At 65.7% G+C, this 55,814-nt stretch carries 52 protein-coding genes and 1 pseudogene (2 of these 53 cut by a window edge); 33 read left to right on the top strand and 20 right to left on the bottom strand.

Features of this window, described 5'->3' with window-relative positions:
* Both ACFFDA_RS02755 and ACFFDA_RS02750 read left to right on the top strand, forming a co-directional pair.
* Positions 1–582 carry the 3' portion of an amidohydrolase family protein gene (locus ACFFDA_RS02755; RefSeq protein WP_404478067.1) on the top strand. 396 nt of this gene lie to the left of the window's left edge, so 582 of the gene's 978 nt are visible here — the last part of the coding sequence; its start codon lies beyond the left edge, outside the window; its stop codon occupies positions 580–582.
* A 14-nt stretch (positions 583–596) separates the two neighbouring features.
* Positions 597–995: a nuclear transport factor 2 family protein gene (locus ACFFDA_RS02750; RefSeq protein ID WP_404478066.1), complete on the top strand. Its 399-nt coding sequence runs from the start codon at positions 597–599 to the stop codon at positions 993–995.
* Between the two features lie 115 nt (positions 996–1,110).
* Here the strand turns inward: ACFFDA_RS02750 and ACFFDA_RS02745 are convergent, their stop codons facing one another.
* Positions 1,111–2,127 carry a Rieske 2Fe-2S domain-containing protein gene (locus ACFFDA_RS02745; protein WP_404478065.1) on the bottom strand — a complete coding sequence of 339 codons (1,017 nt, stop codon included), beginning with the start codon at positions 2,125–2,127 and terminating at the stop codon, positions 1,111–1,113.
* Between the two features lie 53 nt (positions 2,128–2,180).
* Here ACFFDA_RS02745 and ACFFDA_RS02740 point away from each other — a divergent pair, with 53 nt between their 5' ends.
* From ACFFDA_RS02740 to ACFFDA_RS02725, 4 genes are all read left to right on the top strand, one after another.
* A complete protein-coding gene (locus ACFFDA_RS02740) occupies positions 2,181–2,810 on the top strand; it encodes a TetR/AcrR family transcriptional regulator (RefSeq protein WP_404478064.1) in 630 nt (209 codons plus the stop codon).
* A 90-nt stretch (positions 2,811–2,900) separates the two neighbouring features.
* Positions 2,901–4,094, top strand: a complete 1,194-nt coding sequence (locus tag ACFFDA_RS02735; protein ID WP_404478063.1) for an LLM class flavin-dependent oxidoreductase — start codon at positions 2,901–2,903, stop codon at positions 4,092–4,094.
* A 20-nt stretch (positions 4,095–4,114) separates the two neighbouring features.
* Complete coding sequence (locus ACFFDA_RS02730) at positions 4,115–4,957, top strand: phytanoyl-CoA dioxygenase family protein (protein WP_404478062.1); 843 nt, start codon at positions 4,115–4,117, stop codon at positions 4,955–4,957.
* A complete protein-coding gene (locus ACFFDA_RS02725; protein ID WP_404478061.1) occupies positions 4,954–5,274 on the top strand; it encodes a VOC family protein in 321 nt (106 codons plus the stop codon). The genes ACFFDA_RS02730 and ACFFDA_RS02725 overlap by 4 nt, the downstream gene beginning before the upstream one ends.
* Before the next feature lie 10 nt (positions 5,275–5,284).
* Here the strand turns inward: ACFFDA_RS02725 and ACFFDA_RS02720 are convergent, their stop codons facing one another.
* A complete protein-coding gene (locus ACFFDA_RS02720; RefSeq protein WP_404478060.1) occupies positions 5,285–6,184 on the bottom strand; it encodes a LysR family transcriptional regulator in 900 nt (299 codons plus the stop codon).
* Positions 6,185–6,355: 171 nt separating this feature from the next.
* Between ACFFDA_RS02720 and ACFFDA_RS02715 the strand changes: the two genes are divergently transcribed.
* The 5 genes from ACFFDA_RS02715 to ACFFDA_RS02695 all read left to right on the top strand — a co-directional run bounded on the left by ACFFDA_RS02715 (position 6,356) and on the right by ACFFDA_RS02695 (position 12,233).
* Positions 6,356–8,803 (top strand): TonB-dependent receptor, encoded by a 2,448-nt coding sequence (locus ACFFDA_RS02715; RefSeq protein WP_404478059.1) that lies wholly within the window; start codon positions 6,356–6,358, stop codon positions 8,801–8,803.
* Between the two features lie 111 nt (positions 8,804–8,914).
* The gene (locus tag ACFFDA_RS02710; RefSeq protein WP_404478058.1) at positions 8,915–9,823 is read left to right on the top strand and encodes a VOC family protein; all 909 of its coding nucleotides are present in this window, start codon (positions 8,915–8,917) and stop codon (positions 9,821–9,823) included.
* Positions 9,777–10,940: an FAD-dependent oxidoreductase gene (locus ACFFDA_RS02705; RefSeq protein ID WP_404478057.1), complete on the top strand. Its 1,164-nt coding sequence runs from the start codon at positions 9,777–9,779 to the stop codon at positions 10,938–10,940. Before ACFFDA_RS02710 ends, ACFFDA_RS02705 begins: the two co-directional genes overlap by 47 nt.
* A gap of 17 nt (positions 10,941–10,957) precedes the next feature.
* On the top strand, positions 10,958–11,260 hold the full coding sequence (locus tag ACFFDA_RS02700) for a hypothetical protein (protein ID WP_404478055.1): 303 nt from the start codon (positions 10,958–10,960) through the stop codon (positions 11,258–11,260).
* 13 nt (positions 11,261–11,273) lie between these two features.
* Positions 11,274–12,233, top strand: coding sequence for a fumarylacetoacetate hydrolase family protein (locus ACFFDA_RS02695; protein ID WP_404478054.1), 960 nt, complete (start codon positions 11,274–11,276; stop codon positions 12,231–12,233).
* On the opposite strand, the gene ACFFDA_RS02690 is transcribed toward ACFFDA_RS02695, so the two are convergent.
* Positions 12,230–12,865 carry a TetR/AcrR family transcriptional regulator gene (locus ACFFDA_RS02690; protein ID WP_404478053.1) on the bottom strand — a complete coding sequence of 212 codons (636 nt, stop codon included), beginning with the start codon at positions 12,863–12,865 and terminating at the stop codon, positions 12,230–12,232. The genes ACFFDA_RS02695 and ACFFDA_RS02690 overlap by 4 nt on opposite strands.
* Before the next feature lie 153 nt (positions 12,866–13,018).
* On the opposite strand from ACFFDA_RS02690, the gene ACFFDA_RS02685 reads away from it, so the two are divergent.
* The 4 genes from ACFFDA_RS02685 to ACFFDA_RS02670 are packed head-to-tail and all read left to right on the top strand — an operon-like array spanning position 13,019 to position 17,620.
* Positions 13,019–14,005, top strand: a complete 987-nt coding sequence (locus ACFFDA_RS02685; RefSeq protein WP_404478052.1) for an MBL fold metallo-hydrolase — start codon at positions 13,019–13,021, stop codon at positions 14,003–14,005.
* Entirely contained in the window at positions 13,995–15,266 is a 1,272-nt protein-coding gene (locus ACFFDA_RS02680) for a fumarylacetoacetate hydrolase family protein (RefSeq protein WP_404478051.1), read from the top strand. The genes ACFFDA_RS02685 and ACFFDA_RS02680 overlap by 11 nt, the downstream gene beginning before the upstream one ends.
* The gene (locus ACFFDA_RS02675; RefSeq protein ID WP_404478050.1) at positions 15,263–16,318 is read left to right on the top strand and encodes an amidohydrolase family protein; all 1,056 of its coding nucleotides are present in this window, start codon (positions 15,263–15,265) and stop codon (positions 16,316–16,318) included. Before ACFFDA_RS02680 ends, ACFFDA_RS02675 begins: the two co-directional genes overlap by 4 nt.
* A gap of 27 nt (positions 16,319–16,345) precedes the next feature.
* On the top strand, positions 16,346–17,620 hold the full coding sequence (locus ACFFDA_RS02670; protein ID WP_404478049.1) for a spinster family MFS transporter: 1,275 nt from the start codon (positions 16,346–16,348) through the stop codon (positions 17,618–17,620).
* Between the two features lie 124 nt (positions 17,621–17,744).
* Here ACFFDA_RS02670 and ACFFDA_RS02665 read toward each other — a convergent pair.
* Positions 17,745–18,281 (bottom strand): annotated as a pseudogene (locus ACFFDA_RS02665) (DDE-type integrase/transposase/recombinase); the annotation flags it as partial.
* A 356-nt stretch (positions 18,282–18,637) separates the two neighbouring features.
* On the opposite strand from ACFFDA_RS02665, the gene ACFFDA_RS02660 reads away from it, so the two are divergent.
* From ACFFDA_RS02660 to ACFFDA_RS02650, 3 genes are all read left to right on the top strand, one after another.
* A complete protein-coding gene (locus tag ACFFDA_RS02660) occupies positions 18,638–19,750 on the top strand; it encodes a hypothetical protein (protein WP_404478048.1) in 1,113 nt (370 codons plus the stop codon).
* A 64-nt stretch (positions 19,751–19,814) separates the two neighbouring features.
* Positions 19,815–22,166 carry a TonB-dependent receptor gene (locus ACFFDA_RS02655; protein ID WP_404478047.1) on the top strand — a complete coding sequence of 784 codons (2,352 nt, stop codon included), beginning with the start codon at positions 19,815–19,817 and terminating at the stop codon, positions 22,164–22,166.
* Positions 22,167–22,225: 59 nt separating this feature from the next.
* Positions 22,226–22,978, top strand: coding sequence for an SDR family NAD(P)-dependent oxidoreductase (locus ACFFDA_RS02650; protein WP_404478046.1), 753 nt, complete (start codon positions 22,226–22,228; stop codon positions 22,976–22,978).
* A 33-nt stretch (positions 22,979–23,011) separates the two neighbouring features.
* Here ACFFDA_RS02650 and ACFFDA_RS02645 read toward each other — a convergent pair whose 3' ends face one another.
* From ACFFDA_RS02645 to ACFFDA_RS02635, 3 genes are read right to left on the bottom strand one after another with little or no spacing between them, the layout of a single operon-like run.
* Positions 23,012–23,788: an SDR family oxidoreductase gene (locus ACFFDA_RS02645; protein WP_404478045.1), complete on the bottom strand. Its 777-nt coding sequence runs from the start codon at positions 23,786–23,788 to the stop codon at positions 23,012–23,014.
* Positions 23,785–25,239 (bottom strand): aldehyde dehydrogenase family protein, encoded by a 1,455-nt coding sequence (locus ACFFDA_RS02640; protein WP_404478044.1) that lies wholly within the window; start codon positions 25,237–25,239, stop codon positions 23,785–23,787. Before ACFFDA_RS02640 ends, ACFFDA_RS02645 begins: the two co-directional genes overlap by 4 nt.
* Before the next feature lie 57 nt (positions 25,240–25,296).
* Positions 25,297–27,609 (bottom strand): TonB-dependent receptor, encoded by a 2,313-nt coding sequence (locus tag ACFFDA_RS02635; RefSeq protein WP_404478043.1) that lies wholly within the window; start codon positions 27,607–27,609, stop codon positions 25,297–25,299.
* Positions 27,610–27,922: 313 nt separating this feature from the next.
* On the opposite strand from ACFFDA_RS02635, the gene ACFFDA_RS02630 reads away from it, so the two are divergent.
* Positions 27,923–29,137, top strand: coding sequence for a hypothetical protein (locus tag ACFFDA_RS02630; protein ID WP_404478042.1), 1,215 nt, complete (start codon positions 27,923–27,925; stop codon positions 29,135–29,137).
* 18 nt (positions 29,138–29,155) lie between these two features.
* Here the strand turns inward: ACFFDA_RS02630 and ACFFDA_RS02625 are convergent, their stop codons facing one another.
* Positions 29,156–29,845, bottom strand: a complete 690-nt coding sequence (locus ACFFDA_RS02625) for a TetR/AcrR family transcriptional regulator (protein WP_404478041.1) — start codon at positions 29,843–29,845, stop codon at positions 29,156–29,158.
* A 122-nt stretch (positions 29,846–29,967) separates the two neighbouring features.
* Between ACFFDA_RS02625 and ACFFDA_RS02620 the strand changes: the two genes are divergently transcribed.
* Positions 29,968–31,152, top strand: coding sequence for a multidrug effflux MFS transporter (locus tag ACFFDA_RS02620; protein ID WP_404478040.1), 1,185 nt, complete (start codon positions 29,968–29,970; stop codon positions 31,150–31,152).
* Here the strand turns inward: ACFFDA_RS02620 and ACFFDA_RS02615 are convergent.
* Complete coding sequence (locus ACFFDA_RS02615) at positions 31,125–32,228, bottom strand: phosphotransferase family protein (protein WP_404478039.1); 1,104 nt, start codon at positions 32,226–32,228, stop codon at positions 31,125–31,127. The two genes, ACFFDA_RS02620 and ACFFDA_RS02615, sit on opposite strands and share 28 nt — an antisense overlap.
* 82 nt (positions 32,229–32,310) lie before the next feature.
* On the opposite strand from ACFFDA_RS02615, the gene ACFFDA_RS02610 reads away from it, so the two are divergent.
* Genes ACFFDA_RS02610 through ACFFDA_RS02600 form a run of 3 tightly spaced genes read left to right on the top strand, consistent with a single transcriptional unit; the run spans position 32,311 to position 34,974 of the window.
* The gene (locus ACFFDA_RS02610) at positions 32,311–33,666 is read left to right on the top strand and encodes an acyl-CoA dehydrogenase family protein (protein ID WP_404478038.1); all 1,356 of its coding nucleotides are present in this window, start codon (positions 32,311–32,313) and stop codon (positions 33,664–33,666) included.
* Positions 33,663–34,151, top strand: a complete 489-nt coding sequence (locus tag ACFFDA_RS02605) for a MarR family winged helix-turn-helix transcriptional regulator (protein ID WP_404478037.1) — start codon at positions 33,663–33,665, stop codon at positions 34,149–34,151. Before ACFFDA_RS02610 ends, ACFFDA_RS02605 begins: the two co-directional genes overlap by 4 nt.
* Positions 34,138–34,974, top strand: coding sequence for a MaoC/PaaZ C-terminal domain-containing protein (locus ACFFDA_RS02600; protein WP_404478036.1), 837 nt, complete (start codon positions 34,138–34,140; stop codon positions 34,972–34,974). The genes ACFFDA_RS02605 and ACFFDA_RS02600 overlap by 14 nt, the downstream gene beginning before the upstream one ends.
* Positions 34,975–35,075: 101 nt before the next feature.
* Here the strand turns inward: ACFFDA_RS02600 and ACFFDA_RS02595 are convergent, their stop codons facing one another.
* A complete protein-coding gene (locus tag ACFFDA_RS02595; RefSeq protein WP_404478035.1) occupies positions 35,076–36,131 on the bottom strand; it encodes an NADPH:quinone oxidoreductase family protein in 1,056 nt (351 codons plus the stop codon).
* Positions 36,132–36,135: 4 nt separating this feature from the next.
* Positions 36,136–36,807, bottom strand: a complete 672-nt coding sequence (locus ACFFDA_RS02590; RefSeq protein WP_404478034.1) for a nitroreductase — start codon at positions 36,805–36,807, stop codon at positions 36,136–36,138.
* A gap of 137 nt (positions 36,808–36,944) precedes the next feature.
* Between ACFFDA_RS02590 and ACFFDA_RS02585 the strand changes: the two genes are divergently transcribed.
* The 4 genes from ACFFDA_RS02585 to ACFFDA_RS02570 are packed head-to-tail and all read left to right on the top strand — an operon-like array spanning position 36,945 to position 40,273.
* Positions 36,945–38,108 (top strand): acyl-CoA dehydrogenase family protein, encoded by a 1,164-nt coding sequence (locus ACFFDA_RS02585; RefSeq protein ID WP_404478033.1) that lies wholly within the window; start codon positions 36,945–36,947, stop codon positions 38,106–38,108.
* A gap of 26 nt (positions 38,109–38,134) precedes the next feature.
* Positions 38,135–38,881, top strand: a complete 747-nt coding sequence (locus tag ACFFDA_RS02580; RefSeq protein WP_404478032.1) for an SDR family NAD(P)-dependent oxidoreductase — start codon at positions 38,135–38,137, stop codon at positions 38,879–38,881.
* 13 nt (positions 38,882–38,894) lie between these two features.
* Positions 38,895–39,602 carry a CoA transferase subunit A gene (locus ACFFDA_RS02575; RefSeq protein ID WP_404478031.1) on the top strand — a complete coding sequence of 236 codons (708 nt, stop codon included), beginning with the start codon at positions 38,895–38,897 and terminating at the stop codon, positions 39,600–39,602.
* A complete protein-coding gene (locus ACFFDA_RS02570; protein WP_404478030.1) occupies positions 39,602–40,273 on the top strand; it encodes a 3-oxoacid CoA-transferase subunit B in 672 nt (223 codons plus the stop codon). The genes ACFFDA_RS02575 and ACFFDA_RS02570 overlap by 1 nt, the downstream gene beginning before the upstream one ends.
* A 90-nt stretch (positions 40,274–40,363) precedes the next feature.
* Here ACFFDA_RS02570 and ACFFDA_RS02565 read toward each other — a convergent pair whose 3' ends face one another.
* Genes ACFFDA_RS02565 through ACFFDA_RS02555 form a run of 3 tightly spaced genes read right to left on the bottom strand, consistent with a single transcriptional unit; the run spans position 40,364 to position 42,835 of the window.
* Positions 40,364–40,597: a hypothetical protein gene (locus ACFFDA_RS02565; RefSeq protein WP_404478029.1), complete on the bottom strand. Its 234-nt coding sequence runs from the start codon at positions 40,595–40,597 to the stop codon at positions 40,364–40,366.
* 1 nt (position 40,598) lies between these two features.
* Positions 40,599–42,161: an AMP-binding protein gene (locus tag ACFFDA_RS02560; protein ID WP_404478028.1), complete on the bottom strand. Its 1,563-nt coding sequence runs from the start codon at positions 42,159–42,161 to the stop codon at positions 40,599–40,601.
* Positions 42,161–42,835, bottom strand: a complete 675-nt coding sequence (locus ACFFDA_RS02555) for a hypothetical protein (RefSeq protein WP_404478027.1) — start codon at positions 42,833–42,835, stop codon at positions 42,161–42,163. The genes ACFFDA_RS02560 and ACFFDA_RS02555 overlap by 1 nt, the downstream gene beginning before the upstream one ends.
* 444 nt (positions 42,836–43,279) lie before the next feature.
* Between ACFFDA_RS02555 and ACFFDA_RS02550 the strand changes: the two genes are divergently transcribed.
* Positions 43,280–45,550, top strand: a complete 2,271-nt coding sequence (locus tag ACFFDA_RS02550; RefSeq protein ID WP_404478026.1) for a TonB-dependent receptor — start codon at positions 43,280–43,282, stop codon at positions 45,548–45,550.
* Between the two features lie 163 nt (positions 45,551–45,713).
* Here ACFFDA_RS02550 and ACFFDA_RS02545 read toward each other — a convergent pair whose 3' ends face one another.
* Positions 45,714–46,445, bottom strand: a complete 732-nt coding sequence (locus tag ACFFDA_RS02545; protein ID WP_404478025.1) for a TetR/AcrR family transcriptional regulator — start codon at positions 46,443–46,445, stop codon at positions 45,714–45,716.
* Between the two features lie 249 nt (positions 46,446–46,694).
* Between ACFFDA_RS02545 and ACFFDA_RS02540 the strand changes: the two genes are divergently transcribed.
* From ACFFDA_RS02540 to ACFFDA_RS02520, 5 genes are read left to right on the top strand one after another with little or no spacing between them, the layout of a single operon-like run.
* Complete coding sequence (locus ACFFDA_RS02540; protein ID WP_404478024.1) at positions 46,695–47,816, top strand: acyl-CoA dehydrogenase family protein; 1,122 nt, start codon at positions 46,695–46,697, stop codon at positions 47,814–47,816.
* Between the two features lie 13 nt (positions 47,817–47,829).
* Positions 47,830–49,047 (top strand): acyl-CoA dehydrogenase family protein, encoded by a 1,218-nt coding sequence (locus tag ACFFDA_RS02535; protein WP_404478023.1) that lies wholly within the window; start codon positions 47,830–47,832, stop codon positions 49,045–49,047.
* Positions 49,044–49,850 carry an enoyl-CoA hydratase/isomerase family protein gene (locus tag ACFFDA_RS02530; RefSeq protein WP_404478022.1) on the top strand — a complete coding sequence of 269 codons (807 nt, stop codon included), beginning with the start codon at positions 49,044–49,046 and terminating at the stop codon, positions 49,848–49,850. Before ACFFDA_RS02535 ends, ACFFDA_RS02530 begins: the two co-directional genes overlap by 4 nt.
* On the top strand, positions 49,847–50,638 hold the full coding sequence (locus tag ACFFDA_RS02525; protein ID WP_404478021.1) for an enoyl-CoA hydratase/isomerase family protein: 792 nt from the start codon (positions 49,847–49,849) through the stop codon (positions 50,636–50,638). The genes ACFFDA_RS02530 and ACFFDA_RS02525 overlap by 4 nt, the downstream gene beginning before the upstream one ends.
* Before the next feature lie 3 nt (positions 50,639–50,641).
* Positions 50,642–51,604, top strand: coding sequence for an NAD(P)H-dependent flavin oxidoreductase (locus ACFFDA_RS02520; protein WP_404478020.1), 963 nt, complete (start codon positions 50,642–50,644; stop codon positions 51,602–51,604).
* A 205-nt stretch (positions 51,605–51,809) separates the two neighbouring features.
* On the opposite strand, the gene ACFFDA_RS02515 is transcribed toward ACFFDA_RS02520, so the two are convergent.
* The 5 genes in view from ACFFDA_RS02515 to ACFFDA_RS02495 are tightly spaced (at most 25 nt apart) and all read right to left on the bottom strand, a layout consistent with a single transcriptional unit that may run on beyond the window.
* Positions 51,810–52,652 (bottom strand): SDR family oxidoreductase, encoded by an 843-nt coding sequence (locus ACFFDA_RS02515; RefSeq protein ID WP_404478019.1) that lies wholly within the window; start codon positions 52,650–52,652, stop codon positions 51,810–51,812.
* 7 nt (positions 52,653–52,659) lie between these two features.
* Positions 52,660–53,568 (bottom strand): SMP-30/gluconolactonase/LRE family protein, encoded by a 909-nt coding sequence (locus ACFFDA_RS02510; RefSeq protein ID WP_404478018.1) that lies wholly within the window; start codon positions 53,566–53,568, stop codon positions 52,660–52,662.
* Positions 53,565–54,494 carry an acyl-CoA dehydrogenase family protein gene (locus ACFFDA_RS02505; RefSeq protein WP_404478017.1) on the bottom strand — a complete coding sequence of 310 codons (930 nt, stop codon included), beginning with the start codon at positions 54,492–54,494 and terminating at the stop codon, positions 53,565–53,567. The genes ACFFDA_RS02510 and ACFFDA_RS02505 overlap by 4 nt, the downstream gene beginning before the upstream one ends.
* Before the next feature lie 2 nt (positions 54,495–54,496).
* Positions 54,497–55,639: an acyl-CoA dehydrogenase family protein gene (locus ACFFDA_RS02500; RefSeq protein WP_404478016.1), complete on the bottom strand. Its 1,143-nt coding sequence runs from the start codon at positions 55,637–55,639 to the stop codon at positions 54,497–54,499.
* Between the two features lie 25 nt (positions 55,640–55,664).
* Positions 55,665–55,814: the end of a Zn-ribbon domain-containing OB-fold protein gene (locus tag ACFFDA_RS02495; protein ID WP_404478015.1), read on the bottom strand. It continues 282 nt past the right edge of the window; 150 of the gene's 432 nt are visible here — the last part of the coding sequence; its start codon lies off the right edge, out of view; it ends in the stop codon at positions 55,665–55,667.

The raw sequence follows: 55,814 nt of genomic DNA, 5'->3' as shown, positions 1-55,814 counted from the left end.
AAGGCTTTCGAACCGTTCTGGGCGGAGATGAACCGGCGCAAGGCCAAGGCCTATATCCATCCTGTCGGTGCCCATTCCATGTGCCATCACGGCATGCGCGAATATGGCCTGCACACCGCGATCGGATCGATGGCGCAGATCCAGATGGCGGCGCAGCGAATAGTCTACTCGGGCCTGTCGCACCGCTATCCCGACATCGAATTCATCTTCGCCGTCTGCGGCGGTTACTTGCCCTATACCTGGGAACGTATCCGCCGCAATCTGGAGCGCGGGCTGACGATGAGCGCCAAGGCGGCGGTCGGCATGAATTTCTTTTCCTGGATCAAGGATACGCCGATCACGGCGGACGACCCGATGCGGCCCTTCCGCAAATTCTGGTACGACACGTCGGTGCAGGATCTGCCCGAGGCGATGCTGCTGGTGCAAAAAAGCTATGGCACGGACCGGCTGCTCCTGGGGTCGGACGAGATATTCGCGAGCCTGGTCGAGATCGTCGACTATATCGAGACCAACGCCTATCTGAGCGCGGCTGAGAAGAGGATGATCCTCGACGAGAACGCCCAGTCGCTCTTCCGCTTCTGATGGGGGGACAGGACATGGCCATGATGGCGAGCGTGGAGGTCGCGGAATTCGCCGACATGCTGGCGGCCCTGACCGCCGCCTGGCGGGCGGGGGACCGGGTGGGGGTCAGGGCTTTCATGGCGGATGATCCCCATGTCGCGATGGGCGGGCCGGGCAGCGCGCTGCCGGGAGCGATTGGCCCGGCAGCGGTGGCGGCGATGATCGACATGCTGGTCAATCCACTGCCCGAGGGTGCGGGGGTCTTCCCCGGCGCGGTCAAGGGCTATGCGATCGGTGATCTCGGCTGGCTCAATTGCGACGCGCAGCTCCGCCTGCCGGGACAGGCGCCGCGTGGCTGGTTCATCACCATGGTGGTCAAGCGCGAAGACGGCCAGTGGCGCTTTCTGAATTTCGGCGCATTCGCCGGCGCATAGGCTTTGCCGATGTTGCGCACGGCGGGACGGGCGACGAGGCCGGAGCCGGGAGCATCGCACATGACAGGCCAGCCGTCCGTTTTCGGCTATGACCGCCCGCCTGCGGGGCGGGGTATTATTCCGCCGCTATCGCCTCTTGCGACCCTTCCTCCCGTCGCAGCTTCATGAGGCGCCGTCGGGCGCGCACCGCGCCGGCGTCGACGTTCAGGATTACCGGCTTCCTGCTCCAGAAATCCGTGTCGCCCATCGACCGCTGCACCGCCTCCAGCATCGGCTGGTCCTCTTCCCTGAAGGCGCGGCCCACGCCGTCCTCGCCCTGCATTGCGGAGAAGCCGTAGAAATAATGTGAGCGGGTCTGCGTTTCCGGGGTGATGATATGGGGGCCGCGCATCGGCGGCATCGGCGCCTGTGTGGGATCGACGCCGGCGGGGCACAGGCCGATCTCCAGCATCATCGACGCGGGCGCGGTCCAGCGCATGTGCAGCCAGTGATCGGTTTTCATTTCCGGCGGCAGGAAGGTCGCCCAGCCCGGCCGGGTGTCGGCCATCCACCAGTTGGACCAGAGCGTGTCACCTTCCTCCCTGACGCTATGTTCCCCCCGAAAGATCACCCCGCCGCCGCCGAATGTGCCGGTATGGACGAACTCGATATGGGAAAGGTCCATGAGATTGTCGGTGAGCAGCTCGTAATTGGCATCGAAGACGAGATGGCCGGGGCTTTGCGGCATAGGCGCATCGGGCGCCATGCAGGAGAAGTCGGCGATGGCGCCGGGATCGGCCCGCGCCGGATCGCCGGGCCACATCCACAAGATCGTGTCTTTGGCGTGCATGACGAAGGTCTCGACGGTGCAGCCCGGCGGGATCAGGTCGGAAAAGGGATTACGTATGCAGGTCCCACTCTCGTCGAAGGCCAGGCCATGATAGCCGCACACCACCGCGTCGCCCTCCCGCTTGCCCATGGAGAGCGGCGCGAAGCGATGGGGGCAGCGATCGACCATGCCGACGAAGCCGCCATCCTGCCTGCGGTAGAACAGCATCGGCTTGTCCAAGATGGTGCGGGTCAGGAAACCGTCCTGTGGCACTTCGGCTTCCCAGCCGACCATATACCATGCGTTCTTGACATAAGCGCTCATGACGCGACTCTCTCCCTATGGCTATAAAAGAACCACATGGTACTGATACTATATTGAACGCGGCGGGCAAGATCGTTTACAGCCGCGATCCGGCCGTGGTGGTCGAGCGCATCCTGGATGCGGCGGAAGCCGAATTCATGGCTGCGGGCTTTGCGGGCGCGAGCACAAACCGCATCCTCGATCGTTTCGGCGGGTCGAAGGCGACCCTGTTCCGTCATTTTCCGACCAAGGCGGAGATGTTCCTGGCAGTCATCCGGCGCATTGGCGAGCGGATGATAGCAGAGGTCGACTGGGCGGCGCTGGAGACCGACGATCCGCGCGCCTGGCTGGCTGCCTTCGCGCGGATGGCGTTGAAAGGCATATTGCGCGACGATGCGTTGTTCGTGGGCCGCATGGTGGTGGCGCAGGGGCGCAACTTCCCGATGATCCGCGAGACGTTCATGGCAGTGGCGGTAACGCCGATGTTGGCGATGCTGGCCGGCCGCTTCCGGGACTGGACCGATCAGGGCCTGCTGGCCTGTGTTGACGCGGAGGCGGACGCCGTGACCTTTTTCGATATGGCGCTGGGGGGATGGATCAACCGGGCGCTGTTCGGGCTGGAGCAGCCCGTGGACGACGCCTTTCTCGATCGGCATTCGGCCCGTGCGGCGGCGCTGTTCCTTGACGGCAGGCGGACGCGATAGCCCTTGCTTATACGGGCATAGCCCATTGCAATTTGTGACGATCCCCGGTCCGCCGCATCAGGCGACAAACGACCGTGGAGACGACCCCCGATGTATGTTGCGATTTTCCTTGGACCCTTTGCCCGCGGCCCCCGCGACGATCGCGCGCTGATCGACTATTCGCTGAGGCAGGCGGTGGAAGCGGCCGAGGCGGGCTTTGCCACCATCAGCTTCGGCGAGCAGCATTTCAACAATTACGAGCCTTACTGCAATCCGTTCCTGATGGGCGCGCAACTCGCGGGGAAGCTGAAAGACAGCTATTTCGCGACCACCGTCGTGCCGCTGCCCTATCATAACCCGATCCGTCTGGCCGAGGACATCAACGTGCTGGACCAGTTGCTGGGCGGCAAACTGATCGTCGGCATGAGCGCGGGCCGGGTCGGCTTTTCGCCGGATTTCGAAAATTTCGGGCTGGACCCCAAGGAGCAGCGCGCGATCTTCGCCGAGAAGTTCGCCGCGCTGGAAACGCTGTGGGCGCATGATCCGGCAAAGGGACCGCTCAGCCTTGACGGACGATGGGTCAAGGGCGGGGTGCATGGCCGCGTCATGCCGATCAGCTATCGCGCGCCAAAGCCGCTGGTGGCGATCGGCAGCAATACCGAAGCGACGGTGCGCAAGGCGGGCGTCGACGGGCATGTCATGTTCCTGGGACCCTGCTCGATCGCGGAGGCGGCCCAGAAATATGCCACTTATCGCGCGGGGCTGGACGAGGGCGGCTGGGACGATGCCTACAAGGCGCACCATATCGCCCATTCGATGGTACATCACCAGACTGTCGTCGCCGACACCGACGACGAGGCCTGGGCCATCGTCGAGGCCCGGATGGCGTTCAATCCGATGATGGACCGGTCCGGCGATCCGCGCACCCTGCGGCAGATGTGGGACGACGGCATTTCAGGTAAGGCCGGGCTGACCGAGCAGGAAGCGAAGAACAGCCACGCGGCGCTTGGCTGGTACATGGTCGGATCGCCGGACACGCTGGTCGACCTGTTCCACCAGCATGCAGACGCCGGGATCGAACAGGTCCACACCCGCTTCAATGCCGGCATGTGGGCGCCGGAATTCTGGGACCGGTCCTTCCGCCTTTTCGTCGATGAAGTCATGCCGCGGATCGACGCCAAGAGCTTCGCGCCGCCGCAGGGGGACGCAATCCAGCAAGCCGTGCGCGAAGGTCCGCTGCCGCCCATGCCGGGACCGGGCGTGGGGCAGGTGGCAACCGCGGACATGGCGCCGGCGAAAGCCTGAGCGCGAAAGGGAGAGAGCAGATGACGCAACTGGTTTCGGGACTCGTAACCGAGCAGGATCTGGCGGACTATGATCGCGACGGCGCCATCATGGTGCGCGGCGCTGTGAGCGCTGCGTGGATCGAACGACTGCGCGCCGACATTCCGCGCGCGATAGAGGGCATGCTCAGGATGCGCGAGGCGATGGGCCGGCCCCGGCCGGAAGGTCCCGCGCATCATGACGTGCTGATGCTGTTCAAGCGCGATCCGCTGTGGCGCGCCTTTGCGCTGGAGAGCGGCCTGGCGTTGCTGGCGGCGGACGTGATGCAATCGTCGAAGGTGATCGTGTTCGGCGATCATCTGCTGGTCAAGGAGCCGGGCACCCAGAATACGACGCCCTGGCATCACGACCTGCCCTACTGGCCGATCCGGGGGCCGCGCATGGCGTCGATCTGGGTTGCGCTCGACAGCGTCCGGTTGGAGACGGGAGCGCTCGAATATATCGCGGGCAGCCACAAATGGGGCCGCTGGTTCAAGCCGGTCGACTTCATGGGCAAGGCCGAGATACCCGGTGCGGACCTCGAAACCATTCCTGATTTCGATGCCGAGCGGGCGCAGCACCGGATCATCAGTTGGGATCTGGAGCCGGGTGACGTCCTGGTCCATCATCCGCTGGTTGTGCATGGCGCGGGCGCCAACAGCCGCACCGATCGTGCGCGGCGGGCGATCTCGATCCGCTATGTGGGCGACGAGACGCGCTTTGTCGGATCGTCGCTGATGGGCGGCAACGAGGGTCCGTTCGCTCTGCCGTTGCAGCCGGGCGACCCGGTCGAGAAGGACGATGTCCACCCCACGGCCTGGGTGCGCGACGGAGCCGACGCGTGACGATCGACCGGCTTGCCACTGTGCTGCAGGTGGACGACCTGCGCGATGCGGTCGCGGCGTGGCGACAGGTGTTGGGCGTCGAGCCGAGCTTCGTCGATGGGGACCGCTGGGCGCAGTTCGATGTGGGGACGGCGCGTCTGGCCCTGGCAGGGTGTGACCGGATCGATGCGCCGGGCGTGATGCTCAAGGTGGGCGACCTCGACGCCGAACATGCGCGGCTGGCAGAGGCAGCCCCCATCGCGCGCGGTGCGCATGAACGCCGATTCCGGCTGGCGATGCCGTCCGGTGCCGTCGCGATCTTCTACCAGCCCCTGTAGTGGCACGGGATCACAGCCCATGTGCGGCTTCCTTCAGATGGGTGAGCAGCCACTGGATCACAGGTTCGTCGGAGCGATAGTCCTGCCACTGGGCGACGAAGGGAATGACCGGCATCTCGACCGGCGCGGCGACGACCCGCACCGGCATCGTCCGCGCGCACAGATGGGCAAAGCGAGTGAGCGTGGTGACGATGAGGTCTGTGCCGACGATCATATGCGGCAGGGCCGAATAGACGCTGGCGCGCACGGCGATGTTGCGCTGCAGGTTGAGCCGATGCAGCGCGGCGCCCACCGGGTGGGCGAGGCGTTCGGTCGTATGGAACATGGCCGCATGGCGGCCGCCGAAATATTGCGCTTCGCTGAGCGTTTCGCCGACCTGCGCATTGCCGTCCCACAGCATGCAGCTGATCGTCTCGTCGAACAGATGCAGGGAAGGATAGTCGGGCAGCGAGAAAGCCGCCGACACGATGGCCACGTCGATATTCTCGCGGAATACCATGTCGACCGGCTGGTAGGTGAAGGGTGTCGAGATGACGTCCACATGGGGCGCCTGCTGCGCGATGCTGGCGGTGACGCGGCTGAGGTAGATCAGTTCGACGACGTCGGCGGTCGTTACCCGGATGGTGCGCGCATCGACCGCAGGATCGAATGCGAGCGACAGGCCGAGTGTTTCGCGGGCGGCCTGGAGCACCTGGCGGATGCGAGGCTTCAGCGCGATGGCCTTGGCCGTGAAACGGGTCTGCCCATTCTGGTACACGACCAGCTCATCCTCGAAATAGGCGCGCAGCTTCTTGAGCGAGACGCTCATCGCGGGCTGGGTCAGATGCACGTTTCGCGCGGCTTCGGTGAGCGTGTCGGCATGCAGGATCGCGTCGAGCGCGAAGAAGAGATTGAGGTTGAAACGGTCCACTCCCGGCCTTTCCGGCGATGCTTCGCCTGTTGCGCGTGCCGTTTCCGGACCCTGCCGACCGGTCTTTCGAACGCATGTTGAAACGCGAGTAGTCATATCACCGGATTTAATTCATACCATCAGGAATTAATGGCCAAAGAGCCTAGAGGCAATGGAATTGGGGAGGATTGGATGAAGCGCACTATCCTTGCGTCCGCGTCGTTTCTGACGCTCGCGATCTCGGCTCATGCGACGGCACAGACAGGCCAGGCGGACATCCAGCCACCGGCGCGCATCGACGGGCTGGAGGAGATCGTCGTCACCGCGCAACGTATCGCGGAAAGCGCGCAGCGCACCCCCATCGCCATCGACGTCATCAAGCCGGAGGAACTGACCCGCCAGGGCGTGACGCGCGCAGAGGACTTGTCGCGCACGTCGCCGGCCCTGTCGGCCGCCAATGGCGGTGGCGCAAACACCGTGTTCTTCGTGCGCGGAGTCGGCAATTTCACCGTCAACGCCTATTCGGACTCGGCGGTCGCCTTCAACTATGACGGCGTCTATATCGGCCGCCCGACGTCGACTTCCGGCACTTTCTACGACTTGGAGCGCGTCGAGGTGCTCAAGGGGCCGCAGGGCACGCTGTACGGCCGCAATGCCACGGGCGGCGCGATCAACGTCATCCCCCGGCGGCCCGAACCCGGCGTGCTGGGAGCCGAGTTCATGGCGAGCTATGGCAGCTATGACCAGATCATCGCCCAGGGCGCGCTCAACCTGCCGATCGGCGATCGCGGCGCGGCGCGCTTTTCAGGGTCCTATGCCAAGCGTGACGGCTACAACAGCGACGGCACCGGCGATCAGGATGAATATGCATTTCGCGGCCAGCTTTATGCGGATTTGACCGACACGCTGAACGTCCGCGTTGCCGCCGATACCTCGCATCAGGGCGGCGCGGGCGGCGGCGCCTTCTACATAGGCCAATATAATCCTACCTTCGGGCCGAGCGGCATCACCGGCTATAGTTTCACGCCGTCGGGTTTCAGCCCCAGCGACGGGTTGCACGACGTGCGGTCGGAAAATTATCTGGCATCGCGGTTCGTGGGCCAGGCCGGCCGGGCGGGCGAGCGGCTCGACAGCTATCCTTACAACGACAGCACCTTCTGGGGCGTGACGACCGAGATCAACTGGGAGACGGACGCCGGCACGCTCACCGTGCAGCCCGCCTATCGCGAGGCGAGCCTGGACTTCTCCTTCACCAACGCCGGGATGCGTAGCGGGCGGACTAGGGAGGATGACCAGCAGTTCAGCGTCGAGGCGCGCTGGGCAGGCAAGATCGGCCCGTCGATCGACTATCTGCTCGGCGGCATGTATTTCGACGAGGATATCAAGGGACGCAATGTCCAGTTCAGCCAGTTCGTGCTTACGCCCTTCCAGACCTTCACCACCAACACCGACAGCTATGCCCTGTTCGGCAAGCTGGGCGTCGCGCCGGTCGAGGGGCTCACCCTGACGGCAGCGGGGCGCTACACGTGGGACAAGAAGCGGTTCAACGGCCTGTCCGACACCTATATCCTTTTCTGCGGCAATCCGGCGCCGCCGCCGCAGGATTTCTGCCCGACCCTGCCGTTCATGCCCCTGGTGGACAATGCGGCGCAGCTGCGCGCCTTCTATGCGGCACGGGGAATCCCGACGAGCAACATTCCGCTCTACGTGCTGCCGGGCTTCGTGCCTGGAACGCCCTTCGTGCTCAACGCGCCGATCCCGATCAACGATCGGATCAACAATTCCAAATTCACCTATCGGCTAGCCGCCCAATATGACTTCACGCCGCACAACATGGTCTATGCCAGTTTCGAGACCGGCTATCATTCGGGCGGCTTCTCCTTCGCGCGGGGCTTGTCGAGCTATAGTCCCGAAACGATCGAAGCCTATACGATCGGCACGAAGAACCGCTTCTGGGGCAACCGTTTGCAGGTGAATGTCGAAGGCTTCCTGTGGAAATATCACGACCAGCAATATAGCCAGTTCGGCTTTGACCTGGGGACGCCGCCGGCCACCGTATTCCTGACCCGCAACATCGGGGAAAGCACGATCAAGGGTGTGGACGTGGACGTCGAATTTCTGGCCACGCCGACCACGCTGTTGGCGGCGAGCGTGCAATATCTGCCCACCAAATATGACAGCTTCGTCTTTTTCACCCCCAACCAGGGCACCCCGCCCAACACCGGCTGTCCCTTCACACCGACCACCCAGGTCATCAACGGCACGACCGTGTCGGTCTTTGCCGTCGACTGCTCAGGCAAGCCGGCCTTCAACTCGCCGAAGTGGTCCTTCAATCTGCAAGGGCAGCAGACCATCCCGCTGGGGGACAACAAGATCGTGCTGCAGGCCGGCACGCGCTATCGCAGCGAAGCGGTCGCGCTGCCCGACTATCTGCCGTACGGCAACGCCAGGGGATCGTTCGTGTCGAGCGCGTCGGTCACCTTTTCTACCGGGAGCGGCTGGTACGTCACCGGCTTCGTCAACAATATCGAGGGCAATCGCCGCCTCTCCTTCGCCACGAACAACAACAGCGCGGCGGTCGTCGTCGGCAATGCCGAGGAGCCGCGCACCTACGGCATCCGCGTGGGCGGCAGCTTCTGAAGAGGGACGGCCGGCGCCCTGTGTCGGCCGCATTTTTACGCGGCCATCCTTGTAATTCCTTTATGTAGGAATTAAAGTCGAAGCCAAGATGATTCTGATGGGAGAGGCTCGATGCCTGCGGCGGTAACTGACCTTCATTATGTGGCGCTGGCCGTGCCCGACCTGGCGGCCGAGCGCAGCTTTTTCGGCGAAACCTGGGGCCTGGTGGAAGTCGGCGAGGCGGACGGCAAGGTGTATTTCGCCGCCGAACAGTCCGAACATCCCTTCGTCATCCGACTGCGGCAGGATGAGGAGAAGAAGACCGACCTGATCGGCTATTCGGCGGCATCCAGGGCTGACGTCGATGCGATCTTCGCACAGGCGGTGGCGGCGGGCGCGAAGGTGATTGCAGAGCCGGGGCCGGCGGAAGGGCCGCAGGGCGGCTATGCGGCGCGCATCTTCGACCCCGACGGGCGCGCGATTGAGGTGATCTGCGATACCAACCGCCGGATCGCGCGCCGGTTGGGGAAGGGGGAGGCGATCCCAACCGGACTGAGCCATGTCGTGCTCCATTCGCCCGACGTCGCGAAGCTGGCGCAATGGTATGAGGATGTGCTGGGTTTTCGCCTGTCCGATTGGATCGGGCAGTTCATGGTCTTCCTGCGCTGTAACCCGGCGCATCATCGCCTTGCCATTCTGCCGGGGCGGCCGGCGCTCAACCATGTGGCCTTCGACGTCAGCTCGATCGACGAACTGATGCGGGGCCTCGCCCGGATGACCGAGAAGGGCGTGAAGCTGCAATGGGGGCCGGGCCGGCATACGGCGGGCAACAACACCTTCAGCTATTATCTGACGCCGAACGGCAACGCGGTGGAATATACGTCGGACCTGGAAGAGGTGGACGAGGCGAGCTGGCAGCCGCAGGTCTATGAATTCTCGCCCAGCATCACCGATCAGTGGGGTACGGGGCGGATCATAACCGGCAACGTGCCCCATGTCGCGCTCGATGCGGACAAGGGCCTCTGGCAGGTACCGGCCTGAGATGATCGCCAACGCACTTATCGTGGGGGGCGGAATCGGCGGCATGTCGGCGGCGATCGCGCTTCGCCGCCGCGGCGTGGCGGTGACGCTGATCGATAGCGACCCCCACTGGCGCGTCTATGGCGCGGGGATCAGCCTGACCGGCATATCGCTGCGCGCCTTCGCCGATCTGGGCATTTTCGAGGAGGTGTGCCGGCGCGGCTACGTGTCGGCGGGGATGCGTGGCCGCAATGTCGCGGGGGAGGAGGTGATGAGCCTGCCCGTGCCGGACGAGCCTGCGCCGATCGACAGCGGCGGCGGGATCATGCGGCCGGTGCTGCACGACATCCTGTCCACCCGGGTGCGGCAGTGCGGGACGGACATCCGGCTGGGTGTGAAGGTCGACACGCTGGCGCAGGATGGCGATGGCGTGGACGTGGCCTTCAGTGACGGCCGGTCCGGCCGCTACGATCTCGTCGTGGGCGCGGACGGCATCTTCTCGCAAATCCGCGGGATGCTTTTTCCCGATGCGGCCAGGCCGCAATTTACCGGACAGGGATGCTGGCGTGTCGTCGGGCCGCGCCCGGCAGGAGTGGACCGTGCGGAGATGTACTTCGGCGGGCCGGTGAAGCTGGGCTTCAATCCGGTCAGCCAGGACGAGATGTATATGTTCATCCTGGAGCATGTGCCCGGCAATCCGCGCTTTGCGGAGGATGCGAAGCTGGCGCACCTGAAAGCGCTGATGGCGCCGTTCGGCGGCGACGCGGCGGCGCTGCGTGACAGCCTGACTGCGCAGACCGAGATCAACTACCGACCGCTCGAATGGCTGCTGATGCCCGATCCCTGGTTCAAGGGGCGCGTCGTTATCATCGGCGACGCAGCGCATGCGACGACGCCGCACATGGCGTCCGGCGCGGGGATCGCGGCGGAGGACGGGCTGGTGCTGGCCGAGGAACTGGCCGCCCATGCCGATGTCGGCGATGCGCTTAGGGCCTTCATGGCCCGACGTTTCGAGCGGGCGCGATTGGTGGTCGAACGCTCGGTCGCGATAGGCGATGTCGAGATGGCAGGTGGGAACCCGACCGAAGCCAATATGATGATCGGCCAATCGCTGCACGAGCTGCGCACGCCTTACTAGAAAGAATGGAGACGGACATGGCACGATTTGACGGGGTCTGGGATACGGTCACGAAAACGCCGATGGGGGACCAGGTGGCGCAGCTCACGATCAGCACCGAGGGCGGCACGCTGACGGGGACGAGCAGCAATGCGACGGGGGCGATGGCGCTGGAGGACGGCAAGGTCGACGGCGACCGGGCGACCTGGACCATGAAAATGACGACGCCCTTCCCGATGACGCTGGAGGCGGACGTGACGATCGACGGCGATACGTTGTCCGGCGGGGTGAAGGCCGGCATGTTCGGCACGTCGCCGATCACCGGCACGCGCAAATCCTGACGCGGCTGTCCCGATGACCAGCTTCGGCCTTGCCACGGCGGCGTTCGACGGCGCCGCCCCCGTCGCCGCGATCGTGATCGGCAACCGGATCGCGCCGCTGGCGGGCGGCGCGTCCCTGCTTGCGATCCTCGACGACTGGGATGCCGCCCTGCCGGCGATCGAGGCGGCGGCGAGCGATCCAGCACTGCTGGAGAAGGCGGTGCCGCTGTCGTCGGTGCGACTGGAGGCGCCCTATCGGCCGCGCCAGGTCTTCTGCACCGGCGCCAATTACAAGAAGCATGTCATCGGCCTCATCATGGGCGATCCGTCGATGCGCGGGCCGGATGACGACGCGGCGACCGACGAGGAACGCTACGCTCGCGCCACCAGGATGATGGACGACCGGGCGAAGAATGCGCTGCCCTACGTGTTCCTGAAGCTGCCCAGCTGCGTGGTCGGGCCGCAGGACGACGTCATCCTGCCGCGCAACGTCCAGAAGCCCGACTGGGAGCTGGAACTGGGCGTCGTCATCGGCAAGCCGACCCGGCATGTCGCGGCGGCGGACGCGATGTCGCATGTGGCGGGCTATGTCGTCGTCAACGACGTGACCGCACGCGAGCATGTCTTTCGCCGGGACGGATCGGCGATCGGCGCGGACTGGCTATCAGGCAAATGCTTCCCGACCTTCCTGCCATTCGGGCCGATGATCGTGCCCCGGCGGTTCGTGGCCGATCCGTATGATCTGACCATCAGCCTGTCGGTGAACGGTAAGCTCTACCAGAATGAGACCACTGCCGACATGATGCAGGGGATCGAGCAGCAGATCGCCTATCTCTCCGACCGGGTGGAACTGCTGCCCGGCGACCTGATCTGCACAGGATCGCCTTATGGCAATGGATCGGCCTTTGGCGTGTTCCTGCAACCGGGTGATCTGATGGAGGGGACGATCACGGGCCTGGGCATGCAGCGCAATCGCTGCGTGGCAGAGAGCTAACGCTTCTTGAGGCCGTTCATCAGCATGTCGACCACGAACGCCTCGTAGTCGCGGGCTAGCTGGTCGATGTCGGCGCCTTCGGGCGCGAGCATTTCGACCAGGGGCTGGGCGGAGGCGAAGAAATCGGCGATGCCGACGACGGCCAGGTGCAGGAAGAGCGGGTCGGCGGGCGCGATGCTTTCGCCGCCGTCGCGCTTCATCAGCTCGGCGTAGAAATCGACCGCGCCCTGGTTCATCGCACGGGTCTGCGCTCGCGCCTGCGGGTGCTTGGGGTCGGCCAGTTCGTCGATCATCAGCCGCTGCATATGCTTGGCCGATCGCGTGAACCGGAAGGTGCCGTGGATATGGTCGGTCAGCGTCGCCAGCCGATCCGGGGATTCGGGGAATTCACGCGGCAGGCCCGTGGCGATGCGCGCGACGACGGCCTGCAGCAGCGACGTACGGTCGCCGAAATAATAGCGGACGAGCGCCGGATCGGTCCCGGCCTCCCGCGCGATGGAGGAGATGGTCACTTTCCCGGGCGGCAGGTCGCGCAGCAGCCTGGTCGCCGCGTCCAGCAGAGCGTCGCGGCCGACGCTGCTTTCCCCGTCGACGGGCCGTCCCTGGCCTCTCTTCTTGCGTGCTCCGGTCATGGCGTTCCTGTTCAAACCCCCGCAAAAACAGCTCTTCGACGTTTTTGTCCGGCGCCGCAAGACGCCAGATGAACCAATATTCCTGAATATAGGAATTGCGTTCATTGGCGGGCGCGCTAGAAGCAGAGGAAATAGGGAAATAGGGAGGAGCGGATGGCGAACTGGCCTTTTACCCAGGGCATTCACGAGATCGGCAATGGCCTCTATGGCTATGTCCAGCCCGACGGGACGTGGGGCTGGTCCAATGCCGGCCTGATCGAATCGGACGGGCGCACGCTGCTGGTCGATACGCTGATGAGCGTGGCGCTGACCCGCGAGATGCTGGACACCTTCCGCGCGCGGGTGCCGGCTGCTGCCCGGATCGACCAGTTGGTCAACACCCACGCCAATCCCGATCATTTCTTCGGCAACCAGCTGCTGAAGGACAGCGAGATCATCGCCACGGCGACGACCGCGCACGACATGGCCGGCTTCGATCCCAAGCTGCTTTCGGGCCTGCGTGACAATTATCGCAATATGGGTGACGCGGGCGAGTTCCTGTACGAGACGATGGGCCGCAAGTTCGACTTTTCCGAGGTCGAGGTGACGGTGCCCAACCGCACCTTCGAAGAGTCGCTGACCCTGCAGGTGGGGTCCAAGGAGGTCCGGCTGGTCGAGGTCGGGCCGGCGCATACCGCGTCCGACATATTGGTGCATGTGCCGGGTGACCGGACCGTGTTCACCGGCGACATACTCTTCAACGAAGGCACGCCGATCATGTGGGCCGGGCCGATCGGCAACTGGATCGCGGCGTGCGACCATATCGACGGCCTCGATGTTGATCTGGTCGTGCCTGGGCATGGGCCAATCACCGACAAGACGGCGGTCCGCAACCTCAAGGCCTATTTCGAATATATCAGGGACGAGGCGCGGGTGCGCTACGATGCGGGTGTTGGGTGGGAGGAAGCCGCACGCGACATCAACCTGCGCGAGTTTCGCGGCTGGAGCGACCCGGAGCGGATCGTCGCCAATGTCTTCTCGCTCTATCGCCAGTTCGGCGCCGCCTTCACACCGGAGGATGGTCGCGACCTGTTCGGTGCGATGGGGCGATACCACAAGGCAATTTGCAACCGCGGCGAGGCGTGCGGCCATGCCCATTGAGCTGAACGCCACGCATGATCCCGCACGGCGCAGCTGGGTCGAGAGCGCGTGCGGTGATACCGATTTCCCGATCCAGAACCTGCCCTTCGGCCGCTTTTCGGTGGGGGAAGGAACCCCGCGCATCGGCGTGGCGCTGGGCGACCGGATCATCGACCTCGCGCGATTGGCGGAGGCAGGCCTGCTGCCCGCGGTCCCGGACATGGCGGCGCTGATGGCGATGTCTGCGGCGGCGCTGTCGGCCCTGCGGGCGACATTGTCCGACCTGTTCCGGGAAGGCGGCACAGGGGAACGGTCCGCGCTGGAGGCGGCGCTGGTGCCGATGGCGGAGGCGACCCTGCACCTCCCGGTAAAGCCCTGCGCCTTCACCGATTTCTGTGCCTCGGCCGACCATATCCGGCGCATGGGCGCGGCGAGCGGTGCGCCACCTCGGGTCGCCTGGTTCGCGCTGCCGGTAGCCTATAACGGCCGGGCGAGTTCGGTCGCGATCAGCGGCACACCCGTGGTGCGGCCCAAGGGGCAATATGAACTGCCGCCGGGCAGCGCCAACATCCACTACGGCCCGGAGCCGATGCTGGATTTCGAGCTGGAATTCGGACTGTGGCTGCGCGGCGGTACGGCGCTGGGCCAGACGGTGTCGGTTGCGCAGGCGGAGGAACTGATGTTCGGCTGCTGCCTGGTCAATGACTGGTCGGCGCGCGGCATCCAGTTTTTCGAGATGCTGCTGGGGCCGCATCTGGGCAAGAGCTTCCTCACCACCATATCACCCTGGATCGTGACGATGGAGGCGCTGGCGCCGTTCCGGGTGGCGGCGCGCGGACGGACGGCGGAGGAGCCAGCGGTGCCTGCCTATCTGCTCGATGCGGCGGACCGGGCAATGGGGGCGGTTCGGGTCGAGCTGACGGCCGACCTCGGCAATTCGGCCGGTTCCTCCAAGCGGATCGTGCGGACACAATTGTCCGACCTGCTCTGGACCATGGCGCAGATGGTGACGCATCAGGCGTCCGGTGGCGCCCCGCTGGAGGCGGGCGATCTGATAGCCACCGGCACGGTGTCCGGCCCTGCCGAGGACGCCAGGGCGTGCATGGCGGAGATCACGGCGCGCGGGGCGACCCCGGTCCTGCTGCCCGATGGCAGTAAACGCGTGATGCTGGAGGATGGCGACACGCTGACGATCCGGGGGCGGGCGACGGCGGACGGCCATGTGCCGATCGGCTTCGGCGCGTGCAGCGGCACCATCCATCCGGCGAGGGACTGGGCATGACGGGCGAGATCAGCACATGCGGGGAGCGCCGGCCGATCCACGTCGCGGCGCGCGGGCGGCATCTGGTCGTGGATATCCACGCGCATCTCGGCGTGCCCGCGGCGGTGGCGGCGGTGGGGCCGCACAATGCCGGGCCGCCGCCCGCGCTGGCGCAATTCTCCAGCCCGCTGACCGATGCGGTCAACGGCCGGCAGTTCGCGCAGATCGGTCCTGCGCTGACCGGGGTCGAGCAGCGGCTGGTCGACATGGACCGGCTGGGCGTGGACGTGCAGGCGCTTTCGCCCAATCCCGGCCAATATTATTATCATCTGGATGCGGAGATCGCGCTGGCGGGATCGCGCGTCATCAACGAAACGATCGCGCAAGCCGTGGCGGGGCATCCCGATCGTTTCGTCGGGATGGGCACGGTGCCGCTCCAGAACGCCGAACTGGCAGTGGCGGAAATGAAGCGGTGCGTAGGGGAACTCGACCTGCGCGGCATCGAGGTCAGCTCGAACGTCAATGGCCGTGATCTGCATGATGCGGCCCTGCGCCCCTTCTGGGCGGCCGCCGAGGAGCTGGGCATCCTCATCTTCATCCACCCGCTGGGCTTCACCCAGGCCGACCGGATGAGCGACTATTATTTCAACAATCTGATCGGCAATCCGCTGGAGAGCACATTGGCGATCGGGCATCTGATCTTCGGCGGGGTGCTGGACCGGCATCCCGGTCTCAAGATCTGCGTCGCGCACGGCGGGGGCTATATCCCCGGCTACTGGGGGCGGATGGACCATGGCTGGCGCGCGCGCGCCGACTGTTCGGAACATTGCCGGCACGAACCATCCTCCTATCTGAGGCGGCTGTGGCTGGACACGCTGGTGTTCGATCAGGACCAGCTCGACAGCCTGGTTCGTACCCATGGCGCCGACCGGCTCTGCCTGGGCACCGACTATCCGTTCGACATGGCCGAACCCGACCCTCTGGGCTTCCATGCGCGGTTGGGCGAAGCGGAGAAGGCGCGAATTCTGGGGCTCAACGCGGCGGACCTGCTGGGCCTGACGACGGGCGGCTGATGGTCGATAAACAGGGGAGGATGACGCATGACGGTGGGCGAGGCGCGATTGCGCGCGGAAGCGCGATGGGGTCCGGCCTGGGGGCTGGCAGTGCTGTTCCTGGCCAATGTGCTGAACCTGGCAGACCGGACGCTGCTCGGCATCGTGACGGACCCGGTGAAGGCGGATCTGCGGCTGACCGACACGCAGATCAGCATCGTGGCCGGCTTCGCCTTCGTCGCCTTCAACCTGATCGTCGGCATCTTCATCGCCGGCTGGGTGGACAAGGGCAACCGCAAGGCCATCCTGCTAGGCAGCGTGATATTATGGTCGTCCGCGACCGCCGGGACGGGGCTGGCGCAGGATTTCTGGTCGCTCGCGCTTGCGCGCATATTGGTGGGGGTAGGGGAGGCCACGGCCTTTCCGGTGGCGCTGTCGATGATCGCGGACCTGTTCATCGTGCCGCGGCGGCCGCGCGCGGTCGCGATCTTCCAGACCAGCAATTTCGTGGGCGTCGTGCTTGGGTCGGTGGCGGCTGGCATGCTGGCGGCGGCGCATGGCTGGCGGTGGATGTTCTATCTGTGCGGCGCGGCGGGGGCGGTGGTGTTCCTGGTGATCCTGATCGGGCTGCGCGAACCGGCGCGCGGGCAGCATGACGCGGTGCGAACGCCGGCCCCGGGCACGTTGTGGGAATCGTTGAAGGCGACGGGCCGGGTGCCGGGCTTCGCCTGGCTGGCCATGGGCTATGCGATGTCGGGCATGGCGGTGGCGATCCTCCCAGTCTGGGCGCCGGCTTTCCTGTTGCGCAGCCATGGCGTCGCTCTGGCCGACGTCGGCAAGGTCATCGGCCCGGCGGTCGGCATCGGCGGGCTGGCGGGGACGATCCTGTCGGGCATGGTCGCCACCTGGGTTGTGCGCCGCACGGGGCGGCAGGCGTCGAGCCTGCTGGTGCCGCTGGTCGCACTGCCCCTGGCAGCCCCGCTCTACGCGCTGTTCCTTTTCGCGCCCTCGCTTGGGCTGACGATGACGGCCGTGGGATTGATGAATTTCCTGTTGGCCAGTTCGCTGGGGCCGTGCGTCGCCCTGTCGATCGGCATCGTGGCGCCGGGGATGCGCGGCGTGGCTTCCACGCTGATGCTGGCGATGCAGGGAATCATCGGCGCCGCGCTGGCACCCTTCCTCGTCGGCGTCGTGAGCGATGTGCTGGCGCCGGCGTTCGGCGCGGAATCGCTGCGCTATGCGATGATGATGATGATCGTAGCTCCGCTGCTGGCGAGCGGGATGCTGTTCCTGGCCTGGCGGCGCGTAGCCGACGACGGGTGAGGGATCGGCGGTCACTGCCAGAGTCCCGGAATCCTCCACCCCGAACGGTCGCTTCGGCATGGAAACTCCAGCACGTCCCGGATGGAAGTCCGTCATCGCCCATTGAGCAGACCCTAGTTTTCTGGACGCCTTCTGATTTCAAAATCTGCTGCCGTTCGAACTGTGCGGGTGGGAGCATCATGTTCCTGCGGTGTTTGCGGACCGGGTCGTAGAACCTGCCGCGCCGGCTCATCGAATGCCAGAGATCGTGGGCTCGGATGAAGACCGCCTAGCCCATGCTGGTGAGCTGGGAACCTTGATTCGAATGGATCAGCACCCGCTGTTTCGGCTTGCGCCGCACTACTGGCATGCGCAGCGTCTGCAGCAGCGCATCGGTGATCTGCCTGCTCTGCATCGACCAGCTCACCACGCAGCGGCGGGAATAGAGATCGATCACGACAGCCAGACAGGCCAAGCCCTCAAGGGGCGGATGTTGGAGATGTCCGTCACCCAAGCCCGATGGGGAGCTGCGACGTCGAACTGACGATCCAGAGTGTTATCGACCGCCCGGGACGGCTTGCCGCCATCGGCTCCCCGGCCGGCGCCTGTAGCCGATCTGCGCCTTGATACCTGCCGGCCTGGTCAGTCGGGCAAAGCGGTTCGGACAGCAAGCCTTGCCCACCGAATCATACCGCGGGAAGCCCGGAGAATTTGGCGGGATCTATCGTATTCGGAAAAGTCCTATCCGGACTACAGCTCAAAATTTTGTATTTTGAACAGCCGGTTAGAACCAGAGATCGTGCAGATGGAAGAAAACTATATACAGATAAACTAAATACCAATAAGTTTTAAGCCGGAGCTGCCCAAGGGGCGGACCGGCACCATAGATGCCCGACATCATTGATCGGGCTGGAGAGAGGACCCCGAATGCTGAGAGACACGGCTTTGTCGTTCGTTTCGCGCCGCACGATGCTAGCAGGCGGATCTACGCTGCTGCTGGCCGGGACGGGCGCGGGTCGACTGTTCGCGGACGATGCGATGGCGGCGGTCGCCACGCAGACTCCGGCGCCGGGCAAAGTCGACCAGAGCGTGCTGTTCCAGATGGTGTCGCAACCCATCAAGCTTTCGGATGAAGGCGCGAACACCCGCGGCCGCGAGCAGATGGAGACGTTCAACGACAGCGGCTTCATGATCCGCGCGCGAGCGGAGACCGGCGAAGACATCCAGCTTTGGACATTCCTTTACCAACAGCGTTCTAGCGAAGTCATCATCAACGGCGATTTATGCCAGACGTGCCTGATCGTCAGCGATTTTCCGGCTGACGAGCAGACGACGATGCATGACACACCGTTTCTCAACAAGGGGCAGAGCGTCGAGGACTATTACAAGCCCGGGGATCTCAAGATCATCGAAACGCCCTCGAAGGTGACGTGGGCCCTGGGCGGGCGCGAGATAATCGCCACCAAGGACCTCTGGGAAATCAAGGGGACGCACAACGGGGTTCGGACCGACCTGCGAGCCAAGCCGCTCGGACCGGGCTTCTTCCACGTCGGCACCTTCGAGAAGCTGGGCAAGCAGGGGGCCGCCGGATACCAGGCGCACATGGCCGTCGAAGGCGAGATCGAGGCGAAGGGGAAAGTCTACAAGATTACCGGGTACGCGGTCCATGAACGTATCTACATCGCCTTCCCGACCATTCCCCCGCGCCTCGAAAAGAATCGTGGAGGCGGGTCCAACTGGCTGCACTGCTTCGGCCCTGAGTTCAGCTTCTACATCCTGAACGCGTCGGTCGGCGGGCATGCGACGGCGATGGTGCAGGCCGGGGGTAAGCATTATCTCGCTGGTGGAGATGCCAACATCCGTACTACGGCCACGGAATACTGGATCGACCCGAAGAGCGCCCAGCGGGTTCCATGCAAGTGGGACATCTGGATCAAGACGTCCGACGGAAGCGAGATGAAGGCGACCGCAGTGGCCAATGGCCGCAGCTATTACTACTGGCTCCGTCGCGGAGGACTGCTGACCGTTCATCAGTTCAAGGGCGCCAGCGAGGCGACGTTCACGATGTCCGACGGCAAAGTGCTTCGCTCGAAGCAGTTCTTTCACAACGAATTCATGCGGACATTCTACGAACAAGTCACCGGGGACTGACGATCTGCTTGGACGTCGCGCGCTCAGGAGGGTGGCGGCGATATAGGGAAAAGGGGGAGAGACGATGAATATTCGCGTGGTACTGGCCTGCGGCGCAGGGTTGATGAGTTTGACCGCGGTGCCCTCACAGGCACAGGCACAGGCACAGGCACAGGACGGGGCGCAAACTGAAAACGATGCGGCCCGGCACCACCCTCAGGCGGCCGGTACGGGGGACATCATCGTTACCGCGCGCCGGGTAGCGGAAAAGCTCCAGGATATCCCGCTGGCCGTCACTGCCCTGAGCGGCGAAGCGCTGGCCGCGCAGGGCGTCCGGCAACTTACCGATCTCAGCGCGACGGTGCCCAACCTCAACATCGTGGGCGCAAACGCGGATGCACAGACGCTGCTGGTGACGATCCGCGGCCAGAACGCGGCGAATTCGATCCTGACGACCGACAACTCGGTAGGCCTCTATATCGATGGCGTGAACGTGCCGCGCACGTACGGTTTGCGGGCCGGACTGGTGGACATGCAGCGCGTCGAAGTGCTGCGCGGCCCGCAGGGCACGCTCTATGGCCGCAACACCACGGGCGGTGCGATCAGCTTCATCACCAAGGACCCGAATGACGACCTGGGAGGACAGGTCCAGGCGACGCTCGGCAACTACGACCTTCGCGGCATTACCGGCATCCTCAATGTGCCAGTGGCGGACGGAGTGGGAGCGCGCTTCGTCGCGGTCCGTGCCAAGCGCGATGGCTTCGGCAGGTCTCCGGTAACCGACAGGCAGCTGATGAGCGACGATTCGACCTATCTGCGTGGCAAGCTCAAGGTCGACAAGGGCGATTTCACGGTATCGCTCACGGGAGATTACCAGCGCAACAATGCCGGCGGCCTGATGTCCAAGCTTACGGGCCTCACGGCATCGACGACGTCTTCGATTATCCGCGAGGCAGCGGCCGAAACCTTCGGGACTTCGACGCCGAACGCGACGCAGCTCGCCGCGGCACGCACCATTCTGGAATCCTACATCAAGCGCGGACCGTTCCGAACTAGCTACGGATACGGAAACAGCATCTTCGGAGCCAACTCTTCGGGAGTGGACCGTCGGCCCGCCTCGCGCAGCAAGACCTGGAGCGCGGCGCTCAACATGGACTATAACTTGTCGGACGCCCTTACCTTGCGGTCGATTACTGGGTATCGGAACGTCAAGAAGTTCTCCACAAACGATTACGATGGAACGCCATTCATCGTGAACAGCTCTCAACTGTCAACTAAGGATGACTTCTTCAGCGAGGAATTGCAGCTGTTGGGTAAGACGGGCAGCTTGAATTACGTCGCCGGTCTGTTCTATAGCTATGAAGACGGAACCGAAAAGCAGGAGGCAACAAGCCTTTACTACCTCAACAATCGTTCTCTCACCGTCTTCGACGGAGACATAACGTCTAAGAGCTATGCCATCTTCGGCCAGGCTAACTGGAATTTCGCCCCGGGCTTCTCGCTGACGGTGGGTGCGCGATACACGAAGGAAGTGCGCGAATTCCTCAACCGGAACCGGCTCATCTCCGGTGCAGGCGTGGTCACGTATCTTCCGCCTGCCCTCAACGCCGACGGGACACCGGGCAAGTTCTACGAAAATACCTTCAAGAAGCCCACCTGGCTGGCGTCACTGGATTACAAAATTTCCGACGACGTCCTAGTATACGGGAAGATCACAAGAGGATTTCGCGGCGGCGGGCAGCAGCAGCGTTCGACCACGCTCATCAATGCGGTCCCCTTCGGACCCGAGATCATCACCGAATACGAGATCGGCCTGAAGTCGCAGTTCTTCGATCGCAGGCTGACGCTTAACTTGGCAGGATTCTACGACGACTACACCGATATCCAGCGCACGCTCCTGTTCGCGACCGACTTCGGAACCGGCACGCTGCTGACCAATGCCAGCAAGGCGCGCCTGATGGGCTTCGAAGGTGAGGCGACCTTGCGGGTCACCGACGAACTGACCCTGCGGGCAAGCGTCGGGACGTTCGATCCCAAGTATAAGGACTATGTCGACGCCGCCAACGTGGATCACTCGAACGAGCCGTGGCCGGCGCCGACGACGAACTATCAGCTGGGCGCGGAAGTACGCAAACCCGTCGGGATCGGAGAGTTCACGGCAAACGTGAACTGGAGCTGGCAAAGCGATTTCAACACCTATCCCAGCGCGGCGCTATCCGACCAGGTAACCCAGAAGGGGTACGGGTTGCTGAGCGGAAAGTTTGGGCTCAGCATCGATGCCTGGAATGCCGACATCTCGGTGTTCGGCCGCAACCTTCTTGCCAAGAAGTACTACAACGCCGGCGTGAGCCTGGAGGCGCTCGGTTTCAACACACTTGCCGCGGGCGATCCGCGCACGTTCGGCGTGCTGTTCATCAAGCGGTTCGGCGGCGAATAGTCGCCGTGCCGCGGGTCGGCTCACGCGAAACCGGAGCGGCCTGGCCAAGGAGATCCAATATGGCGCAGCTTACACTGGCGGGGAAGGTGGCGGTCGTCACCGGAGGATCGCGCGGCATCGGCGCGGCCATTGTGCGCCGCCTTGCGAGCGAGGGCGCACAGGTCGCGTTCAGCTATTCGAACTCGCCGGAAGCGGCTGAGCAGGTCGAGCGAGCCTGCATCGAGAACGGCGGTTCGGCAAAGGCGTTCCGGGCCGACCAAGGGAGTGCCGAGGAGGCGGGCACGTTCGCACGCATTGCCGGAGAGCATTTCGGCGGTGTCGACATCCTGGTGAATTCGGCCGGGATCTACGCTCCCGGCAGTTTCGATGACTCGGATTTCGACCTTGCCGCATTCGAGCGCATGATGCTGGTGAACGTGCAAGGTGTCGTATGGACAGTGCTGGGCGTCGCGCCGATGCTGCGCGACGGGGGCAGGATCATAACCGTGGGGACCAGCGGCGTACACATGGGCCGCTTCATCGGCTCGGCTGGCTATGTCGGGGCCAAATCGGCGCTGACCGGGTTCACACGTGGTTGGGCGCGGGACTTCGGGCCGCGCGGCATCACCGCCAACATCATCCAGCCGGGGCCCATCGACACCGACATGAACCCCGAAGGCACCCGCTTCTCGGCAACGCTGATCCGTACGACCTGCTTGGCGCGCTACGGCAAAGTGGACGAAGTGGCAGGAGTCGTGTCGTTCCTGGCCGGGCCGGATGCGGCCTACGTCACCGGCGTTTCGCTGTTGGTGGACGGTGGCCAGTGCGCGTGAACGCGCGGCCCGGCGCGGAAAGAAAAGTCGCGCTCAAGGCCGGATGATCCAGCCTCCGTCGACGTGCAGGACCTGTCCCTGTATCCAGCTTCCGGCATCGCTGCACAGCAGGAGCAGCGGGCCGACGAGGTCGTCCGGCTGGCCGTCGACACGCATCGCCACCGTTCTTTCCAACATCTGGCGGATCGGGGATTCCTGCGGTGTCAGCTTCCTGCCGGCGTCGCTGTTTGTGATTCCCGGCGCGATGGCGTTGACGTTGATGTTGCGGGAGCCAAGCTCGTAGGCGAGCGCCGTGGTCAGACCCACCAGCGCCAACTTGCTAATGCCGTAAAGGCCCATCGGCGGGAAAGCACCTCCCGAAACCTGGTTGACGATCTTGCCGCCCCCGCGCTCCACCATCATGGGGACGACCGCCTGACAACAGTTCAGGGCACCCGTCAGGTTGACTTGCAGGACCTTGTCCCAGTCTTCGAGCGGGCAGTCCATCAAGGGACGGCGCGTGATTTCGGCCATCATCGCCGCATTGTTGACCAGGATGTCCACGCCACCCCAGGCATCGCGGGCAAAGCCGGCCATAGCCCGAACGGACGCGGGGTCGGCGATGTCCACGCGCACTGCGCGGGCCTCGCTGCCGCGCGAAGCGATCTCGTCGACGACGGCCTGGGCGCCGTCCAGGTCGAGGTCGGCCACCAGGACGCTTGCCCCGGCTGCAGCAAGGGCCAGGGCATAGGCGCGGCCGATAGAGTTGCCCCGCCCGCCGGCGCCGGTGACGATCGCGACCTTGTCGGCCAGCGTGTGGGCCACGCTCATGCGACCACGACCGTCTTGTAGCGGAGGAATTCGTCGAGGCCGGCGCGGCCGCCTTCCTTCCCGTACCCGCTCAGGCCGAGTCCTCCAAATGGCATGTAGGGCGCGGTCTGCGGCGCGCCATTGACGTAGACGCCGCCGGCCTTGAGGCGTTCGGCGATGCGATGGACGCGGGCGATGTCGTTGGATTGGATATAGGCGGCCAGTCCGTAAGGCGTCCGGTTAGCAAGTTCGACGCCGTGATCGTCGTCGTCGAACGGCATGCAGATGACGACCGGCCCGAAGATTTCAGTCTGGGCGATCTCGCTGTCGGGGTCGACGTCGACGATGATGGTCGGCTCGATGAAGTTGCCGCCAGCCAGATCGCCGCCGCAACGCTTGCCTCCAAGGACGATCCGTCCGGTGTTCCCTTCCCGAACCCGATCGAGCATCGTCATTACCCGGTCGCACGCCTGGGCACTGACGAGGGGGCCGACTTTCACGTCTTCGTCGAACGGGTCGCCCACCTTGTAGCTTTTGGTGATCTCGATCATCCGTTCGATCACCAGATCGTAGATGCTGCGATGGACGATAAGACGGGTCGGTAGGGCGCAACCCTGGCCGGCGAGGATCGCGAAAGTCCAGGCGGCGGCGCGTTGGCACACGGCATCGATGTCGACGTCCGGATAGACGAGGCTGGCGGACTTGCCGCCAAGTTCGAGCACGGCGGGCTTGAGTTGCTCGGCACAGGCGACCAGGATCTTTTTCGCGGCGACCGGGCCGCCCGTAAAGCTGATCTTCTCCACCCGCGGGTCGCGGACCAGGGCCTCGCCAGCCTCGATGCCGCCGGGGAGGATCGACAGCACCCCGTCGGGAATGCCGGCATCCCTGGCCAGGCTCGCGAACAGGTCGGGCGCGAACGGTGTGTTCTCCGCAGGTTTGACCACCACGCAGTTCCCTGCCGCGAGGGCAGGGGCTACTTTCATTCCGAGAGAGATGAGCGGCCCGTTCCAGGTGATGATGATGCCCACGATGCCGATCGGCTCGGGGCTTGAGTAGCTCAGGTGCCCGCGCGTGTGATGCGTGGAAATCAGCTGGCCATCGATCTTGTCAGCCCATCCGGCATAGGTCGCGAACCAGTCACCCGCGCGCTGGGCCATGCGGCGGCCATGGGCGAGGGGCGTGCCGCCATCCCGTGCCGCAAGCCGCGCGAATTCCTCGACGTGGTCCCAGATCAACTGGGCGAAACGCAGCAGGATCTGCCGCCGTTCGTCCGGATTCGTGAAGCGCCAAGCCTCGGCTGCCTGCACGGCGCGGTCCACGGCCTTGCCGACCTCGACCGCGCCAGCGAGCGGAATGGTGCCCTGTGGGATGCCGCTGACCGGGTCATGATGGACGAACACGCCGCCGCTGCCCTCGGACAATGTATCGTGACCGATGCGGATACTGGCGGACAGCGGACGGGAATCGAGCATGGTGGACGCCTCGAACAAGGGTAAATGCGGATGGGTGTGCGAACCGTCGGGGCCGGCCTACATGGCGCCGAAGCGGAACCGGACCTGCACCCCCAGCGTGCGGGGGTCGCCAGCGGCCAGGGTGTTGAAGCCGAGACCTTCGAGACTGACGCCGGCGTTGTAGTATTTCTTGTCGAGAATGTTCCTGCCGAAGATCGATATGTCGGCATTCCAGTCGTCGAGAGCCAGCGCTATCCTGCCGTTCAGCAGCCCGTAGGCCTTTTGGGTCACCTGATCGGTCTTGACCGCGCTGGGATAGGTATTGAAGGCGCTCTGCCAGCTCCAGTTCGCATCGAGGGTGAGGTCGCCCACCCCGGTAGGAAGCACGTAGTTCGCTCCGAGCTGATAGTTCGTCGTCGGTGCCGGCCAGTCCTCGTCGGAATGGTCGACGCCGTTGTCGTCGACATAGCCCTTGTACTTGGCATCGAACGTGCCGACGCTTGCGCGAAGCGTGAATTGCGGCGTGACCTTGAACGTCGCCTCTCCCTCGAAGCCGAGGATGCGCGCCTTGCTCGCATTGGTCAGCGCCGTCGCCGCGCCATAGGGAGTGACGATGAACAGCACGCGCTGGACGTCGCTGTAGTTGTCGTAAAACCCGGCAAGGTTGAGGGTAAGTCGCCGGTCCAACAATTCCGACTTCAGACCGATTTCGTATTCTGTGATGACTTCCGGATCGAACGAGGTCGCAGCCGCCAGGGACGTGGCGCGCTGCTGCTGTCCGCCACCGCGGAAACCCCGTGCGGACTTGGCATAGACCATGACGTCGTCGCTGATCTTGTAGTCGAGCGAGGCGAGCCACGTGAATTTCTTGTAGCTTTCTTCGTATTTCCTGCCCGGCGTACCGTCATCGTTGAGCGCCGGAGGCACGTAGGTGATGGTTCCGCTCGCGCTGACCACCCGGTTGCGGTTGACCAGCTCGCGGACTTCCTTGGTGTATCGACCGCCGAGGGTGAGCGAGAAGCCGGGCGCGAACTTCCAGTTGGCCTGTCCGAATGCGGCGTAGCTCTTCGAGGTCACGTCGCCGTCAAACACGGTACGCGAACGGCTGATGTAGTAGGTCGAGTTCGACTGCTGAACCTCGGTGCCGTCCTCATAGCTGTAGAACAGGCCCCCGACGTAGTTGAACTGGGCATCGCCGCCTAGAAACTGCAGTTCCTGACTGTAGAAGTCATCCTTCGTCTCCAGCTGTGCGCTGTTGATGATGAAGGGCGTTCCGTCGAAGTCTGTCGTGGTGAACTTCTTGACGTTGCGGTACCCGCTGATGGAACGTACGGCGAGATCGTCGGAAAGATCGAACTTCAGATCGAGCGACGCGCTCCAGGTCTTGCTCGTCGACGCAGGCGTCCAGTCCACTCCGCCTGCGTTCTTCGCGAAGATGCTGTTGCCGTAGCTGTAGCTGTCGTGGAACGGGGCTCGCTTGACGTAGGACGACAGGATGTTGCGCGCAGCCGCCAACTGGTCGGCGGTGGGCGAGGTGGTGCCGTAGACTTCGGCCGCCACTTCGCGGATGGCGGGCGAGGTCGCCGCGTCCGTGATGCCGGTGAGCTTGGAGATGAGGCCTCCCGCGTCGTTCTTCTGATAGTCCACCGTCGCCGCCGCCGTGAGCGGGCCGCCGGTATCGGCCTTGATCTTGGCGCGCAGATAGGTGCTGTCGTCGCTCATCAGGTCGTCGCCGGTGTTGGCGGACTTGCCGTAGCCGTCGTGCTGGCTGCGGACCGCCACGAAGCGGGCTCCCACGCCATCGGTGATCGGGACGTTGAGGATGCCGGTCAGGCCCCAGAGGTTGTAGTTGCCGCCGGTCGCCTGGATCGAGGCCCCTAGCTTGTCGTCCGGGTCCTTGGTGATGAAGCTGATCGCGCCGCCGGTCGTGTTGCGGCCGTAAAGCGTACCCTGCGGGCCGCGGAGCACTTCGACCCGGGCGATGTCGACAAGGCCGGCGCGTAGACCATAGGTGCGCGGGACGTTGACGCCATCGATGTACATGCCCACCGAGTTGTCGGTGGTAAGGATGGAGTTGGCGGCGTTCTGGCCGCGGATCGTCACCAGCAGCGTCTGGGCATCGGCATTGGCGCCGACGATGCTGAGGTTGGGGACCGTGGCGCTGAGGTCGGTGATCTGGCGAACGCCCTGTTGCTCGAGCGCGGCCCCCGACACCGCCGAAATCGCGATAGGCACGTCCTGCAGCCGTTCCTCGACCCGCCGTGCCGTGACGATAATGTCGTTGTCGGCCGGAGGCTGCTGGCCTTCGGCATCGGTCGCCTGCGCAGCAAGCGGCCATGCGAGCACGATCAGGCTAGTATGGCACAGCAGCGTCTTCGCCTTGGTAAGCAAAACCTTCTCTCCCTCTCCAGCGCCCGCGCAATCTGCGTCGGCGGGCGGCATATCGTAAACGGTTCAGTCCTGACGCGAGGTTCGATCGGCGCGGCCATCGGACGGCATATGGAAAATCGACCTGGCTATCCCGCACCTCGGGCGGTCAATGACACCGATTGGGATCATAACAGCGATATCGCCGCACGCAATAAAAACTTTATAGCATTCGTTTATCGTTGCCCATTGAATCCTCGTGGATATATAATACCAATCGGTGTCATTAATGCCGGCTTACGGTGAAGCGCCGAGCGCGGGAAAAGAGGAGTGGGAAATGCGTGTTGGTTACGACTTGTTCGGCATGGGCATGAGCCGTCGCGCGACGCTGGGAGGCGGTGGAATGCTGCTGGCCGGGACGATGCTGCCCGGTGTCGGTGCGCTGGCGCGGGAAGGTGCTGAGAAAGGACCCGACGCGGCGAAGTCGTCGGCCGTGCTGTTCCAGATGATCTCGGCGCCGCTGACCCTTGCCTACGAGGGCGCGTTTACCCGGGGACGCGAACAGTTCGAGTTGTTCAATGACACCGGCTTCCTGGTTCGCGCCACGGCCGAGACGGGCGAAGACGTGCAGCTCTGGGTGTTCTTCTACCAGCAGCGCGGGAAGGAAATGGTGATCGATGGCGATCTGACGCAGACCGCGTTGGTCGTCACCGACTTTTCGGGTCCGGACGTCGAGAAAATGCACGATACACCCTTCACGAACAAAGGGCAGAGCGTGGAGGATTATTTCGCCCCCGGGACCATGAAGATCGTCGAAACCCCGACCAGCGTCAGTTGGTCGATCGGCGGGCGTGAAATGCACACCGACGGCAAGACCTGGAGAGTGACCGGCGAGCATGCGGGCGTGAAAACAGATCTGCGCTTCACGCCCCGTGGCCCGGGCTTCTTCCATGTCGGCCGGTTCGAAGATCTGGGGACCCGGCCAGGGGCCGCCGGCTATCAGGCGCACATGAATGCGGAAGGGCTGATCGAATTCCAGGGCAGGGTGCTGAAGGTCAAGGGTTATGCCGTCCACGAGCGTATCATACTCTCGTTCCCGACCCTGCCGCCCCGCCTCGCCAAGAATCGGGGTGCCGGGTCCAACTGGATGCACAGCTTCGGCGACGAGTTCAGCTTCTACATCCTGAACGCGGCCGAAGGCGGGCATGCGACCGGGATGATAAACATGAAAGGCGGGGAGCAGTACCTCGCCGCCGGCATGGAGAACATCGTAGTCGAGCCGATCGACGTCTGGGTGGATCCGCTCACGCTGCAGCAGTTGCCGCGGCAATGGCGCATCGCCATGAAGACGCCGCAAGGCGATTTGCATGCGACCATGTCGGCCAACGGCAGGGGATATTACTACTGGATGCGCGAGGGGGGGCTTATGATCGTCAACCAGTTCGCCGGCGTTTCGGACGCGACGTTCACGCCGAAGGGCGGAAAGGCGATCGTTTCGCGACAACTGGCGCACAACGAGTTCATGCGCACGTTCTACGAACAGCATGCATGATGGCGCCCCAGCGCAGGCTCACCGGCCGGTGATGGCGCCGTTCAGCAGCAAGGCGACGGCGCTGCGCACCCAGTCCTCGCATTTTTCAGAGGTCCAGGGCGCGCCGATAAGTGCGGCGCGCTGGGGATCGAAAAGGATCATTACCGTGGCAAGCCGCGCGTTGCGGTCGATATCGTCCATGCGCAGGCGCCCCCGCGTCACTTCGTCGTGCAGGATTTCGGATAGCTGGCTCTCGCTGCTCTTGGAGCGAACCGTGCCGGCAAGTTCGGCAAGGTGGGGGAACCGCCAGCCGTCCGTGATCAGCAACCGGAACAGCCCCATGATTTCGGGGCGCAGCGCCAGGCGGACGAGACTGTTCCCGAACGTGATGAGGCGTTCCGTCGGGCTTACGCTGGGGCCCGGGTCTTCGAGCGTCACGCGCGCGCCCGTCAGAAGGCTCTCTATCACTTCGACGAGCAGTGCGTCCTTGTCCCCCAGCTTGAGATAGATGGTTCGCTTGGTAACCCCCGCCGCCATCGCGATCTGGTTGAGACTGGTGGCCTCGAATCCCTGTTCGAGCATGAGCTTCTTCGCGATCTCGACGATCCGGTGCGGAATCCGGTCCGCGTCGTCTTTCGTGGGCCGGCCAAGCTTGGAACCTTTGGCTTTCGGGTGTTGAGTGCGAACCATTTGATGCCGGGAATAGCAGGACCAGGTCTGCGTTGTCACGCGTGTCCGGCGGGGTTGTGGAACTGACGATCGGGCAGCGCGTATTCCCGGCCGCTGTCTGATCGCCATCGTATTTTACCTGCCGCGTCGCGAATCGGCATTTGTATGGAGATTTTCATATCGTGACTGCCCGAAAGATACCCCTGTGGCTGCTGGGGGTCGTTACGCTGAGCGGATCGCTCGGCATGCACGTCTTCGTGCCAGCGCTGCCGCTGGCAGGGATGGAACTGGGGGCGGACCCTCGTGCGATGCAGTGGACGATCGTGGCCTATATCGTCGGCATGGCAGTGGGGCAGCCCTTCTACGGGCCGATCGCGGACCGCTGGGGACGCCGGCCGGTGTTGCTGGCCGGGCTGGCCACGTTCGTCGTCGGCGGCGCGTCGGCGGGCCTGGCGACGGGCGTGCATGGGCTGATCGCGTTCCGTTTCGTCCAGGCGCTGGGCGGATCGGCGGGACTGGTGCTGGGTCGCGCGATCGTGCGCGATTCGGCGATCGCGGGCGAAGCGGCGAGCAAGCTGGCGCTGATGAACCTGAGTATGACGATCGGCCCGGGCCTGGCCCCGTTGGTAGGCGGGGCAATCGCCACCCTGCTGGGCTGGCGCGCGATCTTCGCGGTGCTGACCATGGTGGGCCTCGCCAACCTCGCCTGCGTTTACGCGCTGCTGCCGGAGACCCGCGCCTCCCGTGCCGACAAGGGTCCTTCGGTGCTTCTCGGATATGGGCACTTGCTTCGCTCGCGGCCTTATCTCTACTACACCATCGGGGGCGGCTGTGCGACCTCGTCGCTCTACGCCTTCATCAGCACGGCGCCCCTCATTTTCGTGCATCAATTGCACAAGGACCCGGCGAACCTGGGGTTCTACCTCACCACCACCGCACTGGGACTGTCGGCCGGGGCGCTCGCCGCGAACCGCATTTCGCGGCGGGTTGCAGTGCACCGACTGCTCGGCTGGGCGACCCTGGTGAGCCTGTTGGGGGCGGGGACCTTCCTCGCCTCGGTGCTGGCGGGCGAACTGGGCGTGGCGGTGACGCTCTCGTCCATTGCGGTCTTCACTTTCGGGGCGGGGCTTGCCAGTCCCTCGGCACTGGCGGAGGCGCTGGGGGTCAATCCCGCGCTGGCGGGGTCCGCTTCGGGGCTTTACGGAGGGCTACAGATGGCAAGCGGGGCGGTTTTTGCGGCTTTGGCAGGGCTCGGGAGCAATCCGGCACTCGCGGCGGCAATGGTGTTGGTGGGGGCGGTGCTGGCGAGCCAGTTGTGCTTCTGGCGCGCCGAGCGGCTTCAGGCGCAGGCTCCAGCGCTCGCCTGAAGATCCATGATGGCCTTGCATTCCTCCAGCAACCGGGGGACCAGGCTTTCGAAAATCGCACCGACTTCCTTGCTTTCCAAGCCGATAGCAGCCCTCGCCACCTTGTATTCGACAATGCAGGCCAGTTTGAACTGGGCAAGGGCCATGTAGTAGTCGAGACCTGCCGTATCGCGTCCGGTGCGCTCGGCGTAGCGGCGGGCGACGGCCTGGCGGGTGGGCATGCCGGAGGGGTCAAAGTAGGCTGAAACCGGGCGTCTGAGCGGGTCGCGCTCGTCGTGGAGGCTGTAGACGAGCAGGCCGAGGTCGAGCAGCGGATCGCCGATCGTGCACAGTTCCCAGTCCAGGATCGCCACCAGACGCGTAGGCAGGCCATGCCCGAACAGGCAGTTGGGTGCACCGATGTCGCCATGAACGATACCTGGGGATGACATGGGCGGCCGGTTGGCGTCCAGCCACGCCGATACCTCCTCCAACCAGGGAAGGTCGCGCCCCGTCCACCCCGGATACTCTTTTGGATAGCTCGCGAGTTGCGAGCGCCAGCGTCCGACCTGCCGTTCGAGAAACCCCTCGGGCCGCCCGAAATCCTCCAGCCCCGCCGCCCGCCAGTCGACGCTTGCGAGCGCCGCGATCGCATCGGCCATCGCGAAGATAACCTCGCCCTTGTGCGGCGCGCGGTCGAACGGAGGCGGATAGTCGCAGCCGGTGGCGGTGAGCTGCCCGGCCCAGCCTTCGACTTTCGCGGTGATCGTGAACGGGGCGCCAATCACGGCTGCATCCTCGCACACCGCGTAGAGGTGTGGGTGGGGCACGGCGGTTCCGGCAAGCGCGCCGAGCAGCCGGGCCTCGCGCAGCATCGAGCGCGCGCTGCCCGGCGGCGCGTCGAGCGGGGTGCGGCGCAGGATCGCCGAAGGGCCGCCGCGATCGACTCCGATCGTCGCGTTGCTGGTGCCGCCGTGCAGGAACGCGAGTTCCAGCGCCTCCGATCCCAGCGCGGGCACATGCGCATCGAGCCATTGTGCCAGGCGCGCGCAGTCGACCAGGGAATGGAGGTCCATCTTCTGACGCATCGTGCTCATGCCGCAACTACTTCCCAAATTGACAATATGTTGTCGTTTAGCTAGCGAGGCCCCAGCAAGTCAAGACAAAGAGGATGCGCGCATGATCTCGTTCGACGTCGAGCCGGAATATCAGGAGCAGTTGGACTGGGCCCGGGCCTTCGTGCGCGAGGAGGTCGAGCCGATCGACTTCCTGTTCCACCAGGACCAGGTCTACAATCCCGCCAACCAGAGCTTGCGCGCCATCCTAGCGCCGCTGCGTGAACAGGTGCGCGCCAGGGGGCTGTGGGCCTGCCACCTGCCCAAGAGCCTGGGCGGCGACGGCTACGGCCAGGTCAAGCTGGCGCTGCTCAACGAGATTCTGGGCTACAGCTTCGCCGCGCCCACCGTCTTCGGCACCGCCGCGCCGGATACCGGCAATGCCGAGATCCTCGCCCACTTCGGCACCGACGAGCAGAAGCGCACCTATCTCCAGCCGCTGCTCGATGGCGACATCGTGAGCTGCTATTCGATGACCGAGCCCGTCGGCGGGGCCGATCCGCGCGTGTTCACCACCCGCGCGATCCGGCAGCACGACGGCACCTGGAAGCTCTCGGGCCGCAAGTGGTATTCGTCGAACGCGCGCTGGGCCTCGTTCCTGATCGTCTTCGCGGTGACCGATCCCGACGTGCCCGTCCACCAGGGCGCTTCGCTGTTCCTCGTGCCGCGCGAGCGCGAAGGGGTGCGGATCATCCGCAATGTCGGCACCGTCGGCGACCTGCCAGGCACCGGCTCGGAAGGCTACATCCACTACGACGACGTGGTCGTGACCGATGCCGACCTGCTCGGCGCCCCGGGCGATGCTTTCAAGATCGCCCAGTACCGCCTCGGTGGCGGGCGCGTCCACCATGCGATGCGCAGCGTGGCGCAGGCTCAGAAGGCGCTCGACCTGCTGTGTCGCCGCGCGCTGGGGCGCTACACGCAAGGCAGCCTGCTGTCGGACAAGCAGATGGTGCAGGACGTGATTGCCGAATGCTGGATGGACATCCAGCAGTTCCGTCTCTTCGTGCTCCACACAGCCTGGAAGATCGACAAGGAGCAGAACTACAAGTCGGTGCGCGAGCATATCTCCGCCGCCAAGACGCTGGGAGCGCGGGTCGTGGTGAACACCGTCAGCAAGGCGATGCACCTGCACGGCTCGCTCGGCCTGTCGAACGAGCTGCCCTTCGGTGAGATGCTGATGCGTGGCTTCGTGATGGGCATGGCCGATGGCCCGGACGAGGCGCACAAGGTGGCGGTTGCCAAGCAGGTGCTGCGCCAATATCAGCCGGACGAGGCCGAATTCACCGCGATGCATCAGGTGACGCAGGTAGGAAATGCCATGGACAAGTTCGCGGCCGAGCTGGCGCTGCCGGGCGAAAAGAGCCCCTGGATCGACTATGTCCGCGAATTGCAGGAAGAGGGATTGTACGGGCATTGAGGACGCGCGCCGACTACCATGATGCCCATTCGCCGCAGGGCGCCCGCTTCGTCGACTTGCTAGACGAAGTGATGCGCCTCAACGGCCGGATGCTGGCGGCGATGCGGCGATCGACGCGGGTGACCGGGCTCAGCCCCGCCGAATCGATCCTGCTTTCGACCGTAGTGTGTTCGCCCAGTCCGCCTACCGTGCCGCGCGTGGGCCGCGCGCTCGGGCAGACGCGCCAGGGGGTGCAGCGCACCGCCGACCGCCTCGTCGAACTGGGGCTGATCGAATGGCTGCCCAACCCCGACCATGCCCGCGCGCACTGCATGGGGCCGACGGCGGAAGGCCGCGAACTCTACGACCGGGACAATGCCGAAAGCGCGCAGTGGGCCGACCGTACCGTGGCGGGCATGGACCCGGCCGCGCTCGATCTGACGCTGGAGACGCTGCGCGAGCTACGCCGTCGGCTCGAGGAAGCCGAGCGCAATGCTGGACCCTGACTACCTGCGCGCGCTCGACATGGGCGAGGCGCGCACCGTGATCGCCGAACGCGACGCGATGCTCTACGCGCTGTCGATCGGCCTCGGCGACGATCCCACCGACCCGTTCGACTTGCGCTACACTTACGAGCGCGACCTTGCGGTGTTCCCGACGATGGCGCTGGTGGTGATGGCCGCGCCGGGGTGGCTGGGCGACCCGCGCACCGGCATCTCGTGGAACCACGTCGTCCATGGCGCGGAGCATCTGGTGATTCACCAGGATCTGCCGCTGCACCGCCCAATCACCGCGCGCCTGCATGTGGCGGAGATTTTCGACCGCGAGGACAAGGGCGCGTTATTGGTCCTCGAACGCCGGCTGAGCGACGCGGACGGGGCGCCGCTGGCAACGATCCGCCAGCAGGTCCTTTGCCGCGCCGACGGTGGTTTCGGCGGCGCGCGCGGCGGCGTGCCGCGCCGCCCGGTCCCCGATCGGGCCCCCGACCGGGTGGTCGAGGTGGCGCTGCCGCGCTTTGCGGCGCTGTTCTACCGGCTGAATCAGGACCGCAACCCGCTGCACGTCGATCCCGCCTATGCGGGGGCGGCAGGCTTTCCGCGCCCGATCATGCACGGGCTGGGCACGTTCGGCTTTGCGGTAGCGGCGATCCTGCGCGCGATCGGCGGGGGACGGGTGACGGAAGCCGGAGTGCGCTTCGCAGGGCCGGTCTATCCCGGCGAGACGCTGGCGTTGTCGGTTTGGGAAGAACCCGGCTGCATGGCGTTCCGAGGCGTGGTCGAGGCGCGCGGTGCCGTCGGGCTGGACGATGGCTTTGTGTGCCTCGCCTGAAGGCCACGCTGCGATCGGGTGAGCGCGGCGCACATTCCGCCCAATAGACTTCGTCACCCTGAACTCGTTTCAGGGTTCATCGTGCCGCCCGGCCCGATGGTTCATCCACCATCGGCCCTGTCGGGTTGGGGGCCCAAGCGTGACGGGCTCGCCAAGACGCCATCGTCGCTTTCCATCTCCACCACCACCCGGCCCGCCGTTACGCCCGCGCGCACGTCCTCCATCGCGGTGCGGAAGTCCGCGAGGGCATAGCGACGGCCTACCGCCGGAACGATCGCACCTTGGCCGTGCAGCGCCAGCAGTGCGGCCAGGTTGTGCGCCGCCGCCTCGGGAAAACGCTCCTCGAACTGTTTGATGTCCACCCCTACCAGCGCCGCGCCCTTGAGCAGCGCGAGGTTGGTGGCGAGGCGCGGGATGGCGCCGCCCGCGAAGCCGATCACCAGATGGCGGCCGCCCCAGCCGAGCGAGCGGAACGCGGGCTCGGTCGCCGTGCCGCCGAGCGGATCGACCACGAGGTCGAGCGGGGCCCCGGCGCAGGCGGCGCGCAAGTCCTCGCGCCAGGTCTCGCTATGCGCGTCGATCGCCGCTTCGGCGCCGCCGGCGACGGCGAGGGCGCGCTTGGCGGGGGAGGAGGCGGAGGCGATCACGCGGGCGCCCAGAGCGCGGGCGACCTGCACTGCCGCGTGGCCCACCGCGCCGCCCGCGCCGAGCACCAGCACCGTCTCGCCGGCGCGCAATGCGCCGCGCTGGACCAGCGCATGCCAGGCGGTGGTGAAGCTGACGCGGAACACCGCCGCCTGGTCGAATGGCATAGTCGCGGGGATCGCCAGCACCCGCTCGGCCGGCGCGATGGCCCGCCGGGTGAGGGCGCCGCCCCAACCCGAGCCGCAGACCCGGTCGCCCGCGCGGACGTGGCAGACGCCGTTGCCCACCGCCTCGACGATGCCGGCGAACTCGGTGCCGGGGATGAACGGCAGCGGCGGGCGCACCTGGTATTCGCCCGAGGCGATCAGCAGGTCGACGTGCGAGAGCCCGGCTGCGGCGACGCGCACCGCGACTTCGCCTGCACCGGGCCCGCGGGAAGTGGCGGGGCCGAGCGCGAAACTATCGGGCGCGCCGAAGCGTTCGACGACGACGGCGAGAGGGGGGGCTGGCATCGGCTCAGGCCTCGTGGAAGTGGGCGAAGGCGTCCAGCGGCACGCGTGATGAGGCGAGCGCGTTGATCGGCGCGGCGGGATCCTCCCTGCCGATCGAGAGCCCGGCGAACAGCATCGCATGATCGGGCAGGTCGAGGAAGCGGCCGACGGTTTCGGGATACATGGCCCAGCACCCCTGCGGGCAGCTCGCGAGGCCGTTCTCGGGCAGCAGCAGCATGAGGCTCTGCAAATACATGCCCAGTTCCGCCCACTGTGCGGGGCCGAGGCGCCGGTCGATGCAGCACATCAGGCCCACCGGTGCGCCGAAGAACGTGAAGTTGCGCGCAAACTGTGCGCGGCGCGCCGGCCGGTCGGCGCGATCAATGCCGATCTGGCCGTAGAGTGCCTCCCCGATCCCGGCGATGCGTTCGGCATAGGGGCTGACCGGTTCGAGCGGATAGACGGGGTACTGGGGCTCCTCGCCGCGGGGCAGTTCGGCGACGCGCGCGGCGATGGCCTCGCGGAACCGCGCGAGGGCGGGGCCGGTGAGGACGTGGAGCTGCCAGGGCTGGACGTTGCCGCCGCTGGGCGCGCGCGCCGCGACGGCGAGGAGGTGGCGCAGGAGATCCATGTCGATCGGGTCGGGCAGGAAGGCACGGACGGACTTGCGGGCGTGGAGTGCGTCTTCGATTGTCATGGGCAGCCTTGCTGGACGGGAACACGGATAAAAATTAATTGGCTTTATTTTATGGCAATGATGTCGGATAGGACAAGGCGAATCTCGAGGCCGACCCGCGCCGCGGGACGAGCCAGAAGCCAGGAGAAGGATGTGCCATGACCGCGTTGCAGGTCGCGATTCCCGATTACATGCAGGACCCCGAGCTGGAGATGTTCGCGGATTCGGTGGCAAAATTCTTCCAGCGCGAGGCTCCTGCCAAGCGGGTTGAGGAATGGCGCGAGGCGGGGCAGGTCGAACGTGACATTTGGACCAAGGCAGGCGAGGCGGGGCTCATGGGGGTCAGCGTGCCGGCCGAATACGGTGGCGCCGGGGGCGATTTCCGCCACGACATCGTGATCTTTCAGCAGCTCGTGCGCAACGAGGTCGACGGGTTCGGGCTGCAGCTCCACAACGGTATCGTCGTGCCCTACATCGTCGCGCACGGGACCGAAGAGCAGAAGCACCGCTGGCTGCCCCGGCTGTGCAGCGGCGAGCGGATCACCGCGATCGCCATGAGCGAGCCCGGGGCGGGGTCCGACCTCGCCGCGATCCGCACCACCGCTGTCAAAGATAACGGCGGCTACCGGATCAACGGGTCGAAGACTTTCATCTCCAACGGGCAGCTGGCCGATTTCGTGGTGGTGGTGGCGCGGACCGATCCCAGCCTAGGCAACAAGGGCATCTCGCTGTTGGTGGTTGAGACCGATGCGGTCGAAGGCTTCCGGCGCGGCAAGAAGCTCGACAAGATCGGCCACGATGCGCAGGACACCTCCGAACTGTATTTCGACGACGTGTGGGTGCCGGCCGACAACCTGCTCGGCGGCGAGGAAGGCAGGGGCTTTTACCAGCTCATGAAGGAGCTGCCCAAGGAGCGCTTGATGATGGCGATCAACGGTGTCGAGACCATGGACATGGCGATCGCCGCCACGGTCGAGTACACCCGGTCGCGCAAGGCCTTCGGGCAGCCGATCTACGATTTCCAGAACACCCAGTTCAAGCTGGCCGAATGCCGCGCCAAGGCCGTCGTCGCGCGCCGCTTCGTCGAGGACTGTGTGCGCCGACTGCTGGACGGCACGCTCGACGGCACGACCTCGGCGATAGCCAAGATGTGGGTCACCGATACCGAATGCCGGATCGTCGACGAATGCCTCCAGCTGCATGGCGGCTATGGCTACGTCAACGAATATCCGATCGCCCGCATGTACCGCAATTCGCGCGTGCAACGCATCTACGGCGGCTCGAACGAGATCATGAAGGTCATCATCGCGCGCTCGCTGTGACGGGCGGGCCCTGGGGAGATAGTACGATGTTCGACCTGACCGGCAAGCGGGCTCTCGTCACCGGCGCATCGAGCGGGCTGGGCGCCCATTTCGCCCGCGTCCTCGCGCGCGCGGGCGCCCACGTCGTCGTCGCCGCGCGGCGCGAGGAGGCCTTGCGCACGCTGGTCGAGGATATCGTGACTGCGGGCGGCAGCGCCGATGCGGTGCGGCTCGACGTCACCGAAACCGCTTCCATCGCGGCTGCGGTCGCGGCGGCGGGCGCGCTCGACGTGCTCGTCAACAACGCCGGCGTCACCAACACCCGTCCGGTGCTCGACCAGACCGAGGCGGACTTCGACTTCATACTCGACACCAACCTCAAGGGCGGGTTCCTCGTCGCTACGCAAGTCGCCCGGGCGATGCGCGATGCAGGCACGGGCGGGTCGATCGTCAACATCGCCTCGATCCTGGGGCTGCGGCAGGGGGGGCAGGTGACACCCTATGCGATCTCCAAGGCGGGGGTGATCCAGATGACCCGCCAGCTCGGGCTGGAGCTCGCGCGCTTCGGCATTCGTGTCAATGCGCTGGCGCCCGGCTATGTAGCCACCGAACTCAATGACGCCTTCTTCGCGAGCGAGGCGGGGCAGGCGCTGGTCCACCGCATCCCGCAGCGGCGGCTGGGCCGACTGGAGGACCTCGACGGTCCCCTGCTGCTGCTCGCCTCCGACGCTTCGCGCTACATGACCGGATCGACGATCACCGTCGATGGCGGCCACCTCGTCAGCACGCTTTGAAAGGAGCGGATCGATGGTCCAGAAAGTCTACTCCGATGCCGCTGCTGCCCTCGACGGGCTGCTGCACGAAGGCATGACGGTCGCTGCGGGTGGCTTCGGCCTTTGCGGCATTCCCGAGACGTTGATCGACGCTCTCGTCGCCAGCGGCGTGGGCGGGATCACGGCGGTTTCCAACAACGCGGGCGTCGACGACTTCGGCCTCGGCAAGCTGCTGCGTACGCGCCAAATCCGCAAGATGATCAGCTCCTACGTTGGCGAGAACAAGGAGTTCGAGCGCCAGTACCTCTCGGGCGAACTGGAGATCGAGTTCAGCCCGCAGGGCACGCTGGCCGAACGGATGCGCGCCGGCGGGGCCGGGATACCAGGCTTCTACACCCGCACCGGCGTCGGCACCTTGATTGCGCAGGGCAAGGAAACCAAGGACTTCGACGGCGAGACATACGTGCTCGAACGCGGCATCGTGGCCGACCTGGCGATCGTCAAGGCTTGGAAGGGCGACCCCTACGGCAACCTGGTGTTCCGCAAGTCGGCGCGCAATTTCAACCCGATGGCGGCGACCTGCGGCCGGGTGACGGTGGCCGAGGTCGAGCACCTCGTTGGCCCAGGCGAGTTGGAGCCCGACCAGATCCACACCCCGGGCGTCTTCGTCCAGCGCGTGATTCTCGCCATTGCGAACGAGAAGCGCATCGAGCAGCGCACGATCCGGCAGGAGGCCGCCTGATGCCCTGGACCCGCGACGAAATGGCCGCCCGCGCCGCCCGCGAACTGCAGGACGGGTTCTACGTGAACCTCGGCATCGGCATCCCCACGCTGGTCGCCAACCACATCGCCCCCGGGCTCGACGTGACGCTGCAATCGGAGAACGGGATGCTCGGCCTCGGCCCCTTCCCGCGCGAGGAGGACGTCGACGCCGACGTCATCAACGCCGGCAAGCAGACCATCACCGAGCTTGACCGCACCAGCTACGTCTCCTCGGCCGACAGCTTCGGCATGATCCGGGGCGGGCACATCCAGCTTTCAGTGCTAGGCGCGATGGAAGTCGCCGAGAACGGCGACCTCGCCAACTGGATGGTGCCGGGCAAGATGGTCAAGGGCCCCGGCGGTGCTATGGACCTCGTCGCGGGGGTCGGGCGCATCATCGTGCTGATGGACCACGTCGACAAGGCGGGCACGCCCAAGTTCCGCAAGGCCTGCAGCCTGCCGCTGACCGGCGCCAACGTCGTCGACATGATCGTCACGAACCTTGCGGTGTTCCGCCGGCCCGATCGCAGGAGCGCGTTCGAACTGGTCGAACTCGCCCCCGGTGTCGAGGCGGGGGATGTGCGCGCGATGACCGAGGCAGGGTATGTGGAGATGATTCTCGAGGGTGCCGGACCGGAGCCTTCGGCTTAGACTCCGTCATCCTGAAACGAGTTCAGGATGACGGATGGGCAACGGAAACGGAAACGTCATATGCGATTGTCCTCCGCGTGCCGGGGAGGATCAGTACTCCGTCTGGCCCCATAGCTCCCATAGCTCCGCCTGTAGAGCGGCGTGATCCATCAGCACCGTGCCGTCCATCGCGACGATGCGCATCGGCGCCATGCGGCGATCGGCAAGCGCATCGTAGGCGGCGTCGATGGCGCGGCTCAAGCTGGGGTGGGATTCGGCGAGGTCCGTCCCGTCGTGCAGGCCATGCAGCACGACGGGGCCGGTCAGCGGATCGATGCCGTGCATCTCAGCCCACCTGCGGGTAGCCGCCGCCGCCCCAGCCGGCATCGACCGCGGCGCGGTCGACGAAGCCGTTGGGAAGGCGGGGCAGGGCGGGGGCGAAGGCGACGAGCTTGGGCTTCTTGTAGGAAGCGATCGCGTGGCGGCAGTGCTCGATGACCGCGTGCTCGTCGAGAACGGCGTCGTCGTTCAGCACCACCACCGCCTTGACGCTTTGCGCCCAGCGCTCGTCGGGGACGCCGATCACGCAGACGTCGGCGACTTCGGGCAGGGCGCGGATGCAGGCTTCGACTTCGGCGGGATAGATGTTCTCCAGCCCCGACTTGATCATCGTCGCTTTGGGGCCGACGAAGGACAGCGAGCCGTCGGGGTTCCGCCGGCCGAGGTCGTTGGTCCTGTACCAGCCGTCGGCGCTGCGGGCCTGGTTTACCGCGTCGGCGCCGTAGTAGCCGTTCATCACCAGCGGACCGCGCGCGGCGATCTCGCCGGTCTCGCCATCGGGCACTTCGCGGCCGGCTTCGTCGAGCAGGCGGACCTGCAGGAACGGCCCGGGCCGCCCGGCGCCGCTGCCGCCGAGCCAGGCCAGCACGACCGAGCCCATCAGCTCGGTCTGCCCGTACTGCCCCATGTGGTGGCGCATCGGCGCGTGTTCGGGAATGGCGAGTGGAGGCATCCAGTCCTTGAGGTCGCGGCTGGGGAACAGCGAGGAGAGATCGCGCTTGCCCGCCGCGTCCAGCTTCATCATTTGGTCCACCACTGGCCCCGGAAGATAGGCATGGCTGACATGCTCGCGTTCCACGAGGCCGAGCAGCTCGGCGGCATCGACGCGCCGCACGTAGACGCAGCGGCCTCCGGCGACGAACGTGGCGAAACCGCCCATCAGCACGCCGACGTGGAACATCGGGCCGGACATCAGGTAGCTGCTGGTCTCGTCGATCGCTTGCCCGCGCGCCGACAGCAGCGCCTGTAGCAGGATGGCGCTGTGGGAAAGCTGCGCGGCCTTGGCGGCGCCGTCGAACGCGGCGGTGTAGATCGCCAGCAGCGGCGTGTCGGCATCGACGAAGCTTTCGGGATCGTGATCCTCGCCCGATTCGATAAGCGCCTCGTAGCAGTCCGCCCCGGTACCGTCGTGCTGCACCCACTGGCGGTCGTGCGTCTTCCAGGTTTCCTTGTTGACGTGGTAGATGTCGCCCACCTCGATGTCCTGCCAAAAGACGATCTTGGGATCGAAGCGGTGGACGAGATCGGCGAACTCGGGCGGGGACACGCGCCAGTTCGCCGGGCAAAGCTGGGCGCCGATCTTGGCGCAGGCAAGTAGCAGCTCCATCACTCGCGCGGAGTTCTGGCCGACCCACATGATGCGGTCGCCCGGTCCCACGCCGCGCTTGCGCAAGCCGTCGGCGACCTTGTTCACGCGGCAGTCGAGCTGGCGGTAGGTGAGCCGCTCGGGTCCGTCGACCGAGGCGATCATGTTGGGGCGCGAGCGGCTGTGTTCGCGCAGGGTGTCGGCGAAGTTGAACTGGCGGATGGCGGGGAACAGGTCGATCCGCATGTCGGGGGTGCCGTGCATCAGCCCAGCGCCAGCCGCAGGTCGGCATTGCCGCAAGGGCAGGGCGCGGCGATCAATGCGCCCGGCACTTCGCTGCGGTGGGCCTCGAACGGCGTTGCGCGCAGCAGCCGGCTGGACAGGACTATCGCGCCGTCGCTGGCGCTGCAGTCCCACTCGATGCTGTCGACATGCACGCCCTCGCCCGCGCTGCACTGAAGCGCGAAGGCGGGACCGACTTCGGCCATCAGGCGCAGGGCGTGGATACCGGGGACCTGCGAGAGCCGGTCGAACGCGTCTGCACGGGCCCAGACGATGCGGTCGCGGAACACCGCCTCGAGCGCGAACCCTGCCTCGTCGAGTCCGGTCAGCACTTCGGCGCTGACGCCGACGATCGCGGCGACGTCGAAGCGGCGGCAGATCGATTCGATCCGCACCGCCTCGTAGCGGCTGTCGTCGGCGTTGGTGCACAACAGTCCCATGTTCATGATCGCCCGTTCGAACGGCTGCGCGTAGGCACCGTTCTCCAGCAACGAGATGAGCAGGACGAACCGCCCGTAGGCAAGCGGGAAGCTGCCCAGCACTCGCTCGATGGCGAACTGGGTGCGGCCGAGTTCGGCACCCGAGACGGGAAGAAATTCCCGGCCATTGGCGGCGGGGTAGCTGCCCACCAGCGCTGGTTCGATGGTTCTGGTCACGATAGGCCTGCCCTTCTTTTGGGGTGTGGATGCGCGGCGCCGCCCCTCGATCGACCGGGGGCCGGGTGGGGCAGCGGAAAACCGTCATCCGTCACATGCCTCTCCCTCGCAGCGCCTATAAATGAATACTGTTAAGTGACGTGTAGGCCGAGATGACCGGATTCGCAAGGCAGAGATGCCGCGCGCATGCTTTGCACGACCTGCATGGATGGTTATGACCGTTGCTGCGATCGGAGCATCGAGCAGTTCCATGCCTAAAAATGAATGATATAATGTTTTAGTGTCTTCATTTCCTAAAGCGACTGTTCTAATGGTGCGGCAGCGCTCGATCGGAGAGGATGTGTAGGCGCCCGGCGGGGCCTGCCTTCCAGTCAGGCAGCGCTGTATGGTCGCAGGCTTCCACCAGAGAGAGCCACACGACCGCCATTGGGAGGGATATGTATCGTGAGAAGCAAACTGCTTTGTTCTGCCGGCGCTCTGGCGCTCCTGTCGAGCGCGGGAGTCCTGCATGCGCAGGAAAGCACGGGGGACGCCACGGCGCCGCAGGATACCAGCGGACAGATCGGCGACATCATCGTCACTGCACAGCGCGTGTCCGAAAACCTGCAGACCACCCCCGTCGCGGTGAGCGCGGTGACTGGCGAGGCACTCGATCGCAAGCAGATCAGCAACGTCACGCAGATCCAGTACACCATCCCCACGCTGCAGATCGCCACCGCCAAGGACGGCGACAGCTCCAGCGCCAACATCGGCCTGCGCGGACAGATCCAGACTTATTCGTCGATCACCGTCGATCCCTCCGTCGGGCTCTACGTCGATGGGATCTATGTCGCGCGTAATGCCGGCGCCGCGCTCGACCTGCTCGACCTGGAGCGGGTCGAGGTGCTGCGCGGGCCGCAGGGGACGCTGTTCGGGCGCAACACCACCGGCGGCGCGATCAACCTGATCGCCAACAAGCCGGTCTACGAACTCACCGGGTCGGTACGCGCCAGCTACGGCAACTACGATGCGATGAACGGCCAGATCGTGCTCAATGCGCCGCTGGTGCACGACCAGCTGGCGGTGCGCGTGGCCTACCAGCACAACCAGCGCGACGGCTACGGCAGGTCGCTCTACACCGGGCAGTCGCTGGCGGACCAGAACGTCGACTTCTTCCGCGCGCAACTGCTGATCGAGCCGGGGGCCGGGCCGCTCAAGATCCTGCTCAGCGCCGACGGGAGCTGGAGCGAGAACAACGGCAGTCTGCAGCACACCTACTACGTCAGCCCCACCGGCCTCGCGCCGGCGGTGGTCGCGGCCTGTGCGGCCAATGCGGCGCGGGTGGGGTGCCCGGCCGGCAACCCGCCGCTGGTCGATGTCTCCGACGGGTTCTACACCAGCCGGGCGGGCTTGCTCGGCTACAACAAGAGCCGCACGCTGGGGTTCGGAGGCACGATCGAGTACGATCTGGGCGGCGCGACGTTCAAGTCGATCACCTCCTATCGCGAGCTCGAACGCACCTATCACCAGGACCTTGACGGCACCTCGTATTCGCTGCTCGACACCTATCGCGGCTATATCGACCAAGACCAGGTCTCGCAGGAACTTCAACTACTGGGCAAGGGGTTCGGCGATCGGCTGTCGTGGATCGTGGGCGCGTTCTACTTCCGCGAGAAGGGGCAGGACCTCACCGATTCCAATTCGCTGGCGCCGGTTTCGCCGACGCGCGCGGTAAAGGATGTTTATGCGCGCAACACCTCCAAGGCGGGCTACGGGCAGCTGACCTACGAGATCGTCGACGGGGTGCGGCTGACCGGCGGCCTGCGCTACACCGACGACGTGCGCCGCATGCGCAAACGCGCGCCTACGCTCAACATGGCGACAGGGGCAACCGGCTGCGCGCTGCGCAGCGGGCTGACCGCGCCGTGCGAGTTCGAAGGCGAGGCGAGCTTCAACTACTGGTCCTATACCGCCGGGGTCGACTGGCAGGCCAGTCGCAATGCTTTCATCTATGCCAAGGTGACCAAGGGATACCGCGCCGGCGGGCTCAACCAGGGCGGCGTAGACACCGTCAGCCTGGCGCCGTTCGATCCCGAATCCGTCCAGTCGTTCGAGGTCGGCGCCAAGCTCGATATGTTCGACCGCCGGCTGCGGATCAATGCCGACTACTTCTACGGCAACTACGACAACGTGCAGCGCGCCACGGTGCGGGTGATCAACAACCTGTCGAGCAACTTCGTCGTCAATGCCGCCAAGGCACGCATCCAGGGCATCGAGGCGGAGATCGTCGCCAAGCCGTTCCAACCGCTGACGCTGAGTGGCAGTTTCGGTTGGATCGATCCCAAGTACAAGGAATTCATCGACATCTACAGCGGCCTCGACAGAAGTGGCGAGCCTTTCCCGCAATCGCCCAAGTACACCGCAGGCGGCGCGGCCGATTTCGTCATCCCGGCCTCTTTCGGGTCCGTGACGCTGCACAGCGACTATAGCTGGCGGTCGGCGCAGTACTACGAGGCCACGCAAGTCTCGCGGGTCGGTGCCTATGGGCTATGGAACGCTCAAGTCAGCGTTCAACTGAACGACCCCGACCTGCAGCTTTCGGTATGGGGCCGCAACTTGACCAAGGAACGCTACTACCAGTCGGTCACCGACGTGAGCGGCACTGTTTTGGGCTACGCCACCGCCAACCCCGGCGAGCCGCGCATGTACGGCGTGACTGGGACTTATCGCTTCTAGGGCTACCACCTGGCAGGGGCGGTCCTTCGGGGCCGTCCCATACGGGAGTGAAGCCCTCGCCATTCGCACCGCCCTCCAGCCCGTTCCCGCGAATGCGCTTCGCGATCAGTTTTGTCCCGACGCGAACCGAACAGCGACGTGGCTATCGGCCCTTCCGGTCCCCTCAGCCGGCCGCCGCCGCCGCTTCCTCGTCGCTGCTGTATTTGCCGCGCACCATGCCGATCAGCATGAACGCGGCCGCGTCGAGGAAGCGGTCGCGATCCCAGCGCGAATCGCCGAAGCTGCCGTAGGGGGAACTCGCGGTGGCGGCGCAGTGGTCCACCAGCGACAGCGCGGCGCCGGCGGTTTCAGGCACAGAAAGCTCCTTGGGAATGAAGCCGCTCTGCTGCGAATCCGCGACGCGCTGTTCCAGCCGTTTGCCGATCGGCTTGGTCATCTCCACGCGCATGCGCATGAAACGCTCATCGCCCTGTTCGGACATGAGATTGCGGTAGTGCAGCGCCACTTCGTATTCCTGCCAATAGGCAGCATAAGCGCGTACGAAGCGCCGGGCGCGGTCCCAAAGCTGGGTTTCGGGCCAAGGCTCCTCCAGCATGTCCATATAGGGATGGCGCAGCGTCATGATCTCCTCCAGCCGCGCCAGCACGACTTCGGGAACGCCCGCAAAATAGAGATATAGCGCGGGCGGAGTCAGCCCGCAGGCGCGCGCCACGTCCGCGGAGGACAGGCGGTGCGCGGGAGTTTCGCGCAGCAGCAGCATCGTCTGGTCGATGATCCGGCGCCGCGTGGACAGGCCTTTGTTGCGCATGACCTGGCCGATCTTGTTCTGGCCTTTCGCCTTTGGCTTTGGCTTGGCCTTCGACTTGGTTTTCGCTGCGTCTTCCACTTTCGACATAACGTGTCGCTGCCCTTGATCCACTCCCCACTTCACGCCCGGGCAAGCGCCCTTCGGACCGGGAAAGGTTCCTTCTCGCACGAGAGCGGATGTTGACACAACACGCGCGCGACCATATGCCCGCCTAATAAGTTTATAGCATTCATCTTTGGAGAGGACGGTGGAGCGGATGACTGGCGTGCACGGAGCGCCCCGGTCGAGGCTCGCCCCCGCTCCGGCAAAACCATTCGCGACGGGGAGCGTGCTTCGGTGAACTTCGATCTGACCGACGAACAGAAGATGCTGCAGGACCAGGCACGCCGCTATTTGGCCGAACGCGTCGGCTACGACCGCTTGCGCGCTGCCATCGAGCACGGCAGCGAGGTCGACCCGGCATTGTGGAGCGGGGTGGCCGAGCTCGGCTGGCTGATGGTCGGCATTCCAGAGGAATACGGCGGACTGGGGTTGGGTACGCTGGAACAGTGCGTCATCGCCGAGGAACTGGGCCGCGTCGTGGCGCCGGTGCCGTTCACCTCCTCGCTGGGCCTTGCCGCCGAGGCGATCCTGGCCTGTGGTTCGAACGAGCAGAAGGAACGGCTGCTGCCCGCGCTCGGCACTGGCGAGGCGGTGGCGGCGCTGGCCTTCTTCGAAGGTGCAGGTGCGCCCGAACACGCGGTCATGGACGCCTTCGCCTGCACCGTGCGCGACGGCTTCCTCAGCGGCGTCAAATGGCCGGTTCTCGACGGGGGCGTGGCGGATTACCTGATTGTCGCGGCGAAGGACGCAGACGGCTTGGTCGGGCTCTACTGCGTAGATGCGCGGGGAGAGGGCGTCGCGCGCGAGCGGATCAGCGGCTTCGACCAGCTGCGCGCGGGCTACGTAGTCACTTTCACCGCCGCCCCGGCCGAACGGCTCGGCACAGGGGATGCGCGGGCGGCGGTCCTTGCCTGCTTTGACAAGGCCGCCGTCCTCACCGCGTTCGAGCAGGTCGGCGGGGCTGAAGCCGCGCTCTACATGGGCCGGGACTATGCGCTGGAGCGCAAGGCCTTCGGCCGTGCCATCGGGTCGTACCAGGCGATCAAGCACAAGCTGGCGGACATGCTAACCAAAGTGGAACTTGCGCGCTCCAACGCCTACTACGCCGGATGGGCGATGGCGAACGATGCGCCCGACAGGGCGCTAGCCGCCGCCACTGCGCGGGTCAGCGCGACCGAGGCCTACGAATTCGCCGCGCGCGAAAACATGCAGGTCCACGGCGGCATCAGCTTCACCTGGGAGGCGAACTGCCACTTTCACTACCGCCGATCGCGCCTGCTCGCGGTGTCGCTGGGCGCCGCCTTGCACTGGAGCGGGCGCATCATCGACCAGTTGCTATCCGCAAAGAGCGCTTGAGAGGGTAATCGCCATGGACTTTTCCGATACCCCCGGCGAAGCCGCCTTCCGCGCCGAGGCGCGTGCCTGGCTGGCCGAGAATGCCGCGCAATACGCCGACCCGCCGGCCAAACCGTGGAGCGAGGCCGAACTCGTCCAGCGCGCCCGTGCGTGGCAGCGGCGCAAGGTGGAGGCGGGTTGCGCGGGGATCACCCTGCCGACCAGCGTGGGCGGCCGCGGCGGCTCGACGATGGAGGCGCTGATCTTCGGCGAGGAGGAGGCGCGCTATCACATCCCCACCGGGCCGTTCCTCCATGTCGGCGTGCAGATGACGGTGCCGGCGCTGCTGGCGCACGCGCGGCCCGACCAGGTCGAGGACCTAGCGGCGCCGACGCTCCGGGGCGACGTGCTGTGGTGCCAGCTCTATTCCGAGCCCAGTGCAGGGTCCGACCTTGCCGGCATCCGCACCAAGGCGGTGCGCGAGGGCGACAACTGGGTGGTCAACGGCCAAAAGGTGTGGTCGAGCTGGGCGCATCACGCGCACAAGGCGATCCTCTTGGCGCGCACCGATCCCACCGTGCCCAAGCACAAGGGGCTGACCTTCTTCCTCCTCGACATGGCAACGCCGGGCATCGAAATCCGTCCGATCCGCCAGATCACCGGGCAGTCCGAGTTCAACGAGGTGTTCCTCACCGACGTGGTGATCCCTGACAGTGCGCGGCTGGGATCGGTCGGCGGCGGCTGGGGCGTCTCGATGGCGACCTTGATGAGCGAGCGGATGATCGGCGACGAGGCGGGCGAGAGCATCACGTTCGACGACGTCTTCGCGCTGGCGCAGCGGCCCGGTCCATCGGGCCGCGCGCCGGTGGAGGATGGCGCCACGCGCGAGAAGCTGGCGCAATGGTACGCGCGCGGGCAGGGGCTGGCGTGGTATCGTTATCGCCTCATGACGCTGATGTCCAAGGGCGGCGTGCCAGGACCCGAAGCGGCGCTCGCCAAGCTCGCCTTCGCCACCAAGGTCCAGGAGATGGCCGCTTTTGCGATGGAGCTGGACGATGCGGCCGGTGTATTCGCCGGCCCGCTCAATCCGCACCAGCGCCAGAGCTTCGAGGCTTACATGTTCGCGATAACCATGCGCATCGCCGGCGGCACAGACGAGATCCTGCGCAACCAGATCGGCGAGCGGTGCCTGGGCCTGCCGGGCGAGCCGCGCGTCGACAAGGACAAAGCGTTCCAGGACCTCGTGGCATGAGCGGCCCGCAGAACCACGCGCTGCTACGCGAGGAGGACGGGGTGCTCACCGTCACGCTGGCGCGGCCCGAAAAGCTCAACGCCATCGACGATGCGATCACCGAAAGTTTGTGGCAGGCGGTGACCGCGCTGCGCGACCGGCCGGACCTGCGCGTGCTCGTGATCGCTGCGCAGGGACACTATTTCTCCGCCGGGATTGACCTGAAGACGGTCACAGGCCGGGGCGGAGACATTGCCGCCGATACGCCGTCTGCCGGTGCGGAATATCGCCGGTTCTACCGCCGGCACCATCTTTTGTACGACGAAATGGAAGCAGTGGAGAAGCCGATCGTGCTGGCGGCGCAGGGACCATGCCTGGGCGCGGGGCTGGAGATGGCGGTCTCGTGCGACTTCCGCCTCGCCAGCGACACGGCCAGTTTCCGACTGCCCGAAGTGGGACTGGGGACGATATCGGGAAGCGGCGGGATCAGCCGTCTGACGCGGCTCGTCGGGCCGCACTGGAGCAAGTGGATCGCGATGGCGGGGCAGACGGTCGATGCGGCGCAGTCGCTGGCGATCGGCCTCGTCCATGCGGTCCATCCCGCGGAAGTCTTCGCCGCGCGGGTCGATGCCTTCGCGCGGGAGCTGGTGGCGCTGCCGCGCGAGGCGCTGGGGTTGAGCAAGCTGACCATCGATGCGGTTGCCGCCACCGATCGTGGCACCGCGCGCGATATCGAACGCATCGCCCAAACCTCGCTGATCTTCGGGCACGAGTTCCAGGCCCGGCGCGAGGCCTTCACCAACCGCAACAAGGACGGCCGATGACCTATCGCGACATTGAGGTCACTTGCACCGAGCGTGTTGGTACGATTGCCATCCACCGGCCCGAGGCGCACAACAGCGTGCGGGCCGAGACGATGGACGAAATCGGCCGCGCCGTGACGCAGCTGACCGAAGACCCTGCGGTGGCCGCCATCGTACTCACCGCCAAGGGGCGGCATTTCGTTACGGGGGCCGAGTTTTCGTTCCTACAGGACCTGTCGCGCACCCCCGCGCTGGTGGTGAAGGACAAGGTCTATCGCAGTTTCCAGGGCGCTGCGCGCGCGCTGTGGCATTGTCCCAAGCCTACGCTGTGCGCCTTCGCCGGCGCGGCTGTGACGGTGGGCTGCGAACTGGCGCTGGTGTGCGACTATCGCCTCGTTGCCGATACCGCATTTTTCCAGGAGAGCTGGATCAAGCTGGGTATCCTGCCGCCGCTGGGGGGCATGATGCTGCTGCCCCGGCTGGTCGGGCTGGGCCCGGCGACCGATATGGTGCTGCGCGGTCGGCCGATGAAGGCGGACGAGGCGCTTCGGCTCGGCCTGGTGGTCGACGTCGTCGCGCCCGAGGCGCTGGCCGAGCGGCGCGAGGCATTTGCGCGCGAGCTTACGCAAGTGGCGCCGCAGGCCTATGCCTTGGCGAAGCAGGGTCTCCATCGTGGTCTGGAATCGACGATGGAGAAGGAATGGGCCGCCAACGTGCTGGCGCAGGCGATGCTGCTGGGCAGCGAGGATTTCAAGGAAGGGCTGGCGGCGGTTATGGAAAAGCGTGCCCCGGCGTTTACCGGACGATAGCGCATGAAGACGAAACTTACCGAACTTGTCGGCGTCGAGCATCCGATCGTGCAGGGTGGCATGCAGTGGGTGGGGAGGGCCGAACTGGTCTCCGCCGTCGCCAATGCCGGGGGTCTGGGCTTCATCACCGCGCTGACGCAGCCCTCGCCCGAGGCGCTGGGCCGCGAGATCGCGCGGTGCCGAGAGATGACAGACAAGCCGTTCGGGGTGAACGTCACGAATCTGCCGACGATCAATGCGACACCGCTCGCCGAATATCGCCAGGCGGTGATTGAGGCGGGGGTGCGCATCGTCGAGACTGTGGGCCGGCCCGAGGAGGCGGTGGCCGAGTTCAAGCCGCACGGGATCACCATCATCCACAAGTGCGTGGCGGTGCGACATGCCCTCAAGGCTCAGAAGCTGGGCGTCGACGCGGTCTCGATAGACGGCTTCGAATGCGCCGGGCGGCCGGGGGACGACGATGTTCCAGGCCTCATCCTGATTCCGGCGGCGGCGGATGCGCTGACGATTCCAATCGTCGCCTCGGGTGGTTTCGCGGATGGACGCGGACTAGTCGCGGCCCTGGCCCTGGGCGCACATGGGATCAACATGGGAACGCGCTTCCTTGCCACCAAGGAAGCCCCGATCCATGACAATGTGAAACGCCGCATCGTCGAGAACGACGAGCGCGAGACCGACCTCGTCTACCGCCCTTTCCGCAACACCGCGCGGGTCGCCCGCAACGCGATCAGCCGCGAGGTGCTGGAAATCCAGGCGGGTGGCGGGAGCTTCGAGGACATCAAGCACCTCGTCGCCGGAGCGCGCGGACGGATCGTCTACGAGACGGGTGACCTCGACGCCGGAATTTGGTCCGCCAGCTTGGCGCAAGGGCTGATCCACGACATTCCCGACTGCCGTACCCTGATCGCGGGGATCATAGCCGAGGCCGAGGCGGTGACCGAACGGTTGCGCGGGTTCGTGGGTTGAAGCGATCGCGGTTGAACCAACCCGAACTCGTTTTACCCCTCTCGTTTGATTAAGCGCCCTACCGTGCCTTCCGCGCAGGCGGGAACCCATCTGATAAAGGTGCAATAACAAGGGGCGGGAATGGTTTCCCGCCTGCGCGGGATGACGGCGATATGATCCTACAGGTGCGATCGAATAGGCGCGAGCCGTCAGATGCGACCGCGGTCTAACCGCTCGAAATACCCAGCACCGCGCCGATGCCGCCGTCGACCAGCAGGTCGGTGCCGGTGATGAAGGAGGCTTTGTCCGAGGCAAGGAATTCCACCGCGTCGGCGGTTTCCAGCATCGTGCCCTCGCGAGCCAGCGGGGTGCGGTCGAGCAGGTCGATCTTGCCCGGCTGGTTGGCGAACTCCAGAGCGCCCATCGGGGTGGCGATTAGGCCCGGCGACATCGAGACGATCCGCGCGCCGCGTGCCCCCCAGCGCGGAGCCGCGTGGCGGCACAGGCGGTTGAGGGCAAGCTTGGAGAGGATATAGGCTTGCGTCGACGTGTGCTCTGCCACGGCTTCTGCCAACCGTTCGAGGAAATCGGGGGTGAGGGGGGCGTCGAGGAGGTCCAGCAGCGTCGGTGCCGGCGGCGGCGCCATGTGCGCGGCGAGCGAGGAGACGAAAATCGCGACGCTGCCCTGGCTCGCCAAGCCGAGCATCGCGCGCTCCATCAGCGCCGCGCCGATCAGGTTGACTCGCCAGATCGTATCCCAATCCGCCATACTGGGCGAAAGCGCGGCGACGTGCGCTAGCGTGCGGAAGCGGCCGTGGCCCGCGACGAAGCGCGACAGCCCCTCGACCGAGGCGGGATCAGTGACGTCGCACTGCACGACCGCGACGTCGAGGCCTTCGCTTTCGAGCTGTTCGCGCCGTGCCTCCATCCGGCTGGCGGACTGGCTCGCCAGCACCAGCCGGTGGTTCTGCCCGAGGCGGCGCGCGATCGCCATGCCCATGCCCGCGGCGCCGAGCACGACGGCGATCGGCAGGTCGGGGCGCTCGCTCGATCCGGTGCGACGGGTCATGGGCATCCTATCCGTTGTAGGCGAGGCGCAAGCCCGGCTCGTGCCAGTCGAGCGCCACCAGCTTGCCCGATCCGGCGAGCGTGACGTAGGCGGTGCGCAAATCCTCGCCGCCGAAGGCCAGATTGGTGACGTGCCCGTCGGGCAGAGGATGGTGGCGCATCGCCGATCCATCGGGCCAGATCTCGCTGATGCCGCCATTGGTCAGGGTGCCGACGAGCACTTTGCCCGAGGCCGAGACCGCGAGGCTGTCGAACCGCTGGAAGTTGGCCGAGCCGATCACGAATCTGCCCCCGTGGGGAATGTCGTTCTGCTTGAGCTTGCGCACCTGCCCCGGCCCGGTCACTTCCCAGGCCCACAGCCGCGCCGTGGGCGTCTCGCTGACGTAGAGCGTGCCTCCGTCGGGCGAGAGGCCGATGCCGTTGGGGCTGGTCAGCGGGAAGGCGACGCGCCGGATCGCCGAGCCATCGGGCAGGGCGTAGTAGATCGCGCCGCGCTCATTGATGGCGGAGGTGGTCTTGCCGCTGTCGGTGAAGTAGAAGCCGCCGTGTTCGTCGAACACGAGGTCGTTGGCGTGGCGCAGCGGCCGGCCGTCGCAGGCATCGTAGAGGCGCTCGACGGCGCCGGTGACAAGGTCTACCGCCTCGATCCAAGCCGGATCGGGCAGGTTGCCGGCAGGGCGCAGCTTGCCCCCCGCCTCGACGAACTTCACCCCGCCGTTGTTGGCAACGTAGCAGCGCCCGTCCGGGCCGATCGCGGCGCCGTTGGGCGAGCCGCCGAGGTCCGCGATCACTTCGATCTTGCCCTCGCCCCAGGCGCGGCTGAGCGTGCCGCGGGCCAGCTCGACGAAGATCACCGAGCCGTCCTCCATCGCTACGGGTCCTTCGGGGAACCTGAGCCCTTCGGCGACAATCCTCATGCCGCTTCGCTCCACAACAGCTGCGCCGCGCGACGGCCTTGCGCCGAAGCGCCGCCCAGCTCGCCCGCCAATGCCTTGAGCTTGTAGGTCCAGTGGTGCAGCACGTATTCCAGCGTGAGCCCCATGGCGCCGTGGAATTGGTGGCAGTCGTAGACGATCTGCGGGACGTGCTGTTGCGCATAGCTTGCCGCCAGCGCGATAGCGGCGGGATCGCCGCCGATCGCCGCGCGGTGGGCTAGGTAGTGCAGTGCCTCGATATGGGTGGCGCCTTCGGCCAGCCGGTGCTGCACCGCCTGGAACGCGCCGATGGCGCGCTTGAACTGCTGGCGCTGCTTGACGTAGTCCACCGTCAGCGCATGGGCGGCGCGGAGCGCGCCGAGGATTTCGAAGGTCAGCCCCAGCGCCCAGCCATCGCGCAACTGCTGCGCGTTCACGCCGTCCAGCGGGCGAAGCGCTTCGGCGGGATAGCTGGCAAGGCGGGCGAAGGGATAGGCGAAGATCGTGTCCTGCGGCACGATCTCGGCGCCGGCGAGGTCCAGCACGAGGACCTGATCCCCTTGCGCCACCAGCAGCGTGCGCGACTGGGCGAGGAAGCGGATCGGTACCCGGGGGTCGAGGCTTTCGGCCAGCGCGATCGGGCGAGGCAGGGCAATCCCCAGTGCCGGCGCCACCGTCAGCGACGCCATCGCCGGGACCGCGAAAGGGCATTGGGCGATCTGGTCGAGCAGTAGCGCGGCATCGGCGCGTTCGAGGTCGAAGCCGTCCCCGTCGCCGTAAAAGCCGGCCGCTTCCAGCGCCGCGTCGAGCTCGCTCCCGAAGACCACGTAGTCGGGTCCGGCGGGCTGGGGCAACTGGCGATGCTGCGCCAGCAGCGGCTCGATGGCGCTGAGCAGCATGCGCTGGTCGGAAGACAGGTCGAGGTCCATGATCAATGGCTCCGGGGCAGTTCGAGGAAGCTCTGGGCGACGATGTCGAGCTGGATTTCGGCGGCCCCTGCGCCAAGTCCGGTCGAGGCAGCGCGGCGGAACTGGGTAAGGATCGTCTGTTCCTCGCGCGCCAGCAGCGCATCGTGGAGGTGCTCGCCGATGAAGTCGCCCACCGCGCGATCGGCCAGCGCCAGCGCATAGCGCGCCACGTTGGTCTCGCCGCCGGGCGAGACGTTCTTCATGCGCCCGTCGATGATGCGGAAGCACAGTAACTGGCAGGCGTCGACGGCGGCGCGCGCCTTGCCGAGCCCGGCCTGGATCGACGGATCGTCGAACCGCCCATCCTGGCGCAGCACGCGCGCTGCCGCATCGAGGGCGCGCTGCGCCATGATGTAGCGGGGGGCGCCGATCCGCTCGTTGTGAAGCACCGCCTTGACGATGGCCCAGCCGGCGTTCTCTTCGCCGAGCCGGGTTTCCTCGCCGACGCGGACGTCGGTGAGGAAGACTTCGTGGAGCGAGCGGCGCCCGGTCAACGACATGACTTCGCGCACTTCGATCCCCGGCGTGTCCATCGGCACCAGGAACACCGATATGTCGCGTTTGGTCGGGCCTGTGCGGGCCAGCAGGAAGCAGTAGCTGGCGAAGCTGGCGGCCGAGGTCCAGATCTTCTGCCCGTTGACCACGTAGCCGTCGCCGTCACGCTCGGCCCGGGTCTTGAGCGCGGCGAGGTCGGAGCCCGCGCTCGGCTCGGAGAAGCCCTGGCACCAGAACACCGAACCGCCGGTGATCTGCGGGATGTGCAGCGCCTGCTGGGCGGGACTGCCGTAGCGCAGCAGGGCCGGGCCGATCCAGTTGACGTTCATGTACTGGTAGCTGCGCGGCTCGCCCACCGCGAACATCTCTTCGCCCAGGATCCAGTGGAACCAGGGGTCGGCGCCGCCGCCGCCCTGTTCGACCGGCCAGTGCGGGATCAACAGCCCCTCGGCGGCCAGCGCCGGGCAGAAGTCGCGCGCGAAATCGACCACGTAGGGCGAGCCCGGGTCGTAGTTCGATTTTTCCTCCCAGTCAGCGGGCAGCGACCTGGCGATGAAGGCGCGCAAGTGCTGGCGATAGTCCTGCTGTTCGGGTGTCCAGGTGAAGTCCATGATCGTGCTCTGCCGTTGGTCGAGGTCAAGAAACCGGGCGGAAGGCGGGAAGTCCCCAGCCTTCGCCGTTGAAGATCCAGTCGGTCTCGACCTTCATGCCGATGGCGATCCGGGTGGTGTCGATGTCGATCATGTTGCCGGCGTACCGGACGCCCGGCGCTTCGGCGAACTCGAC

Origin of the sequence: Novosphingobium sp. BL-52-GroH (assembly GCF_044813085.1) — a bacterium.
Lineage (GTDB): Bacteria > Pseudomonadota > Alphaproteobacteria > Sphingomonadales > Sphingomonadaceae > Novosphingobium.
This window is presented reverse-complemented; position numbering and strand designations above follow the sequence as displayed.

What these genes read in the sequence shown, in the direction of transcription:
- ACFFDA_RS02750 (WP_404478066.1), top strand. Translation starts at nt 597, where the DNA reads ATGGCCATGATGGCGAGCGTGGAGGTCGCGGAATTCGCCGACATGCTG.
- ACFFDA_RS02745 (WP_404478065.1), bottom strand. Translation starts at nt 2,127, where the DNA reads ATGAGCGCTTATGTCAAGAACGCATGGTATATGGTCGGCTGGGAAGCC.
- ACFFDA_RS02735 (WP_404478063.1), top strand. Translation starts at nt 2,901, where the DNA reads ATGTATGTTGCGATTTTCCTTGGACCCTTTGCCCGCGGCCCCCGCGAC.
- ACFFDA_RS02730 (WP_404478062.1), top strand. Translation starts at nt 4,115, where the DNA reads ATGACGCAACTGGTTTCGGGACTCGTAACCGAGCAGGATCTGGCGGAC.
- ACFFDA_RS02715 (WP_404478059.1), top strand. Translation starts at nt 6,356, where the DNA reads ATGAAGCGCACTATCCTTGCGTCCGCGTCGTTTCTGACGCTCGCGATC.
- ACFFDA_RS02710 (WP_404478058.1), top strand. Translation starts at nt 8,915, where the DNA reads ATGCCTGCGGCGGTAACTGACCTTCATTATGTGGCGCTGGCCGTGCCC.
- ACFFDA_RS02705 (WP_404478057.1), top strand. Translation starts at nt 9,777, where the DNA reads ATGTCGCGCTCGATGCGGACAAGGGCCTCTGGCAGGTACCGGCCTGAG.
- ACFFDA_RS02700 (WP_404478055.1), top strand. Translation starts at nt 10,958, where the DNA reads ATGGCACGATTTGACGGGGTCTGGGATACGGTCACGAAAACGCCGATG.
- ACFFDA_RS02695 (WP_404478054.1), top strand. Translation starts at nt 11,274, where the DNA reads ATGACCAGCTTCGGCCTTGCCACGGCGGCGTTCGACGGCGCCGCCCCC.
- ACFFDA_RS02690 (WP_404478053.1), bottom strand. Translation starts at nt 12,865, where the DNA reads ATGACCGGAGCACGCAAGAAGAGAGGCCAGGGACGGCCCGTCGACGGG.
- ACFFDA_RS02685 (WP_404478052.1), top strand. Translation starts at nt 13,019, where the DNA reads ATGGCGAACTGGCCTTTTACCCAGGGCATTCACGAGATCGGCAATGGC.
- ACFFDA_RS02680 (WP_404478051.1), top strand. Translation starts at nt 13,995, where the DNA reads ATGCCCATTGAGCTGAACGCCACGCATGATCCCGCACGGCGCAGCTGG.
- ACFFDA_RS02675 (WP_404478050.1), top strand. Translation starts at nt 15,263, where the DNA reads ATGACGGGCGAGATCAGCACATGCGGGGAGCGCCGGCCGATCCACGTC.
- ACFFDA_RS02670 (WP_404478049.1), top strand. Translation starts at nt 16,346, where the DNA reads ATGACGGTGGGCGAGGCGCGATTGCGCGCGGAAGCGCGATGGGGTCCG.
- ACFFDA_RS02660 (WP_404478048.1), top strand. Translation starts at nt 18,638, where the DNA reads ATGGCGGCGGTCGCCACGCAGACTCCGGCGCCGGGCAAAGTCGACCAG.
- ACFFDA_RS02655 (WP_404478047.1), top strand. Translation starts at nt 19,815, where the DNA reads ATGAATATTCGCGTGGTACTGGCCTGCGGCGCAGGGTTGATGAGTTTG.
- ACFFDA_RS02650 (WP_404478046.1), top strand. Translation starts at nt 22,226, where the DNA reads ATGGCGCAGCTTACACTGGCGGGGAAGGTGGCGGTCGTCACCGGAGGA.
- ACFFDA_RS02645 (WP_404478045.1), bottom strand. Translation starts at nt 23,788, where the DNA reads ATGAGCGTGGCCCACACGCTGGCCGACAAGGTCGCGATCGTCACCGGC.
- ACFFDA_RS02640 (WP_404478044.1), bottom strand. Translation starts at nt 25,239, where the DNA reads ATGCTCGATTCCCGTCCGCTGTCCGCCAGTATCCGCATCGGTCACGAT.
- ACFFDA_RS02630 (WP_404478042.1), top strand. Translation starts at nt 27,923, where the DNA reads ATGCGTGTTGGTTACGACTTGTTCGGCATGGGCATGAGCCGTCGCGCG.
- ACFFDA_RS02615 (WP_404478039.1), bottom strand. Translation starts at nt 32,228, where the DNA reads ATGAGCACGATGCGTCAGAAGATGGACCTCCATTCCCTGGTCGACTGC.
- ACFFDA_RS02610 (WP_404478038.1), top strand. Translation starts at nt 32,311, where the DNA reads ATGATCTCGTTCGACGTCGAGCCGGAATATCAGGAGCAGTTGGACTGG.
- ACFFDA_RS02600 (WP_404478036.1), top strand. Translation starts at nt 34,138, where the DNA reads ATGCTGGACCCTGACTACCTGCGCGCGCTCGACATGGGCGAGGCGCGC.
- ACFFDA_RS02595 (WP_404478035.1), bottom strand. Translation starts at nt 36,131, where the DNA reads ATGCCAGCCCCCCCTCTCGCCGTCGTCGTCGAACGCTTCGGCGCGCCC.
- ACFFDA_RS02590 (WP_404478034.1), bottom strand. Translation starts at nt 36,807, where the DNA reads ATGACAATCGAAGACGCACTCCACGCCCGCAAGTCCGTCCGTGCCTTC.
- ACFFDA_RS02585 (WP_404478033.1), top strand. Translation starts at nt 36,945, where the DNA reads ATGACCGCGTTGCAGGTCGCGATTCCCGATTACATGCAGGACCCCGAG.
- ACFFDA_RS02580 (WP_404478032.1), top strand. Translation starts at nt 38,135, where the DNA reads ATGTTCGACCTGACCGGCAAGCGGGCTCTCGTCACCGGCGCATCGAGC.
- ACFFDA_RS02575 (WP_404478031.1), top strand. Translation starts at nt 38,895, where the DNA reads ATGGTCCAGAAAGTCTACTCCGATGCCGCTGCTGCCCTCGACGGGCTG.
- ACFFDA_RS02570 (WP_404478030.1), top strand. Translation starts at nt 39,602, where the DNA reads ATGCCCTGGACCCGCGACGAAATGGCCGCCCGCGCCGCCCGCGAACTG.
- ACFFDA_RS02565 (WP_404478029.1), bottom strand. Translation starts at nt 40,597, where the DNA reads ATGCACGGCATCGATCCGCTGACCGGCCCCGTCGTGCTGCATGGCCTG.
- ACFFDA_RS02560 (WP_404478028.1), bottom strand. Translation starts at nt 42,161, where the DNA reads ATGCACGGCACCCCCGACATGCGGATCGACCTGTTCCCCGCCATCCGC.
- ACFFDA_RS02545 (WP_404478025.1), bottom strand. Translation starts at nt 46,445, where the DNA reads ATGTCGAAAGTGGAAGACGCAGCGAAAACCAAGTCGAAGGCCAAGCCA.
- ACFFDA_RS02535 (WP_404478023.1), top strand. Translation starts at nt 47,830, where the DNA reads ATGGACTTTTCCGATACCCCCGGCGAAGCCGCCTTCCGCGCCGAGGCG.
- ACFFDA_RS02530 (WP_404478022.1), top strand. Translation starts at nt 49,044, where the DNA reads ATGAGCGGCCCGCAGAACCACGCGCTGCTACGCGAGGAGGACGGGGTG.
- ACFFDA_RS02525 (WP_404478021.1), top strand. Translation starts at nt 49,847, where the DNA reads ATGACCTATCGCGACATTGAGGTCACTTGCACCGAGCGTGTTGGTACG.
- ACFFDA_RS02520 (WP_404478020.1), top strand. Translation starts at nt 50,642, where the DNA reads ATGAAGACGAAACTTACCGAACTTGTCGGCGTCGAGCATCCGATCGTG.
- ACFFDA_RS02515 (WP_404478019.1), bottom strand. Translation starts at nt 52,652, where the DNA reads ATGACCCGTCGCACCGGATCGAGCGAGCGCCCCGACCTGCCGATCGCC.
- ACFFDA_RS02510 (WP_404478018.1), bottom strand. Translation starts at nt 53,568, where the DNA reads ATGAGGATTGTCGCCGAAGGGCTCAGGTTCCCCGAAGGACCCGTAGCG.
- ACFFDA_RS02505 (WP_404478017.1), bottom strand. Translation starts at nt 54,494, where the DNA reads ATGGACCTCGACCTGTCTTCCGACCAGCGCATGCTGCTCAGCGCCATC.
- ACFFDA_RS02500 (WP_404478016.1), bottom strand. Translation starts at nt 55,639, where the DNA reads ATGGACTTCACCTGGACACCCGAACAGCAGGACTATCGCCAGCACTTG.